Source organism: Microvirga sp. P4_A5, assembly GCF_056402495.1.
In genome coordinates this window covers 1-56,095 of sequence record NZ_JBFUHH010000022.1, presented here as the reverse complement: position 1 = coordinate 56,095, position 56,095 = coordinate 1, and the positions used below count along the sequence as shown (strand labels likewise).

Annotated in this window: 54 protein-coding genes, 1 tRNA gene and 2 pseudogenes (1 of these 57 cut by a window edge); 32 read left to right on the top strand and 25 right to left on the bottom strand. The window is 63.6% G+C overall.

Going from position 1 to position 56,095, the window contains the following annotated elements; all coding sequences use genetic code 11:
- The 9 genes and pseudogenes from AC1DVM_RS08825 to AC1DVM_RS08785 form a co-directional block, all read left to right on the top strand.
- Positions 1–52, top strand: the end of a protein-coding gene (locus AC1DVM_RS08825; protein ID WP_477253774.1) for an aldo/keto reductase. Its footprint begins 938 nt before the window's first position; only the last 52 of its 990 coding nucleotides appear in the window; its start codon lies beyond the left edge, outside the window; the stop codon is at positions 50–52.
- A gap of 22 nt (positions 53–74) precedes the next feature.
- Positions 75–1,064: pseudogene (locus AC1DVM_RS08820) on the top strand (aldo/keto reductase).
- Between the two features lie 38 nt (positions 1,065–1,102).
- Positions 1,103–1,957: an FAD:protein FMN transferase gene (locus AC1DVM_RS08815; protein WP_477253772.1), complete on the top strand. Its 855-nt coding sequence runs from the start codon at positions 1,103–1,105 to the stop codon at positions 1,955–1,957.
- Positions 1,958–1,993: 36 nt separating this feature from the next.
- Complete coding sequence (locus tag AC1DVM_RS08810) at positions 1,994–2,377, top strand: hypothetical protein (RefSeq protein WP_477253770.1); 384 nt, start codon at positions 1,994–1,996, stop codon at positions 2,375–2,377.
- A gap of 157 nt (positions 2,378–2,534) precedes the next feature.
- Positions 2,535–3,707 (top strand): aldo/keto reductase, encoded by a 1,173-nt coding sequence (locus AC1DVM_RS08805; protein ID WP_477253769.1) that lies wholly within the window; start codon positions 2,535–2,537, stop codon positions 3,705–3,707.
- Positions 3,708–3,856: 149 nt separating this feature from the next.
- Positions 3,857–4,284: pseudogene (locus AC1DVM_RS08800) on the top strand (cytochrome P460 family protein).
- Positions 4,285–4,310: 26 nt separating this feature from the next.
- Positions 4,311–5,075 (top strand): DUF4405 domain-containing protein, encoded by a 765-nt coding sequence (locus tag AC1DVM_RS08795; protein ID WP_477253784.1) that lies wholly within the window; start codon positions 4,311–4,313, stop codon positions 5,073–5,075.
- A 6-nt stretch (positions 5,076–5,081) separates the two neighbouring features.
- Positions 5,082–6,110 (top strand): alpha/beta hydrolase, encoded by a 1,029-nt coding sequence (locus AC1DVM_RS08790; protein ID WP_477253767.1) that lies wholly within the window; start codon positions 5,082–5,084, stop codon positions 6,108–6,110.
- 423 nt (positions 6,111–6,533) lie between these two features.
- Positions 6,534–8,240: a recombinase family protein gene (locus AC1DVM_RS08785; RefSeq protein WP_477253766.1), complete on the top strand. Its 1,707-nt coding sequence runs from the start codon at positions 6,534–6,536 to the stop codon at positions 8,238–8,240.
- A 372-nt stretch (positions 8,241–8,612) separates the two neighbouring features.
- Here AC1DVM_RS08785 and AC1DVM_RS08780 read toward each other — a convergent pair.
- Positions 8,613–8,687 (bottom strand) — tRNA-Lys (locus tag AC1DVM_RS08780).
- A gap of 252 nt (positions 8,688–8,939) precedes the next feature.
- On the opposite strand from AC1DVM_RS08780, the gene AC1DVM_RS08775 reads away from it, so the two are divergent.
- Together AC1DVM_RS08775 and AC1DVM_RS08770 are read left to right on the top strand one after the other, a co-directional pair.
- Entirely contained in the window at positions 8,940–11,333 is a 2,394-nt protein-coding gene (locus tag AC1DVM_RS08775; RefSeq protein ID WP_477253764.1) for a transketolase, read from the top strand.
- Positions 11,334–11,364: 31 nt separating this feature from the next.
- A complete protein-coding gene (locus AC1DVM_RS08770; protein WP_477253762.1) occupies positions 11,365–12,426 on the top strand; it encodes a hypothetical protein in 1,062 nt (353 codons plus the stop codon).
- Here AC1DVM_RS08770 and tgt read toward each other — a convergent pair.
- The 6 genes from tgt to coaD form a co-directional block, all read right to left on the bottom strand.
- Positions 12,407–13,579, bottom strand: a complete 1,173-nt coding sequence (gene tgt / locus AC1DVM_RS08765) for a tRNA guanosine(34) transglycosylase Tgt (protein ID WP_477253760.1) — start codon at positions 13,577–13,579, stop codon at positions 12,407–12,409. The two genes, AC1DVM_RS08770 and tgt, sit on opposite strands and share 20 nt — an antisense overlap.
- A gap of 89 nt (positions 13,580–13,668) precedes the next feature.
- Positions 13,669–14,754 carry a tRNA preQ1(34) S-adenosylmethionine ribosyltransferase-isomerase QueA gene (gene queA / locus AC1DVM_RS08760; RefSeq protein ID WP_477253758.1) on the bottom strand — a complete coding sequence of 362 codons (1,086 nt, stop codon included), beginning with the start codon at positions 14,752–14,754 and terminating at the stop codon, positions 13,669–13,671.
- A gap of 69 nt (positions 14,755–14,823) precedes the next feature.
- Positions 14,824–15,291: a peptidylprolyl isomerase gene (locus AC1DVM_RS08755; protein ID WP_477253756.1), complete on the bottom strand. Its 468-nt coding sequence runs from the start codon at positions 15,289–15,291 to the stop codon at positions 14,824–14,826.
- 57 nt (positions 15,292–15,348) lie between these two features.
- Positions 15,349–15,861: a hypothetical protein gene (locus AC1DVM_RS08750; RefSeq protein ID WP_477253754.1), complete on the bottom strand. Its 513-nt coding sequence runs from the start codon at positions 15,859–15,861 to the stop codon at positions 15,349–15,351.
- Positions 15,862–15,880: 19 nt separating this feature from the next.
- Positions 15,881–16,429, bottom strand: a complete 549-nt coding sequence (locus AC1DVM_RS08745) for a peptidylprolyl isomerase (RefSeq protein WP_477253753.1) — start codon at positions 16,427–16,429, stop codon at positions 15,881–15,883.
- 27 nt (positions 16,430–16,456) lie between these two features.
- On the bottom strand, positions 16,457–16,957 hold the full coding sequence (gene coaD, locus AC1DVM_RS08740; RefSeq protein WP_477253751.1) for a pantetheine-phosphate adenylyltransferase: 501 nt from the start codon (positions 16,955–16,957) through the stop codon (positions 16,457–16,459).
- 234 nt (positions 16,958–17,191) lie between these two features.
- Here coaD and AC1DVM_RS08735 point away from each other — a divergent pair, with 234 nt between their 5' ends.
- Positions 17,192–17,806 carry a hypothetical protein gene (locus AC1DVM_RS08735; protein WP_477253749.1) on the top strand — a complete coding sequence of 205 codons (615 nt, stop codon included), beginning with the start codon at positions 17,192–17,194 and terminating at the stop codon, positions 17,804–17,806.
- A 12-nt stretch (positions 17,807–17,818) separates the two neighbouring features.
- Here AC1DVM_RS08735 and AC1DVM_RS08730 read toward each other — a convergent pair whose 3' ends face one another.
- Both AC1DVM_RS08730 and gyrA read right to left on the bottom strand, forming a co-directional pair.
- Positions 17,819–17,998, bottom strand: a complete 180-nt coding sequence (locus AC1DVM_RS08730; RefSeq protein ID WP_477253747.1) for a hypothetical protein — start codon at positions 17,996–17,998, stop codon at positions 17,819–17,821.
- A 519-nt stretch (positions 17,999–18,517) separates the two neighbouring features.
- Positions 18,518–21,262, bottom strand: coding sequence for a DNA gyrase subunit A (gene gyrA, locus AC1DVM_RS08725; protein ID WP_477253782.1), 2,745 nt, complete (start codon positions 21,260–21,262; stop codon positions 18,518–18,520).
- 375 nt (positions 21,263–21,637) lie between these two features.
- Between gyrA and AC1DVM_RS08720 the strand changes: the two genes are divergently transcribed.
- On the top strand, positions 21,638–22,195 hold the full coding sequence (locus AC1DVM_RS08720; RefSeq protein WP_477253745.1) for a LemA family protein: 558 nt from the start codon (positions 21,638–21,640) through the stop codon (positions 22,193–22,195).
- A gap of 9 nt (positions 22,196–22,204) precedes the next feature.
- Positions 22,205–23,206, top strand: coding sequence for a M48 family metallopeptidase (locus AC1DVM_RS08715; RefSeq protein ID WP_477253744.1), 1,002 nt, complete (start codon positions 22,205–22,207; stop codon positions 23,204–23,206).
- A gap of 3 nt (positions 23,207–23,209) precedes the next feature.
- On the opposite strand, the gene AC1DVM_RS08710 is transcribed toward AC1DVM_RS08715, so the two are convergent.
- Entirely contained in the window at positions 23,210–24,058 is an 849-nt protein-coding gene (locus tag AC1DVM_RS08710) for a hypothetical protein (protein ID WP_477253743.1), read from the bottom strand.
- Positions 24,059–24,126: 68 nt separating this feature from the next.
- Between AC1DVM_RS08710 and AC1DVM_RS08705 the strand changes: the two genes are divergently transcribed.
- Entirely contained in the window at positions 24,127–24,762 is a 636-nt protein-coding gene (locus tag AC1DVM_RS08705; RefSeq protein ID WP_477253741.1) for a MarC family protein, read from the top strand.
- Between the two features lie 9 nt (positions 24,763–24,771).
- Here AC1DVM_RS08705 and AC1DVM_RS08700 read toward each other — a convergent pair whose 3' ends face one another.
- From AC1DVM_RS08700 to AC1DVM_RS08690, 3 genes are all read right to left on the bottom strand, one after another.
- Positions 24,772–25,893, bottom strand: coding sequence for a M20 family metallopeptidase (locus AC1DVM_RS08700; protein WP_477253739.1), 1,122 nt, complete (start codon positions 25,891–25,893; stop codon positions 24,772–24,774).
- Between the two features lie 226 nt (positions 25,894–26,119).
- Complete coding sequence (locus tag AC1DVM_RS08695; protein WP_477253737.1) at positions 26,120–26,632, bottom strand: single-stranded DNA-binding protein; 513 nt, start codon at positions 26,630–26,632, stop codon at positions 26,120–26,122.
- 114 nt (positions 26,633–26,746) lie between these two features.
- Positions 26,747–27,094 carry a hypothetical protein gene (locus AC1DVM_RS08690; RefSeq protein WP_477253736.1) on the bottom strand — a complete coding sequence of 116 codons (348 nt, stop codon included), beginning with the start codon at positions 27,092–27,094 and terminating at the stop codon, positions 26,747–26,749.
- Between the two features lie 240 nt (positions 27,095–27,334).
- On the opposite strand from AC1DVM_RS08690, the gene uvrA reads away from it, so the two are divergent.
- Entirely contained in the window at positions 27,335–30,283 is a 2,949-nt protein-coding gene (gene uvrA, locus AC1DVM_RS08685; protein WP_477253734.1) for an excinuclease ABC subunit UvrA, read from the top strand.
- A 3-nt stretch (positions 30,284–30,286) separates the two neighbouring features.
- Here uvrA and AC1DVM_RS08680 read toward each other — a convergent pair whose 3' ends face one another.
- Positions 30,287–30,838, bottom strand: a complete 552-nt coding sequence (locus tag AC1DVM_RS08680; RefSeq protein WP_477253732.1) for a cytochrome b — start codon at positions 30,836–30,838, stop codon at positions 30,287–30,289.
- A gap of 287 nt (positions 30,839–31,125) precedes the next feature.
- Here AC1DVM_RS08680 and AC1DVM_RS08675 point away from each other — a divergent pair, with 287 nt between their 5' ends.
- Positions 31,126–31,692, top strand: coding sequence for a hypothetical protein (locus AC1DVM_RS08675; RefSeq protein ID WP_477253730.1), 567 nt, complete (start codon positions 31,126–31,128; stop codon positions 31,690–31,692).
- On the opposite strand, the gene AC1DVM_RS08670 is transcribed toward AC1DVM_RS08675, so the two are convergent.
- Together AC1DVM_RS08670 and AC1DVM_RS08665 are read right to left on the bottom strand one after the other, a co-directional pair.
- Entirely contained in the window at positions 31,689–32,102 is a 414-nt protein-coding gene (locus AC1DVM_RS08670) for a putative quinol monooxygenase (RefSeq protein WP_477253729.1), read from the bottom strand. The genes AC1DVM_RS08675 and AC1DVM_RS08670 overlap by 4 nt on opposite strands.
- Positions 32,103–32,247: 145 nt before the next feature.
- Complete coding sequence (locus AC1DVM_RS08665; RefSeq protein ID WP_477253727.1) at positions 32,248–32,919, bottom strand: carbonic anhydrase; 672 nt, start codon at positions 32,917–32,919, stop codon at positions 32,248–32,250.
- 200 nt (positions 32,920–33,119) lie between these two features.
- Between AC1DVM_RS08665 and AC1DVM_RS08660 the strand changes: the two genes are divergently transcribed.
- Entirely contained in the window at positions 33,120–33,302 is a 183-nt protein-coding gene (locus AC1DVM_RS08660; protein ID WP_477253725.1) for a hypothetical protein, read from the top strand.
- Between the two features lie 11 nt (positions 33,303–33,313).
- Here the strand turns inward: AC1DVM_RS08660 and AC1DVM_RS08655 are convergent, their stop codons facing one another.
- On the bottom strand, positions 33,314–33,835 hold the full coding sequence (locus AC1DVM_RS08655; RefSeq protein WP_477253724.1) for a DUF6790 family protein: 522 nt from the start codon (positions 33,833–33,835) through the stop codon (positions 33,314–33,316).
- 281 nt (positions 33,836–34,116) lie between these two features.
- Between AC1DVM_RS08655 and AC1DVM_RS08650 the strand changes: the two genes are divergently transcribed.
- The gene (locus AC1DVM_RS08650) at positions 34,117–34,272 is read left to right on the top strand and encodes a DUF1127 domain-containing protein (RefSeq protein ID WP_477253722.1); all 156 of its coding nucleotides are present in this window, start codon (positions 34,117–34,119) and stop codon (positions 34,270–34,272) included.
- A 65-nt stretch (positions 34,273–34,337) separates the two neighbouring features.
- Here the strand turns inward: AC1DVM_RS08650 and AC1DVM_RS08645 are convergent, their stop codons facing one another.
- Entirely contained in the window at positions 34,338–35,096 is a 759-nt protein-coding gene (locus AC1DVM_RS08645; RefSeq protein WP_477253720.1) for an SDR family oxidoreductase, read from the bottom strand.
- A 98-nt stretch (positions 35,097–35,194) separates the two neighbouring features.
- On the opposite strand from AC1DVM_RS08645, the gene trmFO reads away from it, so the two are divergent.
- Together trmFO and AC1DVM_RS08635 are read left to right on the top strand one after the other, a co-directional pair.
- The gene (gene trmFO / locus AC1DVM_RS08640) at positions 35,195–36,613 is read left to right on the top strand and encodes a methylenetetrahydrofolate--tRNA-(uracil(54)-C(5))-methyltransferase (FADH(2)-oxidizing) TrmFO (RefSeq protein WP_477253718.1); all 1,419 of its coding nucleotides are present in this window, start codon (positions 35,195–35,197) and stop codon (positions 36,611–36,613) included.
- Positions 36,614–36,688: 75 nt separating this feature from the next.
- On the top strand, positions 36,689–37,318 hold the full coding sequence (locus AC1DVM_RS08635) for a hypothetical protein (protein WP_477253716.1): 630 nt from the start codon (positions 36,689–36,691) through the stop codon (positions 37,316–37,318).
- 4 nt (positions 37,319–37,322) lie between these two features.
- On the opposite strand, the gene AC1DVM_RS08630 is transcribed toward AC1DVM_RS08635, so the two are convergent.
- Complete coding sequence (locus AC1DVM_RS08630) at positions 37,323–37,733, bottom strand: NADH:ubiquinone oxidoreductase subunit NDUFA12 (protein WP_477253714.1); 411 nt, start codon at positions 37,731–37,733, stop codon at positions 37,323–37,325.
- A 694-nt stretch (positions 37,734–38,427) separates the two neighbouring features.
- On the opposite strand from AC1DVM_RS08630, the gene AC1DVM_RS08625 reads away from it, so the two are divergent.
- Positions 38,428–42,102 carry a vitamin B12-dependent ribonucleotide reductase gene (locus AC1DVM_RS08625; protein WP_477253713.1) on the top strand — a complete coding sequence of 1,225 codons (3,675 nt, stop codon included), beginning with the start codon at positions 38,428–38,430 and terminating at the stop codon, positions 42,100–42,102.
- 120 nt (positions 42,103–42,222) lie between these two features.
- Positions 42,223–42,684: a hypothetical protein gene (locus AC1DVM_RS08620; protein ID WP_477253712.1), complete on the top strand. Its 462-nt coding sequence runs from the start codon at positions 42,223–42,225 to the stop codon at positions 42,682–42,684.
- Positions 42,685–42,845: 161 nt separating this feature from the next.
- Here the strand turns inward: AC1DVM_RS08620 and AC1DVM_RS08615 are convergent, their stop codons facing one another.
- The 3 genes from AC1DVM_RS08615 to AC1DVM_RS08605 all read right to left on the bottom strand — a co-directional run bounded on the left by AC1DVM_RS08615 (position 42,846) and on the right by AC1DVM_RS08605 (position 44,726).
- Entirely contained in the window at positions 42,846–43,139 is a 294-nt protein-coding gene (locus AC1DVM_RS08615; RefSeq protein WP_477253780.1) for a GIY-YIG nuclease family protein, read from the bottom strand.
- A gap of 428 nt (positions 43,140–43,567) precedes the next feature.
- Positions 43,568–43,975 carry a hypothetical protein gene (locus AC1DVM_RS08610; protein ID WP_477253711.1) on the bottom strand — a complete coding sequence of 136 codons (408 nt, stop codon included), beginning with the start codon at positions 43,973–43,975 and terminating at the stop codon, positions 43,568–43,570.
- A 184-nt stretch (positions 43,976–44,159) separates the two neighbouring features.
- Positions 44,160–44,726 carry an NADPH-dependent FMN reductase gene (locus AC1DVM_RS08605; RefSeq protein ID WP_477253710.1) on the bottom strand — a complete coding sequence of 189 codons (567 nt, stop codon included), beginning with the start codon at positions 44,724–44,726 and terminating at the stop codon, positions 44,160–44,162.
- A gap of 284 nt (positions 44,727–45,010) precedes the next feature.
- Here AC1DVM_RS08605 and AC1DVM_RS08600 point away from each other — a divergent pair, with 284 nt between their 5' ends.
- Positions 45,011–45,658, top strand: coding sequence for a nucleoside deaminase (locus AC1DVM_RS08600; protein ID WP_477253709.1), 648 nt, complete (start codon positions 45,011–45,013; stop codon positions 45,656–45,658).
- A gap of 129 nt (positions 45,659–45,787) precedes the next feature.
- On the opposite strand, the gene AC1DVM_RS08595 is transcribed toward AC1DVM_RS08600, so the two are convergent.
- Complete coding sequence (locus tag AC1DVM_RS08595) at positions 45,788–47,104, bottom strand: adenylate/guanylate cyclase domain-containing protein (RefSeq protein ID WP_477253708.1); 1,317 nt, start codon at positions 47,102–47,104, stop codon at positions 45,788–45,790.
- Positions 47,105–47,241: 137 nt separating this feature from the next.
- Complete coding sequence (locus AC1DVM_RS08590) at positions 47,242–48,177, bottom strand: trypsin-like serine peptidase (protein WP_477253706.1); 936 nt, start codon at positions 48,175–48,177, stop codon at positions 47,242–47,244.
- Between the two features lie 285 nt (positions 48,178–48,462).
- Between AC1DVM_RS08590 and ccoN the strand changes: the two genes are divergently transcribed.
- The 8 genes from ccoN to ccoS are packed head-to-tail and all read left to right on the top strand — an operon-like array spanning position 48,463 to position 55,368.
- Complete coding sequence (gene ccoN, locus AC1DVM_RS08585) at positions 48,463–50,115, top strand: cytochrome-c oxidase, cbb3-type subunit I (protein WP_477253705.1); 1,653 nt, start codon at positions 48,463–48,465, stop codon at positions 50,113–50,115.
- A 4-nt stretch (positions 50,116–50,119) separates the two neighbouring features.
- Complete coding sequence (gene ccoO, locus AC1DVM_RS08580) at positions 50,120–50,851, top strand: cytochrome-c oxidase, cbb3-type subunit II (protein ID WP_477253704.1); 732 nt, start codon at positions 50,120–50,122, stop codon at positions 50,849–50,851.
- Positions 50,852–50,856: 5 nt separating this feature from the next.
- Positions 50,857–51,027 (top strand): cbb3-type cytochrome c oxidase subunit 3, encoded by a 171-nt coding sequence (locus AC1DVM_RS08575; protein WP_477253703.1) that lies wholly within the window; start codon positions 50,857–50,859, stop codon positions 51,025–51,027.
- Positions 51,018–51,899 carry a cytochrome-c oxidase, cbb3-type subunit III gene (gene ccoP / locus AC1DVM_RS08570; protein WP_477253701.1) on the top strand — a complete coding sequence of 294 codons (882 nt, stop codon included), beginning with the start codon at positions 51,018–51,020 and terminating at the stop codon, positions 51,897–51,899. The genes AC1DVM_RS08575 and ccoP overlap by 10 nt, the downstream gene beginning before the upstream one ends.
- Positions 51,896–52,105, top strand: a complete 210-nt coding sequence (locus AC1DVM_RS08565) for a hypothetical protein (RefSeq protein ID WP_477253700.1) — start codon at positions 51,896–51,898, stop codon at positions 52,103–52,105. Before ccoP ends, AC1DVM_RS08565 begins: the two co-directional genes overlap by 4 nt.
- A gap of 31 nt (positions 52,106–52,136) precedes the next feature.
- Positions 52,137–52,922, top strand: a complete 786-nt coding sequence (locus AC1DVM_RS08560; RefSeq protein ID WP_477253699.1) for a DUF2189 domain-containing protein — start codon at positions 52,137–52,139, stop codon at positions 52,920–52,922.
- Positions 52,923–52,939: 17 nt separating this feature from the next.
- Positions 52,940–55,204, top strand: a complete 2,265-nt coding sequence (locus tag AC1DVM_RS08555) for a cation-translocating P-type ATPase (protein WP_477253698.1) — start codon at positions 52,940–52,942, stop codon at positions 55,202–55,204.
- Positions 55,201–55,368, top strand: coding sequence for a cbb3-type cytochrome oxidase assembly protein CcoS (gene ccoS / locus AC1DVM_RS08550; protein ID WP_477253696.1), 168 nt, complete (start codon positions 55,201–55,203; stop codon positions 55,366–55,368). The genes AC1DVM_RS08555 and ccoS overlap by 4 nt, the downstream gene beginning before the upstream one ends.
- Positions 55,369–55,404: 36 nt before the next feature.
- Here the strand turns inward: ccoS and AC1DVM_RS08545 are convergent.
- On the bottom strand, positions 55,405–56,095 hold a 691-nt coding region (locus AC1DVM_RS08545), incomplete at its 5' end, for an NnrS family protein (protein WP_477253694.1).

Sequence of the window (56,095 nt, the reverse complement as noted above, 5' to 3'; positions counted from 1 at the left end):
CGTGCACGGGGACCGCTACCCGGCGCATCTGCAAGCGCGCGTCGGTCGCTGAACCGACATATGTGAGACAAGATATGCAAAAACGTAAGATCGGGAACCTTGAGGTCTCCGCGCTCGGCCTCGGCTGCATGGGCATGAGCGCCAATTACGGCCCGCCCGCGGATAGGCAGGCGATGATCGCACTCATCCGGACGGCGGTGGAGCGTGGCGTCACCTTCTTCGATACCGCTGAAGTGTATGGCCCCTTCACGAACGAGGAACTGGTCGGCGAGGCGCTCGCGCCGCTGAGGAGCCAAGTGGTGATCGCGACGAAGTTCGGCTTTGATCTCGACCCGGCCACCATGGAGCGCCGCGGTGGCGTCAACAGTCGGCCCGAACACATCAAGGCCGTCGCGGATGCCTCGCTTAAGCGTCTAAACACCGACGTGATCGACCTGTTCTACCAGCACCGGGTCGATCCCAGCGTGCCGATCGAGGACGTCGCCGGCGCGGTCAAGGACCTGATCCAGGCCGGCAAGGTCCGGGCTTTCGGGCTCTCGGAGGCCGGGGCGCAGACGATCCGCCACGCCCACGCCGTTCAGCCCGTGGCGGCGGTCCAGAGCGAGTATTCCCTCTGGTACCGGGGGCCGGAGGCGGAGATCTTGCCGACCCTTGAGGAGCTCGTTATCAGCTTCGTGCCCTTCAGCCCATTGGGCGCCGGCTTCCTCACAGGCAAGATCGACACGTCCACGACGTTCGACAGCACGGACTTCCGCAATAGCGTCCCTCGCTTCTCGCTTGAGGCCAGGGAGGGGAACCTCGCACTCGTCGACCTGCTCAAAGACGTGGCGGCGAGGAAAGGTGCTACGCCCGCGCAGATCGCATTGGCCTGGCTGCTCGCGCAGAAGCCCTGGATCGTGCCGATCCCGGGTACCACCAAGCTGCATCGCCTGGACGAAAACCTCGGCTCGACGTAGGTCCAGCTCACGGCCGACGATCTCCGTGAGATCGACGCAGCTGCGTCAAGGATCGAACTCAAGGGCGAAAGGCTGCCCGAAGGTGCGCTGAAGATGACCGGGCTCTGACCCTACGCGAGCAAGTGCGATGTTCCGCTTCACGTTCGATGCCATCGGAACGGCCTGGGAGATCGAAACGCCGACGCCGCTGGAGATTCCGGTGCGACGGCGGATCCTCGAACKGATCGAGCGATTCGAAGCGGCCTATTCACGCTTCCGGCCGGACTCGCTGGTCTCGCGGATCGCGTCATCGCGTGACGGTGGGTGCTTCACCTTCCCGGCGGACGCGGTCGCACGATCGCTACGATCGACTGCATGCCCGCACGGAGGGCGCGGTCGATCCGCTGGTCGGGCGTGACCCCGAACTGCTTGGGTACGACCGGGCCAACTCTCTAACACCGGACTCTGCCGGGATCCGCAGCCATTCCGCTGCAAGACCACAATTGTCGAAGGACGTTAGACGCGAAGTCCTGTCACTCCTCACCCGACGCCCGCTCGTGATCGACATCGGCGCGGCCGGCAAGGGATACCTCGTCGACATCGTCGCTGGCATCCTGCCGGAGGAAGGCTTCATGAGCTTCGTCATCGACGGTGGCGGGGACCTGCTCCATGCGGGCGACGATCCCCTACGGATCGGGCTCGAACACCCCTTCGATGTCGGGCTCGCCATCGGCGTGGCGCACTTGAAGGATCGCGCCCTGTGCGCCTCGGCCGTGAACCGGCGTGCCTGGGGTGACGGCCTGCATCACCTGATCGACGGACGCACCGGAACGCCAACCCGCGACGTGATCGCGACCTGGGTTGTGGCCGACGATGCGGCGACCGCCGACGGGCTGGCCACGGCGCTCTTCTTCGTTTCAGCAGATCATCTAGAGCGTGCGTTCCCGTTTTCCTCGGTCCGGATGTTCGCCGACTGCCGTGCCGAAGTCTCGGCGGACTTCTGCGGCGAACTCTTCACCTGAACGGAAAGGACAGCAACAATGCCTGTGGAAAACAGGATGAGACGGATTTCCACGATCTCGGCCACCTTGATGCTGGCGGGAGTTTGGAATTCCGACCTGCAAGCGGAGGCGGCCAGACCCTTTATTCTATCTCAACGCAACCGCTACGCGGACGGCACCTACACCGCGACCGGACAATACGGTGGCCAACCGTCATTCATCACGGTCAAAGCGACTTTGGCGAAGGGCACGATCACTGCGGTGGAAGTGACCCCGCACGCCACAGTCCCACGCTCGCTCGAATTGCAGCGCCTCGTCGCGGCGGCCGTGCCCAAGGTGGTTGTCGGCAAGCCGATCGATCAAATCAATGTCGGCAAACTCGCAGGATCCAGTAGTACGCCCAAGGGATTCAATGCCGCGATCCGGCAGATCAAGGACTAAGCCTCGCGATGATCCGGAATGGATGCCCGCCAAGCAGCTCATGAATGATGTTCATAGGCTCATGCTGCATTCCCCGTCTAATCGATCGCAGTCTCACCCGTTAGGTTCGAACCAAGCCACCCTCCCATGGACAGGGTGATATTCAACGGAGCAAAGCATGTCAGAGACGGAAACCCGGACCGATCCCAACCGACGCAAGTTTCTGGCAGCAGTAGCCGGGATGACCGCAGCGCCCATGGTCGTTGCCACGTCCGCGAACGCCCAGCAGGGCGCGCAAGGTGCCGGCAACGGCAGTCAGGGCTCCGGCGCTGCAACCGTGAGCGGCCGCCGCAAGCTCGGCTCGCTGGAGGTCTCCAGCGTAGGCCTCGGCGTCCAGAACATGCACCGGACGTATCAGACGACGATCCCCAGCCGGCCCGAGATGCTCAACATCATCCGGACGGCCTTTGACCGGGGCGTCACGTTCTTCGACACGGCCGAGGCTTACGGCCCGCACGAGTGCGAACGGATCCTCGGCGAAGCCATCGCGTCATTCCGCGACAAGGTCGTCATCACATCCAAGTTCGGCTGGGACGTCGATCTGGAGACCGGCGAGCGGCGCCCGGGCCTCGTCAGCCGTCCGGAGCGCATCAAGGCGGCTGTAGAGGGCGTGCTCAAGCGCGTTCGCACCGATCGCATCGATCTCCTGTACCAGCACCGCGTCGACCCGCAGGTGCCGATCGAGGATGTCGCCGGGGCGGTCAAGGACCTGATGGCGCATGGCAAGGTCCTGCACTGGGGCCTGTCCGAGATGGGGCTGAACACGCTGCGCCGGGCTCATGCCGCGCTGCCCGTCACCGCCGTTCAGAACGAGTATTCGATGCTCTGGCGCGGGCCGGAGGATGCGGTCATCCCGCTCTGTGAGGAACTCGGAATCGGATTCGTCCCATGGAGCCCGCTCGGGGTGGGTTTCCTGACCGGCGCCATTGATGCAAGGACACGGTTTGCGCAGGGTGACATTCGCGGAATCGAATCCCGCTTCTCACCGGAGAACCTGCCCCACAACCTGGCGCTCGTCGCGCTGCTGAGGAGCTGGGCCGAACGCAAAGAGGCCACACCCGCGCAGATCGCCCTGGCCTGGCTGATGGCCCAGAAGCCCTGGATCGTTCCCATTCCAGGAACGACGCAAATGGCGCACATGCGCGAGAATATCGGCGCGGCTACGGTGCAGTTCACGGCGTCCGAAGTGGCCGAACTGAACCGCGCCGTTGCGGCGATCCAAATCCGGGGCGCGCGTCTCCCAGACGCGGTTCTGGTCTTCTCGGGAGTGGAGGCGCCTCCAAAGACCTGATCAACCCGACGATGACGACATCCCGTGACGGGACGCGCGGAGGACGCCGCGCCCCTTCCAACCTGCCCTGATGCCCAACCGATGCGAGGTCCCTTGTGAAGTCCCCGAGAAGACGCCTTCCGTTGATTGCCCTGGCCTCTGCCGCTGTCATGCTCGTCGGCTGGCAGGCAATTGCCGAGAGCAATCGCGTGACGTTTCCGACCCTTGAGAAGCTGGTGCACTACACGACCGTCAAGCGCGGCAACGTGACTGAGCACATCATGACCACGCCCGAGGCCATCGAGGCCGTCAAGAAAGGGCAGCCGGTCCCGTCGGGGACGCATTCGTGCTGGTCGATTATCGCGAGGGCGAGGTTTTCCGGTACTTCGTCATGCAGAAGGCTGACGGATGGGGTGCGGACTACGACGAACGGCGTCGCACCGGCGATTGGCAGTTCCAGTGGTTCAAGCCCGACAAGACCATCAACATGAGCGAGAACACCGCCCGCTGCCAGTCATGCCACCAGAGCCAGGCCGGAAGCGAATACCTTTACACCGGGTACCGCATTCCCCGGTTCAACGGCACGCCGATCGAATGAACCCCGGGACGCAGATCGTGAGCTCCATGTTCCTGATGCGGCTGACGTTCGACCTGATCGCCGCCGGCCTGCTGCTGCTCGGCCTCGCCTACTGGTGGCTGGGAAACACGGTTCATGAGGTGGTCGGGACTGGCATGTTCCTGCTCGTCATCGTGCACAACGTTTTCAATCGGCGCTGGTACCGCAGAGTCCCCAATGAGAAGCGTCACGGGCGCGGGCTGCGCAATATCGGGATCAACTTTGTCCTGCTGGTCGCGATGCTGGCGCTGCTCGTGACCAGCGTCCTAATCTCCAACACGCTGTCGGGATTCATGTCGGCCTACGGCGGCTTCGCCGTGCGGCAGATCCATACCCTTGCCGCCTATTGGGTCCTTGTCATCGTCTCCATCCATCTGGGTATGCGCTGGCCGATGATCATGGGCGTGGCACGAACCCTGTTCGGCATCTCGAAGGCGAACGTCGTGCGGACCCTCGCACTCCCAGCCATCGCCATTGCCATTGCAGCCCATGGCGTCTGGAGTTCCTTCGATCTGGGCATCGGCACCAAGCTCGCCATGCAGGTCACCCTAGATTGGTGGAACTTCGAGGAGTCCGTCCGGGGATTCTTCGTCCACTGCATCGCGATCGCAGGGCTCTACATGTCCCTGACCTACTACGGGATGAAATGGCTCCAGCACCGGAAGACAATGACCTCATCGATCGGGCGCAGGACGGAGATCGTGCGAGGGCTGAAGACGGCCACGCATTCCGACCGTTCGACGGCGGCCAACGATCAAAAGACTATGGGGTAATCGCACATGGGCATCCTTGCACTGCCATCCGCCACCATGGCGCTCTCCCTGTTCCTGTTATCGGCCTGCTCGGCGGCGAACGCGACCGAGGCTGGCTTGGCGCATGACAGGCCCGGTGAGAGTGGAGAGCAGGCGGCAGGCGGAACCAAGCCGGTTCCCCTGACCGCAAACAGCAGCATCCGGGACATCCTGAACCATCCGGCCTTCTCGGGATTTGGGCGCCAGATATTGCCCTGGGACGACCGTCGCTATGACGAGAACATGCCGTTGGCGAACATAGGTTCGCTCCTGCCGTACCACACGCAGGTTCGCCCTCAGACCGTGGTGGGATCGTTAAACCGCATCATCGACGATGTCGGCAGGGGCAGGACCGTCTTCTACGACTTTTACACCGAGGCGCAGAAGCGGGCTGATCCGACGAAGGAGCAGACCGGATTGTTCTTCTTCCGCGGCAGTCCGGGAGCACCCTTCGCGGTGATTTCGCCCGGGGGTGGGTTCTCCTATGTCGGCTCCGTCCACGAGGGCTTTCCCTACGCCGCCGAGATCAGCGGCAAGGGCTACAATGCCTTCGTCTTGAAGTACCGGGCCGGACAAGGCGGCGCGATTGCCACCCAGGATCTGGCTGCGGCCATCACGTACATCTTCGAGAATGCCGAAGCCCTCGGGGTCGGTACTCACGGCTATTCCCTGTGGGGCAGCTCCGCGGGAGCGAGAATGGCAGCATCGATCGGGTCGCACGGCGTCGCCCGTTTCGGCGGTAAGTACCTGCCGAAGCCATCGGCTGTCGTAATGGCCTACACGGCCCATTCGGACCATTCGGCCGACGAGCCCCCAACTTTCGTGGCCGTCGGCGAGCAGGATGGGATCGCACCTCCCTCTGCTATGGAACAGCGAGTTGCGGCACTGCGCAAGTCCGGCTCGGAGGTGGAATACCGGAAGTACAAGAACCTTGGTCACGGCTTCGGGCTCGGTACCGGCACGAGTGCCGAAGGATGGGTCGCCGACGCCATCCGGTTCTGGGAAAACAATAAGTGATCGACGTCTCACCGACTTCTCCAGGATGGCAAAGGCCATCCAAAGTCAGCTCTGGGTCAAACTCAGCCTTAGATCCCGGCGGTAACAAGGTCTGTTTCCGCGCCCACTCCGGACACTCGCGGCAGTTTCGCCGGCTGGGCTTTGACCCTGGCCTAGCAACCCGCGTTGGTGAGATCTGGGTTGGCAACCGAGTTGCAAAAACTCAGGTTGGGCTGGGCTCAGAACCCGATGAACAGACGCCTTGCCGATCCTCAAACGACGGGCGATTTCGGATAGGCCTGACCCCTTGTCCTAACACACCCCCTTCTTAGAAAATCAAGGATGGCCACGCTGTAAGCACCTGAGCGCGGCTCGATTTGGCGCAAGCAGCTCTCTAAAGTAGCTTGGCCTGCCGATACGCGAGTCGCCTGACAGGATACACCAATGCGCGCTGCCATCTACGCCCGCTATTCGTCCGATCTCCAGTCGGCGTCGTCGGCCGAGGACCAGATCGCCATCTGCGAGGAGCGGATCGCCCGCGAGGGATGGACGGTCGCCGGGATCTTCGCTGACGAGGGCATCTCGGGCGCCAGCATGCTGCGCCCCGGCTACCAGAACCTGCTGCAAATGGCCCGCTCCGGCGGCTGCGACGTGGTGGTGGCCGAGGCGCTCGATCGGATCAGCCGCGACCAAGAGCATGTGGCGGCTTTGTTCAAGCAGATGATGTTTGCCGGCGTGCGGATCGTGACGCTGGCCGAGGGCGAGATTGGCGAGTTGCATGTCGGGCTCAAGGGGACGATGAATGCCCTCTTCCTCAAGGACCTCGCCGACAAGACCCGTCGTGGGCTTAAAGGCAGGGTCGAGAAGGGTCAGTCCGGCGGCGGTCTGTGCTTTGGCTATACGGTCAAGCGGGAGATCGCGACGGACGGCAGTCCGATCCGTGGCGGCCGCGCCATCGACGTAACGGAGGCCGCCATCGTCCGTCAGATCTTTGTCGATTTCGCCGCCGGCAAGAGCCCGCGCAGGATTGCCTTCGATCTCAATGACCGCGGCATCCCGGGACCCCGGGGTGCTGCCTGGGGCGCCTCGACCATCAACGGCAACCGTGCCCGCGGCACCGGCATCCTCAACAATGAACTTTATCGCGGACGGCTGGTCTGGAACCGCCTGCGCTACATGAAGGATCCGGATACCGGCAAGCGCCGCTCGCGGCCGAACGCTGACGAGGCTTTTGTCGTCCATGAGTTGCCGGAGCTCAGGATCAACGACGAGGCGCTGTGGCAGGCGGTGAAGGATCGCCAGGCGACGATGGCGCAGGACACCCGACCCGATGCTCGCTCGGCCCAAAAGCCGTTCCATCAGCAGACCCGGCCCAAGTTTCTGCTCTCGGGGCTGATGCAATGCGGCGCTTGCGGTGCCGGTTACGTCAAGGTCGGCCAGCACCGCTTTGGCTGTGCGGCTGCCCGCAACAAGGGCGCGGCCATCTGTACCAACATGCTGACCATCCGGCACGAGACGTTTGAGGCGATCGTCCTCGACGGCATCAGGAACGGGCTGATGGACCCGGCGCTGTTCAAGGTTTTTGCGGAGGAGTTTCATGCCGAGGTCAACCGCGGCCGGATCGGTGAGCGGGCGGCCAGAGCCTCGGCCGAGCAGGAGCTCGTCCGGACCAACAAACGCATCCGCCGCATCCTCGACCTCCTGACGGGGAGCGATGACGCACCGCGTTCTCTGCTGGACGACCTCAAGGCCCTGGAGGCGCGCAAGGTCGAGCTCGAGGCTGAGTTGAAGGTGCCCGCCGATAACCAGCCGCTGTTTCATCCGAACCTGGCGGAGATTTATCGGCAGAAGGTTTCGGACCTCGGCCACCTTCTCGAGGACCCAATCACCAAGGACCAGGCGTTCGACCTGATCCGCAGCTTGATCGAGGTGATCCGGCTGGTGCCGGAGGATGGCGCGCTCAAGGTCGAGCTGCGCGGCGCGCTCGCCGGCATTCTGGCGATGTGTAGTTCAAACGCAAGAAGCCGGACCCTTTCGGATCCGGCTTCTGCTGTTCGACAATTAAAGATGGTTGCGGGGACAGGATTTGAGCCTGTGACCTTCAATCGCAAACGCTGGCCGAGGACCGGGCTGGCGAATGTTGCGGTGTAAGCCGCACTTCCCGTCCGTGTGTAGCACAAATCTGCTGGCTAAATACGTGTCTATACGAAATCTAGTATCGTCCGATTAACCTTCGGCCGCTCCGACTCTATCAAGACCTGCAACACGTCCGCGCCTCTCGAAAGACCCCTCTCGCCCAAAAACGTTGGCAATTTTGGGACGCCTGGAATTTCAACCTACTGATCAGGAAAAGGGATTCCGCGCTGCTGCTTTGGGCCGCAGGAGGCTCTCGTCCTCATCGATCCGGCTCAGCAATTCGTCACACGACGACCCTGCGTTAGCCCTCCTGTAACCCACACCGTAATCGTACAATCCAGTGGAAGACAATTCACGAAAAAGTCTTTACTTTTCAGAGATCTGAGATGGTGAGCGCGGATGGGATCGAACCATCGACCCGCTGATTAAAAGTCAGCTGCTCTACCACTGAGCTACGCGCCCATCTCAGACCCCATGACGGCGAGCGATGTCGCCACATGCCGGCTAACCCATTGAAACACAGCCATCTTCAGCGAAGACAGGGTGCCATGCGGCCAAGCCTCTCCGAGGAAGGCGGCCCCTCCCGGAAGTGAGCCCGAAATAGGGGCTATCGGCTGGCGGGTCAMTCAAAAAGGCCTAGTATGAGCGCCGAAATTCAATCCCGCGGAAGGCCGTCGTCGACGGCCCTTCTCCGCTCTACCCTGGGCATAGACGATGACCGACCCGCGCCTGCCGTATCTTGCCGCGTTCGAACAGAAGATTCGCTGGCTCGCCAGCTGGACGATCCACAACGCCAATCATGTGCGTCCCAACCCCGACGGCATGAAGGTGGGTGGCCATCAGGCGTCCTCGGCCTCGCTTTCGACCATCATGACGGCTTTGTACCTGGCCGTCCTGAGACCGGAGGATCGGGTGGCGGTCAAGCCCCATGCGAGCCCGATCTTTCACGCCATCCAGTATCTGCTGGGCCATCAGACCCGCGAGAAACTCGAAAATTTTCGCGGCTACAAGGGCGCGCAATCCTATCCGTCCCGCACCAAGGACATCGACGACGTGGATTTTTCCACCGGTTCGGTCGGCCTGGGCGTGGCGCAGACCCTCTTCGCGAGCCTCGTTCAGGATTATGTGAAAGCCCATGATTGGGCGGCCGACCTTCCCGAGGGACGCATGATCGCGCTTCTCGGCGATGCGGAGATGGACGAGGGCAACATCTTCGAGGCCCTGCTGGAGGGCTGGAAACAGGGCCTTCGCAACACCTGGTGGATCATCGACTACAACCGCCAGAGCCTCGACGCTGTGGTGCGCGAAGGGTTGTTCGACCGCTTCGAATCGATCTTCCGCTCCTTCGGCTGGGACGTGGTCGTGCTGAAGCACGGCTCGCTGATGCGGGAAGCCTTCGCGGAGCCGGGCGGTGAGCGGCTGCGGCAATGGATCGACACCTGCCCCAACCAGCTTTACTCCGCCCTCACCTTCCAGGGCGGCGCGGCCTGGCGCAAGCGCCTGCTCGACGATCTCGGCGATCAGGGGGCCGTGACGCGGCTGATCGACAAGCGCAGCGACGACGAACTCGCGCGTCTGATGTCCAATCTCGGCGGGCATGACCTGCCGAGCCTGATCGAAGCGTTCGAGGCGATCGACCATGACCGTCCGACCGTCTTCATCGCCTATACCATCAAGGGCTTCGGCCTGCCGCTCGCCGGCCACAAGGACAATCACGCGGGGCTGCTCACGCCCACCCAGATGGACGGCTATCGCTCCTCCGCGAAGGTTCGCCCCGGCCACGAATGGGACCCGCTGGAGGGTCTCGACCTTTCCGAGGCCGAGCTGGAGGCCTTCCTGAAATCGGTGCCCTTCAATGCACGGGGAACCCGTCGTTACGAAGCCGCGAAGGTCGCCGTGCCGTCGAAACTCGCAACGCCCGATCAGCCAATCATGTCGACCCAGCAGGGTTTCGGGCTGATCCTCAACGAGCTCGCCCGATCGAACGAAGCGCTTGCCGACAGGATCGTCACCACGGCGCCCGACGTGACGGTGTCGACCAATCTCGGCGCGTGGGTGAACCGCCGCGGCCTGTTTGCCCGCGAAGAGATGAAGGACCTGTTCAAGTCGGAGCGCATCCCCTCGACCTTCACGTGGGATTTCGGGCCGCGCGGTCAGCACATGGAGCTCGGCATCGCCGAGATGAACCTGTTCATCCTGCTCTCGGCGCTGGGCCTCTCGCATTCGCTCTTCGGCGAACGCCTGCTGCCCATCGGGACCCTCTACGATCCGTTTATCTCGCGCGGTCTCGATGCACTCAACTATGCCTGCTACCAGGATGCGCGGTTCATGGTGGTGGCGACGCCCTCAGGTGTCACGCTCGCCCCGGAAGGCGGAGCTCACCAATCCATCGGCACGCCGCTGATAGGCCTCGCGCAGGACGGGCTCGCCTCCTTCGAGCCGGCCTTCGTCGACGAATTGTCGGTCATCATGCGATGGGCGTTCGACTACATGCAGCGGGATGGCGAGGGAGAGCCGAACGAGCGCACCTGGCTCCGGGACGAGACCGGCGGCTCGGTCTATCTCCGCCTCTCGACCCGCAACCTCGATCAGCCGCGGCGGGAAATGACTCCCGCGCTCGCATCGGACATCGTCGACGGGGCCTATTGGATGCGCGAGCCGGGCCCGAACGCCCAGGTGGTGGTGGCCTTCACCGGCGCCGTGGCGCCGGAAGCGATAGAGGCTATCGGCCTCATGGGCGAGGACCGTCGCGATATCGGGCTTCTCGCGATCACCTCCGCGGATCGCCTCAATGCCGGTTGGACGGCGGCGCAGCGCGCACGGGAACGGGGGCTCGTCCATGCGCGCAGCCACGTGGAGCGCCTGCTGGGTCAGGTTCCGTCCCATTGCGGGTTGATTACCGTCATCGACGGCCATCCGGCGACGCTGGCGTGGCTCGGCTCGGTGATCGGCCACCGCACGCGCTCGCTCGGGGTCGAGCATTTCGGACAGACCGGAACGGTCCGTGACCTCTACCGTCATTTCGGCATCGACGCCCAGGGCATCGTCGCCGCGGCCGAAATGATCGCGCCGGGACGACCGATCCGACATCTGAAGGCGCTGGGTTGACATCGCTTGCCGCTGCCGCGATCACGCTGGCATGAATCCGGACGTCACTGCAGCCCCCTGGCGGCGTTTCTCCCTGAGCCTCGCCATCACGGCGTTGGCGCTCACGGCCCTTCTCTACGCGTTCATCCTGGCGCTGGATCCCTTCGGGATGCGTGCCTCCGCCACGCAGGCCCCGACGCCGCTCATGGATTTGAACCAGCGGTTCATGTATCCGCAGGTGGTGCGGAGCGCGCGCTTCGATTCCGCGATTTTCGGCACCTCGACGATCAGGCTCGTCGATCCCGCCCGCCTCGACCGATCGATCGGCGGGAGTTTCGCGAATTTCGCCATGAATGCCGCGACGCCGTGGGAACAGTTGCAGCTCGCGGGCCTGTTCATGCGCCAGAACCCAAGGCCGAGATTTCTGGTTTTCGGCCTTGACGAGACGTGGTGCGAGGCCGATGCCGACCGCAAAAAGCTCACCTTTCGGACATTTCCCCCATGGCTCTACGACGACGACCCGTGGAACGGCTATGCGGAACTTCTCAACCTCACGACTCTCGAAATCGCAGGCCGTGTGGCGCTCCACAGGCTCGGTCTCATGCCGGAGCGCCTTCCGCATAACGGCTACGAGGTTTTCGTGCCCGACGAGTCGCTCTACGACATCAGGAAGGCGCGCGAGAACATTCGCCGGATGGCGCGGTCGGGCAACGGACCGGCGTCCTCAGCGCCGAGAGCCGCCCGGCAGATCGCCCCGTTCCCCGCCCTCGACTGGCTCGACGAGGCGTTGGTGCAGTCGCCACCCAGCGGGGCGGCTTTGCTCGCTTTCATGCCGGTCCACGCTGCGCTGCTTCCTCCGCCCGGCTCGGCGGGCGAGCAGCGCGAGGCGGCGTGCAAGGCGCGCGTCACGGAGATCGGGCGGCGCCACAACGCGTCGGTGGTTGATTTCAGGTTTCGCTCGCCGGTGACGGTCGAGGATTCCAATTACTGGGACGGTCTGCATTACCGCATCGGCATCGCCACCCGCATCGCCGATGCGCTCAGCACGGCGCAGAAGACGGGACGCGACGATCCGGCCGGCTTCTACAAGGTCCTCAATCCTCACCCGCGATAGCGACATTGTCGGCGTGCTCGGCGATCCCGGCGCGCTCGCCCGCGGCCCAGCCTTCCTTCACCTCTGCGATATGATCGTTGAGGCGGCCCTCGGCGATGGCCTTGCGAAGGCCCGCCATCAGCTCCTGGTAATAAGCCAGATTGTTCCAGGTCAGCAGCATCATGCCGAGAATCTCGTTCGAGCGGACGAGATGATGCAGATAGGCGCGCGAATAGCTGTTCGACGCCGCGCATTTCGATTCCGCATCAAGCGGCCGCGTGTCTTCGGCGTGTTTCGCATTGCGCATGTTCAGGCGGCCGTGACGGGTGAACACCTGCCCGTGCCGGCCCGCCCGGGTGGGCATGACGCAATCGAACATGTCGATTCCGCGCCGCACGGCTTCCACGATATCGTCCGGAGTTCCGACGCCCATAAGATAACGCGGCTTCGTCGTCGGCAGATGCGGTTCGACGATCTCGATCATGCGCAGCATGACGTCCTGCGGCTCGCCCACGGCCAGTCCGCCAATGGCGTAGCCCTTGAGGTCGAGCGCTGAAAGTTGCGTCGCGCTCTCGATGCGGAGCGCTTCCACCGCGCCGCCCTGCACGATGCCGAACATCGCCTTGCCGGGCTGGTCGCCGAACGCGATCTTGCAGCGCTCGGCCCAGCGCAGGGAAAGCCTCATGGCTTTCTCCGCGACCTCGTCCGTGCATGGCAGCTTGACGCATTCGTCGAGCTGCATCTGGATATCGGACCCGAGCAGACCCTGGATCTCGATCGAACGTTCGGGCGTCATCACGTGGGTTGAGCCGTCGATATGCGACTGGAAGGTCACGCCGGTTTCGTCGATCTTGCGCAGGGCTGCGAGCGACATCACCTGGAAGCCGCCGGAATCCGTCAGGATCGGGTAAGGCCAGTTCATGAACTTATGCAGGCCACCGAGTTGCGCAACGCGCTCCGCGCCGGGGCGCAACATGAGATGATAGGTGTTTCCCAGCACCACATCAGCGCCCAGGGCCTTCACCTGATCGGGATACATCGCCTTCACGGTGCCCGCCGTACCCACCGGCATGAATGCTGGCGTGCGGATGACCCCGCGCGGCATGCGGATCTCGCCCGTGCGCGCGGTTCCGTCAGTCTTGGAAACGGTGAAGGTAAACTGGTCGGTGCTCATATACGATCCTGGAGGCAATCTGCATCTTGGACAGGTAGCGGAAATCGTCACCGGACGCGCAGAACAGCGTCGTGCGGAAGTGAAGTGTTTTACCGGGTATCGTCCCTGAACAGCAAGCTGCCGTCCCCGTACGAATAGAAACGATAACCGTTCTCGATAGCGTGGCCGTAGGCGGCCCGCATCCGGTCCATCCCGGCGAAGGCCGACACCAGCATGAACAGGGTCGATCGGGGAAGGTGGAAATTGGTCATCAGAATGTCGACCGCCTTGAAGCGGTAACCGGGCGTGATGAAGATCGCCGTATCGCCGGAAAACGACGCGACGGTCCCGTCGTCCTGCGCGGCGCTCTCCAGAAGCCGCAGGGATGTCGTTCCAACCGCCACCACCCGCCCGCCGCGCGCCTTCGCGTCGTTGATCGCGCGCGCCGTCTCCTCGCTCACGGAGCCCCATTCGGCATGCATGCGATGATCGCCGGTATCGTCCGCCTTCACCGGCAGGAAGGTGCCGGCGCCCACATGCAGGGTGACGAAATGACAGTCGATTCCGCGCTCGCGAAGCTTGCGGAAGAGATCGGGGGTGAAATGAAGCCCCGCGGTCGGCGCCGCGACGGCGCCCTCGTCCTGCGCATAGATTGTTTGATAATCGTGGAGGTCTTTCTCGTCGGTCGTGCGTTTGCCAGCGATGTAGGGCGGCAGGGGCAGCTCACCAAGACGCGCGATGGCTTCGTCGAGAAAGGGACCGGAGAACGAAAAGCGGAGCACCACCTCCCCGCCCTCCTGTTTCTCGATCACCTCCGCGTCGAGGCGCACCAATTCGCACGCCGTGCTCTCCGACGCTTCGCCGAAGCGGATGCGATCGCCGACGGCGAGCTTTTTTGCCGGTCGCGCGAAAGCGCGCCAGCGATCGGCGCTCTCACGCTTGTGCAGCATGATCTCGACCTTGGCGGCGGTCTCCTCGCGAACGCGAAGGCCGTAGAGGCGCGAGGGAATGACTTTGGTGTCGTTGAGCACCAGAACGTCGCCCGGCTGCAGCAATTCAGGCAGATCGCGAATGATCCTGTCGTCGAAACCGGCATCCGGACGCACCACCAGCATCCTGGCGGCATCGCGCGGCTCCACAGGGCGGAGTGCGATGCTGCTTTCGGGCAGTTCGAAATCAAACAGGTCGACGCGCATTCAAATTCCTCGATGCCGCCCATCGATCATTCGGGCCGTTGGGCAGGCCCGAATGATCCATGACGGCGTTCAGGCTGCGTCGGCCGCGACCTTCATGGACACGATCCGGTCAGGCTCGCGAACAGGTTCGCCGCGCTTGATCTTGTCGACGTTTTCCATGCCTTCGCTCACCTTGCCCCAGACGGTGTATTGCTTGTCGAGGAAACGCGCATCGTCGAAGACGATGAAGAACTGCGAGTTGGCCGAGTTCGGCGCGGAGGTGCGGGCCATGGAGCAGACACCACGCACATGCGGCTCGGCGTTGAATTCGGCCTTCAGGTCGGGCAGGTCGGAACCGCCGGTGCCGGTGCCATTCGGGCAACCCGTCTGCGCCATGAAGCCGTCGATGACCCGGTGAAACGCGATACCGTCATAAAATCCCTTGCGGGCGAGGGTCTTGATGCGCTCCACATGGCCGGGGGCGAGATCGGGGCGGAGTTCGATGACGACCTTTCCCTTGGTGGTTTCGAGCACGAGTGTGTTTTCGGGGTCTGCCATGGGGATCTCCTGTGTTGGCGTAAGAATATTTGGCATGAGAGCGTGAGGGCGTACCGTTCACATAGGTGCGGTATCGCTGAAACGGAAGATGAAAACGCGCCCGGCCACCGCCGCGCCGAGCTTTTCCGTAAAGGGAAGCGGCCGGCATCGCGCAAACGCCTCGCGGACCGATTGGCTAAAAGCTTCGCGTTTCCCGGCCCCGCCGGAGCCGGGCCGGTAATACGTAATTCTCGGTTGCCCGAGCACTTCGCCTTTGCGCGTAAAGGCAAGCCTGAGCGTGATTTCCTGTCCGGACGACCCCTCGCCGTCCGGCACTTGCCAGCAACCGCCGAGCGCGCGGAAAATCTCCGCCAGCGTGTCGATGCGTGACAGGCGTTCGTTCGATCGCGGGCGAACGGTGCCGCTGAGATTCTCCGACAATTGGGGAACCGGCTCGAGCTGCTGCATCCTCTCGTCCGGATCGCCAAAGTCCTGCGCGACAACCAAATTCGGCATCGCACCGATGAGCAAGGCGGCAGAGGCTGCCATCAGCGGCCGCGTCTGCCCGACCTTGTGAAGCGTGCGGCGCATACGGCCTTGCCCGACACGCTTACTTCGCCTCGGCTGCGACCTGCATTTTCACGATCTTGTCGGGGGCCGTCACCATGCCGTTCGCGGCCGAATTCCCCTTCTTGATCTTGTCCGCCACGTCCATGCCGGACACGACCTCGCCGAAGATGGTGTACTGGCCCGTCAGGGGACCGCAGCCGTCGTAGCAGATGAAGAACTGGCTGTTGGCCGAATCGGGGCTCTGCGACCGGGCCATCCCGACCGAACCGCGCTTGAACTGGGTCTTGGTGAATTCCGCCGGCACGTTCGGCAGGTCGGACTTGCCGGTGCCGGTGCCTGTAGGATCGCCCGTCTGGGCCATGAACCCGTCGATGACCCGGTGGAACACGACGCCGTCGTAAAAGCCCTTTTTGGCCAGGGCCTTGATCTGCTCCACGTGCTTGGGAGCGAGATCCGGGCGCAGCCGGATCGTGATGCGGCCATCCTTGGTATCGAGGAAGATGGTGTTTTGCGGATCCGCGGCATTCTGCGCGGCGACCGGAAGGAGGCTGGCGAGCACGAGCGCTCCGGCTGCGAACAAACGCTTCATTGGTAGTTCTCCCTTGAGGATAACGGCTCAGCGCCGGTTGAATGTGTCCTGGAGGCGCCGCGCGACGAGCTCCGGCACGAAGGCCGAGACGTCGCCACCCATCCCGGCGATCTGACGCACGAGCGTGGCGGTGATGGGGCGAAAAGCCGGTGATGCGGCAAAGAAAACGGTCTGGATCTCCGGCGCCATGGCGGCATTCATCGACGCCATCTGGATCTCATAATCGAAATCCGTACCGTCCCGCAGGCCGCGCACGATCAGCGTCGCGCCATGCCGGCGGGCGGCCTCGATGGCGAGATCCTTGAAGGTCGTAACCTCGACCGTCGCGCCCTCGGCCTCGGCAACCGGGCCGCACACGGTCTTGATCAGCTCGGCACGGTCCTCGACCGTGAGGAACGGCGTCTTCGAGGAATGAACCCCGATCGCCACCACGATACGGTCCGCCACGCGGCATGCCTGCCGCACCACGTCCAGATGGCCGTTGGTGATGGGGTCGAAGCTTCCGGTGAACAAAGCGGTGCGGGTCATAGGCAATGAGGTAGCGTGGGGAGAGCGTCGGGGCAAGCGGGGGCAGAGGATTGCCGAAGGTCCGCCCCCCGGGCGCCTCAGGTCTGGGGTGTGCGATGGGATCGCGCGCTCGTCGATTCCGCAGGCACCCGCCCGTGGAGCATTCCGGGCAGCGCCGCGATGCCGTTACGGCAACTTGAAGTGGTAATTCTCCTTGTTAGAATCGGCTCCATTGCCACCATCGGGTGACCGGACATGATTGCCTCCCTCCTTCCCCGCTTCGGTTTGTGGACCGTCCTTTTTCTCGCATGCCTGCCCTCGCCCTCAGTGCTGGCGCAGGAACGGCCGGCGCGGGACGGTGATAAGATCGTCGTCGTCGAAGGCCATGCGTTTCCCCAGTCCATCGCCGGACTCGTGCGAGGGTCGACCACGACCTACCAAGCGCCCGGCTACGGCTTCAGCGTCCGTTACACGAGCGGCGCGGCAAGCTGGGCTGACATCTATCTCTACGACAAGGAGTTCAACCTCGCCCCTCCACCCAAGGATGCGCTCAAGGGCGAGATGGTGCAGGTCCTGCGGGAAATCCTGATCGCGCAAGAGCGTGGCAGCTACGAGAACGCGAAAATCGAGACCGCCTCGCTCGAGAAGAACCTCGCCTCCGCGCGGCTGAGCGTCACCGCCGACGGACGCGAGCACCTGTCCTTCGCCTTCCTCACCATCGCCCATGGCAAGTTCCTGAAGATCCGGTTCTCCACGCGCGAGGGGAAAGCCGGCCAAAAACGGGCCGACGCCTTCCGAAACGCCGTCTTCGCCCTCATCCGGAAATCAGCCCCGGTCGTCCGACCGCAACGCGACCCGCGCTTCATCTAGGCGAGCGGGCCGTCAGATTTCGTCGGCTCTCAGCACTTTCATCTCGGCCCCGCAATCGGCACAACGACCGAAATCGGGCGCCGCGATCATCCGTATCGTCCCGCAATGGGGACAGCCCATCAGCGCGGGAACCAACGTGCCGGCGAGGACACTCGGCCCCAGGGGGAACACCGGACCGGATTGTTCAGCCATCGCGGCCTCCATGGTTCAGGGAGCAGCGAATTTGGCCATGGCCCTCCCGCGCGGTCAATTGCCCATGGGGATACCGGCGCGACCGGCTCCAGACGCCGCACCCCGGTTCTGCAAGCGCATCGCTCCCAGTCCGGCCTCAGCCCCTGTGCGAAAGCGCACGCCGTTACGTCACCTACTATGCGAGAACAAGCTCGACCTTGCAGAAAAGGAGGGTCTCGTGATCTTTCGTCTTGCTGTCGTGTTTGCCACCGCCGCCATCGTCCTCAGCCCTGCCGCGTGGGCCGGTCTGAGCCTCACGTCTCTGTAACGCGTCGCCACCCGGGCCGCGGCCCAGCAGCCGCGCCCCCTTTACGCAAACGAATGGCCGGGACAAGCCCGGCCATGTGACGGTTTTGGGTACCGATGCCCGGGACTCTTGCTCAGAGTTCCGTGAGACGCACCAGGCAACAGTTTCAGTCCCGCGTTCTGTTGAGCGGCGGTGGGTTCCGGGTCATCCGCAGGCGTGAAGGCGGCGAGGCGTCAAGCCTCTCCGCCATCCGGGTTTTGCTCTTCGCCGCCGTCCACCGGGCCGGTCTCATCAGAGCCGTTCTCATCCTCGGCGGATTCCGCGTCCTCACCCTCGATGTGTTCCACCGAGACGACCTTCTCCTTGCCCTTGGTGGAGAAGACCGTCACGCCCTGCGAATTGCGGCCGACTGTCCGAATTCCGTCGACCGGCACGCGGATGAGCTGGCCATTGTCGGTGACCAGCATGATCTGGTCCGAGTTCTCGACCGGGAAGGACGCGACGAGCTGACCGTTGCGGCTGTTGACCGCCATGGCCGTGATGCCTTTGCCGCCACGTCCCGTGATGCGGTATTCGTACGACGAGGTCCGCTTGCCGTAGCCCTTTTCCGAAATAGTCAGGATGAACTGCTCGTAGGCGCTCATCTCGGTGTAGCGCTCCATCGAGAGCGCTTCGCCGGCGACGTTCTCCTCGTCGCCCGCATCCGAGACCTCACCCGTGGCATCGGCGGCTGCGGCCTCTCCCATGACAGCGCGGCGCATCTTGAGGTAGCCCGCGCGCTCCTCGCCGCTCGCCGCCATATGGCGAAGGATCGCCATGGAGATGATGCCGTCGCCTTCGGCCAGGTTGATACCGCGCACGCCCATGGAATCGCGGCCCTTGAAGACGCGCACCTCCGGCACCGCGAAGCGGATGCACTGGCCCCTGGCGGTGGTGAGCAGCACGTCATCGTCCTCGGTGCAGATCTGCACATCGACGATCGACTCGCCCGCATCGAGCTTCATGGCGATCTTGCCGCCGCGATTGACCTGGATGAAGTCCGACAGCTTGTTGCGGCGCACCGTACCCCGCGACGTGGCGAACATCACRTCCAGCTTGTCCCAGGTCGTCTCGTCCTCCGGCAGCGGCATGATCGTGGTGATGCGCTCGTCCTTATCGAGCGGCAGCATGTTCACCAGCGCCTTGCCCTTGGCGTTCGGGGCGGCGAGCGGCAGACGCCACACCTTTTCCTTATAAGCCTGTCCCTTGGACGAGAAGAAGATCACCGGCGTGTGGGTGTTCACCACGAAGAGCCGGGTGACGAAATCCTCGTCGCGGGTCACCATGCCGGCGCGGCCCTTGCCGCCACGACGTTGTGCCCGATAGGTCGAGAGCGGCACGCGCTTGATGTAGCCGGCATGCGACACGGTCACGACCATGTCTTCGCGCTGGATCAGGTCCTCGTCGTCCACATCCGCTTCCCAATCCATGATCTGGGTGCGGCGCGGCGTCGCGAAGGAGTCGCGGATCTGCGCGAGTTCGTCCTTGATGATCGACATGATGCGGACGCGCGACCGCAGGATGTCGAGGTAGTCGGAAATTTCAGCCGCGAGCTTCGACAATTCGTCGCCGATCTCATCGCGGCCGAGGGCGGTCAGCCGCTGCAGGCGCAGCTCGAGGATGGCGCGGGCCTGCGCCTCCGAGAGCCGGTAGGAGCCGTCATCGTTGATCTTGTGACGCGGGTCGTCGACCAGCAGGATCAACGGCGCGATATCCTGCGCCGGCCAGTCGCGGCCCATCAGCGCTTCGCGCGCCGAATTGGGATCCGGCGCGGTGCGGATCAGGCGAATAACCTCGTCGATATTGGCCACCGCGATCGCCAGGCCGCACAACACGTGGGCGCGCTCGCGGGCCTTGTTCAGCAGGTATTTGGTACGGCGGGATACCACTTCCTCGCGGAAATCCACGAAGGCCTTGATGAGGTCCTTCAACGTCATCAGTTCGGGGCGTCCGCCGTTCAGCGCCACCATGTTGGCGCCGAAGCTCGTCTGCAGCGGGGTGTAGCGGTAGAGCTGGTTGAGCACGACGTCCGCCATCGCGTCGCGCTTGATCTCGATGACGATGCGCATGCCGTCGCGATCGGATTCGTCGCGGAGATCCGAAATGCCCTCGATCTTCTTCTCGCGAACGAGCTCGGCGATCTTCTCGATCAGCGTCGCCTTGTTCACCTGATAGGGGATCTCGTTGATGATGATCGCTTCGCGCTCCTTGCGCACGACCTCGATCTCGGATTTGCATCGCATGATGATCGAACCGCGACCTGTCATGTAGGCAGAGCGCGCGCCGGAACGTCCGAGGATCATCGCGCCGGTCGGGAAATCCGGGCCGGGAATGAGCTCGATGAGACGTTCGGTCGAGACATCGGGGTCTTCGATGAAGGCAAGGCAGCCGTCGATGACTTCGCCGAGGTTGTGCGGCGGCATGTTGGTGGCCATGCCGACCGCGATCCCGCCCGCGCCGTTGACCAGGAGATTCGGGAAGCGGGCCGGCAAAACGACCGGTTCGTATTTCGACTCGTCGTAGTTGGGGCTGAAATCGACCGTGTCCTTGTCGATATCTTCCAAAAGCGGCATCGCCGCACGGGTGAGGCGCGACTCGGTGTAACGCATGGCTGCCGGGGGATCGCCGTCGACGGAGCCGAAATTGCCCTGCCCGTCCACGAGCAGCAATCGCATGGCGAAATCCTGCGCCATGCGCACCAACGCGTCGTAGATCGACTGGTCGCCGTGCGGGTGATACTGACCCATCACATCACCGACGATGCGGGACGATTTCACGTGCTTCTTGTCGGGCGTATAGCCGCTCTCGTTCATGGCGTAGAGAATGCGCCGGTGCACGGGTTTCAGGCCGTCGCGGGCGTCGGGGAGAGCGCGGCTCACGATCACGCTCATGGCGTAATCGAGGTAGGAGCGCTTCATCTCGTCGACGATGGAAATCATCTTGACGTCGCTGGCTGGCTGATCGCCGCCAGGGCGGGTATCGTTCGGATCGGTCAAGGTCGGTCTTTCTCAAAACGCCCGGCGGTGCGAGCCGCGCGAAGCGCAACCCGTCCCGGCAAAATCGCCGCCCGCGAATCGGCGAGCGAATCCGGGCGGTGAAACCAATGAAATCAACCCGTTAGATGGCCGATGAACGCGCGTTTTTCAAGGCATTTCGGGAGCTTATCCAAAGGCCGAAGGTCTCATGTCGGATCGAAACGGCAGGCAAGCCTGATCGCCGCGACCCGATAGGATGTTGATCCTATAGACGCCGTGATCTTGCTGGCTTTCGCGGCGTATGGCATGTGTCGCAAGGGAAAACGCGAAGGATCGGCGATGGACTTGATTCTCTGGGCTGTGGTGGGCCTCGTCGCCATCTATGCGACCACGACCTATAACGGCCTCGTGACGCTGCGGACCCGCGTGAACCAGGCTTTTGCCGATATCGACGCCCAGTTGAAGCAGCGCCATGACCTCGTCCCCAACCTCATCGCCACGGTCAAAGGTTACGTGGCCCATGAGCGCGAGACGTTGGAGGCGGTGGTCGAGACGCGCAACAAGGCCCTCGCCGCTCAAGCACCCGTCGATCAGGCGGCCGCCGAGACAGCGCTGTCGGGGGCGATTGGCCGCTTGCTCGCTCTCGGGGAGGCTTATCCCGACCTGAAGGCCAGCCAGAACTTCCAGCAGTTGCAGACGGACCTGGCCGATATCGAGGATAAACTCGCGGCGGCCCGCCGGTTCTTCAATAACGGCGTCGCGGAATACAACGCGGCGATCCAGCATTTTCCGGCCGTCCTCTTCGCGGGCCTCATGGGTTTCCGGGCCCGGACCTTCTTCGATCTGGGCGAGGCGGCGCGCCAAAGCCTCGACGCGCCGCCGAAGGTCGCGTTCTGAACCGCGGCCGTGTTTCCTGCCTTCGGCCTCTACACGCATATTCAGGCCAATCGCCGTCGCTCGGCGATCCTCATTGCAGGCCTGTTCATCCTCTTCTACCTGATGACCTATGGGCTCGCGCTGCTGGTGGCGGTCTTCGCAGGAGACGAGTCGGGTACGTTCGAGACATTTTTGTCGGACGCCGCCGTCCTGACGCTTTTTCTCGCGCCGGCCGTCACAGCTTGTGTCGCCCTGTGGATCTGGTGCGTGACGCTGTTCAACACGCATATTCTCGATCTCGCCACCGGAGCGAAAGGCGTGTCGAAGGCCGACGAGGCCCAGCTTTTCGTCGTTTTGCAGAATTTGTGCATCTCACGCGGAATGACGATGCCGCAATTGCGGATCATCGAGACTGATGCGCCCAACGCCTTTGCAAGCGGGATGAGCGCCGACCGATACGCCATCACGGTGACGCGCGGGCTTCTCGACCTCTTGGACAAGCACGAGCTCGAGGCGGTGCTCGCGCACGAACTCACGCATATCCGCAACGGCGACGTGCGGACCATGATCGTCGCGGTGCTGGCCGTGGGGGTGATGTCGTTCGTGGGTGAAACCGCGTGGCGCTCGCTTGCCGCCGGAGAGAACCGATCCGATCGGAAAAGCGGCGGCAGGCTCGCGGCCATGACAGTGGCAGGGGGACTTCTGGTCGTCRCCTGGGTCCTGTCGATCGTCATTCGCTTTTCGCTCTCACGACGTCGCGAATATCTCGCCGATGCGGGCTCCGTGGAGCTTACCCACGATGCCGATGCGATGATTTCCGCCTTGCGAAAAATCGATCGGAAGGGGGATATCGACGGCGCGCCGTCGGCGGTCATGGAGCTCTGTCTCGACAACCCGCGCCGCGGGTTTTCAAATCTCTTCGCCACGCACCCCTCCATCGAGGAGCGGATCGAGGCTCTGGTGCGGTACGGGGGCGGACAGCCGCCGGCGAATCGGCCTGTCTCCCTGACCGACGCGTCTGAACCGGCGTGAGCCTTAGACCCTCAGCAAGAGCGCCGTCGCGTCGTCGCTGAGCTTGAAGCGAGGGAAAAGGATGCCATCCGGATCTTCGTGGGTCTCGATCAGCCGCGCCACTCTTGCAAGCGCCGCAAGGCCCTGATCCAAAGCTGCCCGCAACACCTCCTCGGCATCCATTCTGCCGTAGAGATCCACCAGCGCCGAGAACCCGTCGCTCGTGAGAAGGATCTCGCTGCCGCTCGGGCAGGCCACGCGGGCATGGCGCATCCGGTCAGCGGCACCCGGATCGAGCCCGAGCAACGCGAGAGCGCCGCTCTGCTTCTGCCGTTCGCGACGGCTCGCGAGCCAATCTCGAAACAGCGGCGACTGACCGATTGTTTTCGGCGTGCACCCGCTGGCCTTCAGCAATTCGGCGGCCTTCGCCATTTCAAACCGCCGCAGCTCCGGCGCATCGCCGACCGTGATGACCGCGCAGCCGGGCGGACGAACGAACGCGGTGGTGTCGGCGAAGGTCCACACGTCGAGGACGGCATCGCGCCAGCGCACGAGGGTCATGGCGCCCACCGGCCACGTCATGAAATCGTGCCGCTCGGGCGACGCCTTCTGGAAGAAAACGACGCGCGCTTCCTCCATGACGTGGCGGACGAGTGCCGCGCCCTCATCCGCACTTGGGGCGAGGTCCGACAGGCGCTCGCTGGCGAATGTCGCGAGCCACATTGCATCGCTGCGATCGTTCATGATCGGCGGCGTTCCGGGGAAGATCGACGTGTCGATGACCCACGCGAACTCGCCGCTCGCGCCGCACGAATCCTCGTTGGCCTTGTCGGGGAAGCCCGGCAGGCTGACGCGATCCAAAACCGTGAACATCGTTGCGCGACCTCTCGCCAAACTCCATCCGAGAGGGCATACCTATCCCCCGCGACGAGGTCCAGCCCATGCTTCTCGACTTTATATCCGCCGCTCTGGTGACGATCCTCGTGACCCTGGATCCGCCCGCGCTGGCGCCGATCTTCGTATCGTTGACGCGCGGCATGAACGCCTCGGAGCGTAAGCGCGTCGCCATGCGCGCGGCCCTCATCGCCTTTTGCATTCTGGCATTCTTCGGTCTGGGCGGGGAAATCCTGCTGCGGCTCCTCGGCGTCGGAATTCCGGCATTTCGCATCTCGGGCGGCCTGCTGCTGTTCTGGATCGCCTTCGAGATGGTGTTCGAGCGCCGCAACGAGCGCAAGCAGCACACGGCCGATGTGGCGATCACCGAGGATCACATCCGCAACGTCGCCGCCTTCCCGCTGGCGATCCCGCTCATGGCGGGCCCGGGCGCCATCACCGCCATCATTCTGCTGGCCGGTCGCGCGGGCGGACAGATCACCTATCTGTCGGCGCTCATCGCGCTCATCGCCCTCGGCGTGCTGAGTTGCTTCGTCGTGTTCATGGCCGCCGACCGGGTTTCCCGCTGGCTCGGGGTGACCGGCAACATCGTGCTGAGCCGGCTGCTGGGCGTCATCCTGGCCGGGCTCGCCGTGCAATTCATCATCAACGGCGTCGAGGCGCTGGTAAGACCGGCGCTCTGATCGACAGTCTCAGCGAAGCGTTTCCAGCAGGCGCGTCATCAATTGGCGGCGCGGCGCGATCGACGAGATCAAGCCATATTCCTGCAAGGTGTGCGCGCCGTCGCCATCGATGCCGAGGCCATCGAGAGTCGGCGTGCCGATGGCTGCGGTGAAATTGCCGTCCGAGCCGCCGCCTGCGCGGGGCGATGAAACGAGGTCGAATCCGATCTCTGAAGCGAGCGACTTCGCGTGGTCGAAGAGACGCGCCGTTCCTTCGCTGCATTCATAGGGAGGACGGTTCATTTCGCCCGTGACGGTGACCTTGAAATCCGGGTTCGCGGCTTGCAACGCCATGATGGCAGCAGCGAGAACCTCGCCGTCCGCCACCGTTTCGACGCGCAGGTCGATGGGGAAATGACAATGCTGCGGGATCGTGTTCACCGCCGTGCCGCCGGAGATCATCCCGACCGTCGTGGTGACGCCGCGCGAATAATCCGTCATGGCCTCGACGGCGAGGATCTGGCGGGCCGCCTCGTAGATGGCGTTGCGCCCGTCGGGATGGCGTGACCCCGCATGGGCCGGACGCCCTTCCACGTGAACGTCGAAGCGGCCGACGCCCTTGCGCGAGGTGACGATCTTGCCGCCCTCGCGGGCGGGCTCCGTCACCAGTGYGAAGGCCGAGCGGCGCCCGATGCTTTCGATGATCGGACGGGTCATCGGCGAGCCGATTTCCTCATCGGGCGTGACGATGAACGCCATGGGGCGCGCCGCATTGCCCGCGCGCGCCACGTCCTTGAAGGCCTCGAGGGCGAACCAGGCGCCTGCCTTCATGTCGTAGATCCCGGGTCCGTAGAGTCGATCGCCCTCGATCCGCAGCGGCAGGTCGGTCTCGATGGTCCCGACAGGATGAACGGTGTCGAGATGCGACATGACGAGGATCGCAGGCTCGTCCCTCTGCGGCCCCGCGCGCAGGATCAGCGCGTCGCCGAGGCCGTGGGCGYCCGGCAGACGCTCGATCGCGACCGGCGCATCCGCCATCTGGGTCACAACGAGATCCATCATCAGGTTGACGCCGGCCACGTCGTGGGTCGGGCTTTCGGTGCGGATCCAGGTCAGGAGGGTGTCGAGGCCAGAGTGGGAGGACAGGGTCATGGAAAGCCGATTGTGAGCCAGGGAAAGCGGTGCGCCCGCCCCCTATACAAGCCGCCGGAGCCGCTGTCACTTTCAGCGTGAATACGTAAGAGCGCCGAAACCGATCGGTAATGTTGTGTTATTACGTGCACGGCATTYGGGACTGCCCGCTCTGCCTTGATCTTTGAGAACAGCAAAGGCCCGGATTGCTCCGGGCCTCTTGTTTATCCTCGGCGTAAAGTCTGGCCTAGAACGGGATGTCGTCGTCGATATCGCCGTATTTCGAGCCCCCGCCCGAGGCAGGCGCGGGACGCCGGTTTTCCATCGGGGAGGAACTGCCGAAATCGCCGCCGCGGCTGATCTGACCGCCGCCGCCCTGGTCCTCGGCATAATCTCCGCCCCCGCCACCACGGCTGTCGAGGAGGGTCAATTCGCCCCGGAAACGCTGCAGGACGATCTCGGTGGTGTATTTTTCCTGGCCGGACTGATCCTGCCATTTGCGGGTCTGGAGTTGGCCCTCGATGTAAACCTTCGAGCCCTTTTTCAGGTATTGCTCGGCGACGCGGGCGAGGTTCTCGTTGAAGATGACGACCGAGTGCCACTCGGTCTTCTCCTTGCGCTCGCCGCTCTGCTTGTCCTTCCAGGATTCGGACGTGGCGATGCGCAGGTTGACCACGGGATCGCCCGACCCGAGCCGGCGCACTTCCGGGTCCCGGCCCAGATTGCCCACCAGGATCACTTTGTTAACGCTGCCCGCCATCTGAGCCACTCCGTTCCAAATACCAAGGCTGTGTTCTGCGGCGCGAATGCGCCGGGGACAAGACGAAGGATGGTCGCTGCCCTCCCCTGTCCCCAATAAAAGGGCTCCGCGTTCCTAGGGACCGACGATGCGGCGGACCTCGGCCAACGCGCCTTCGCACCCGGCGCGATCCCCGGCCGCGTCGGCTTTGCGGGCCAGCGCCAGAGCGCTCAGCGCGGGTTCGAGGGCCGTCCCCTCACCGAGCTTCTGTTCCGCGCTCGCGATGGAGCCAGGGGTCGGTTGCCGGTGCACCTGCGCCGCCGTGCTCTGCGTCCCGGTCGCACCCGCTCCGGCGATCGCGTCGACCCGTTGATCGAGCTGAGCCTGCGCCCGATCGATCTCGGCGGTGCACGGCCCGGCAAGGCTGGGCTGGGCCCAAAGCAGCGCCGCAAGTCCTGCAAATCCCAATCGCATCGCATTCATCGGCCGACCTCCCCGACAACATCGCCGCAAGCCTACCTCAGCTCAGCTCAGCCGCAAGGGCATGCCCAATGTTCGCGCTCCGCAAGGTCTGCATCCGCTTCGCGGATTGCCGGTCGTACCCTTTTTGTTCTAGGATAGGGTAACCCGAATCGCCGCACCGGTTGTTTCCGCGGCCCGATGAGCACATATCCCGGAGCCGTGCCGAAGAGGCCGGCTTCCCATTTCAGAGCTTGAGCATCGATGGCTAAACTCGACGATCTGTTCAACCGCGCCCGGGCGGGTGATCCCAACGCGCGTGTGATCTCGGTGCGGGGCGCGCGCGAGCACAACCTCAAGAATGTCGACCTGATGGTGCCCCGGGACCAGCTCGTGGTGTTCACGGGTCTTTCCGGATCCGGCAAGTCCTCGCTCGCCTTCGACACGATCTACGCGGAGGGCCAGCGTCGCTACGTGGAATCGCTGTCGGCCTATGCGCGCCAGTTTCTGGAAATGATGCAGAAGCCGGATGTCGACCAGATCGACGGGCTCTCGCCCGCCATCTCCATCGAGCAGAAGACGACCTCGCGCAATCCGCGCTCGACGGTCGGGACCGTGACGGAGATCTACGACTACATGCGCCTGCTCTGGGCGCGGGTCGGCATTCCCTATTCTCCCGCCACCGGCCTGCCGATCGAGAGCCAGACCGTCAGCCAGATGGTCGACCGGGTGCTGGAATTGCCCGCCAAGACCCGCCTCTATCTGTTGGCGCCCGTGGTGCGGGGGCGCAAGGGCGAATACCGCAAGGAAATCGCCGAGTTCCAGAAGAAGGGCTTCCAGCGCCTGAAGATCGACGGCGAATATTATGCCATCGACGAGACGCCGGTTCTCGACAAGAAGTTCAAGCACGACATCGACGTGGTGGTGGACCGCATCGTGGTGCGCGACGACATCGCGGCGCGACTGGCGGAATCCTTCGAGACGGCGCTCGACCTTACGGACGGCATCGCCGTCGTGGAATATGCCGATGAGAAGGACGAGAAGGGCCAGCCGAAACGGATCGTCTTCTCGTCGAAATTCGCCTGCCCGGTCTCCGGCTTCACGATTCCCGAAATCGAGCCGCGCCTTTTCTCGTTCAACAATCCATTCGGCGCCTGCCCGACCTGCGGCGGCATCGGCCACGAAATGACCATCGACGAAGCGCTGATCGTGCCTGACGAGGGCATCTCGCTCAAGCGCGGCGCCATCGCGCCCTGGGCCAAATCATCGTCGCCGTATTACGCGCAGACGCTGGAAGCGATCACGCGGCATTACAAGTCGTCGATGACGAAGCCCTGGGCGGAATTGTCCGACACGGTGCGCGAGGTCATTCTCTTCGGATCGGGCGACACGAGCATTCGCATGGCCTATGACGACGGCCTGCGCGCATACGAGGTCAGGAAGCCCTTCGAGGGAGTCATCACCAACCTCGAACGCCGCTACAAGGAAACCGACAGCGACTGGGCGCGCGACGAGATCGGCCGCTACATGAGCGAGACGCCGTGCGCGGCCTGCAACGGCAAGCGGCTCAAGCCCGAGGCGCTGGCGGTGAAGATCGCCGGCTCGGATATCGGCRATGCCACGGGTCTCTCAGTTCGCGACGCCCATGAGTGGTTCGGCCGCCTCACCGAGCAATTGACACCGAAGCAGAACGAGATCGCGGGCCGCATCCTGAAAGAGATCCGGGAGCGCCTGACCTTCCTGGTGGATGTGGGGCTCGAATACCTGACGCTTGCCCGCGCCTCGGGAACGCTGTCCGGCGGTGAGAGCCAGCGCATCCGGCTCGCGAGCCAGATCGGCTCCGGGTTGACGGGCGTGCTGTACGTGCTCGACGAGCCGTCGATCGGCCTGCACCAGCGCGACAACGAACGCCTTCTCGTGACCCTGAAGCGCCTGCGCGACCTCGGCAACACCGTGATCGTCGTCGAGCATGACGAAGATGCGATCCTGCAGGCCGATTACGTCTTCGATATCGGCCCCGGCGCCGGCATCCATGGCGGCGAGATCGTCGCCGAGGGCACGCCGCCGGAGATCCTCTCGAACGCCAAGTCGCTGACGGGCAAATATCTCACGGGCGAAATGTCCGTGAAGGTGCCGCCGAAACGCCGCAAGCCGTCGAAGAGCCGGACGCTGAAGGTGGTGGGCGCGAAGGGCAACAACCTGAAAAACGTGACGGCGGAAATTCCCCTCGGCACGTTCACGTGCATCACCGGCGTGTCGGGCGGCGGCAAATCGACTCTCGTCATCGACACGCTCTACAAGGCCGTGGCGCGCAAGCTCAACGGCTCCATGGAGCACCCCGCCCCGTTCGATCGCATCGAAGGGCTTGAGCACCTCGACAAGGTCATCGACATCGACCAGTCGCCCATCGGCCGCACGCCGCGCTCGAACCCCGCAACTTACGTGGGTGCGTTCACGCCGATCCGCGAATGGTTCGCCGGGTTGCCGGAGGCCAAGGCCCGCGGCTACCAGGCTGGCCGGTTTTCATTCAATGTCAGGGGTGGACGCTGCGAGGCCTGCTCGGGCGATGGCGTCATCAAGATCGAGATGCACTTCCTGCCGGACGTCTACGTTACCTGCGATGTCTGCAAGGGCAAGCGCTACGATCGCGAAACGCTCGAGGTGAAGTATCGCGACCATTCCATCGCCGACGTGCTCGACATGACGGTGGAAGAAGCTCGCGACCTGTTCAAGGCCGTGCCGTCGATCCGCGAAAAGATGCAGACGCTCGCCCGTGTCGGCCTCGATTACGTGCATGTGGGCCAACAGGCGACGACCTTGTCGGGCGGCGAGGCGCAGCGCGTCAAGCTGTCGAAGGAACTGTCGAAACGCGCGACGGGGCGTACGCTCTATATTCTCGACGAACCCACTACCGGCCTGCATTTCCACGACGTGGCGAAGTTGCTCGAAGTGCTGCACGAGCTGGTCGACCAGGGGAATTCCGTGGTCGTGATCGAGCACAACCTCGAGGTCATCAAGACCGCCGATTGGGTGATCGACATGGGGCCGGAAGGCGGCGACGGCGGGGGCCAGATCGTCGCGCAGGGCACGCCGGAGGATATCTGCAAGGTGAAAGAGAGCTACACCGGGCGTTTCCTCAAGGATGTCCTCGCCCGCCGGCCTTTAAAGAAAGCCGAGCCCAAGGGCAAAGTCGCGAAGGTCGCGGCGGAATAAGGTTCAGCCAGCCGGTCGCCCGTCGCGCGGCGGCATCATTCTTTGCAGCACGCCGTCGTGCCAGAGATAATGATGCGCGAGCGCGGCGCCGGCGTGCACGAGCGCCAGGATCATCGTGAGGTTGGCCGCGAGTTCATGCCATTCCGTAAGGTCCCGCCGGAGGGCCGGGTCGCCAATCTGCGGCAGCGACCACACGCCGAACAAGCTCATGCCCCGAACGAAGGCGTTCGCAATTCCGAGCGTTACCGCGGCGACGAGCAGCGCGTAGAGCAGAACATGGGTCGCCGTCGCCGCGAGCCCGACAATCCCCACATCGGCAGGCGGAATTCGCTGGCCTCGCCCAAGCCGCCAGATGAGCCGCGCGATCAGGACGAAACCCAGAAGAAAACCGAACACCACGTGGAGCGACCATTCCGCGTTGCGGACGGGCCCGCGCGGAAAAAAGTCGGCGGTCTGACCGGTCACCCATAGGAACACGACCAGGATCGCCGTTGCCCAATGTAGGCGGATGGTCATGGGGTCATAGCGGGTCGGAATTTGCGCGCTCAGGGTCATGTCGGGTGCGTCCTGCGATCCGCCAAGGTTACACCCGAAAGCGCCAGAATAACGGCAAAGCTTGATGTGGAAGCGCATCCGGCGGGCCCCTCCGAACGGGCTGCGTCGATATCGCGCAAGTGTCTGGAAACAAAAGAAAACCCCTCATTTCCAACCGAAACAGTATCAAGCCGCACCAACGTCCTGATAAATATTAATATAATATCATTGCATTTCCCTATCGAATGCGAAGACTTGGTTGGCGTTGTTTTCTCGACGCGTCTTGTTTTAGTCATTGGAGAACAGAAATGTCTGTCAAAAAGTTAGCCGGTAAAGTCGTATTTGCCGAATATTCTGTGTCCTACGAAGAAGGTTTCATCTTCAAGGGCGACGCCACGGGCAATCGCATAGTCGGCTCTTCGCGGAGCGATCTCATGAAGGGCGGCGCGGGCGATGACCAGCTCTCCGGAGGATCCGGCAACGATATTCTCGTCGGCGGCTACGGCAACAACGTCCTCAGCGGCGGATCGGGTAAGGACATGTTCGTGCTCGGCGGCGGCGTCGATCGCATCACCGATTTCAGCCACCGCGCCGGTGATAAGATCTTGCTGAACGCCTATCTTTTCGAGGCGGCCGATATCGTTCCCGCGCATGGATTTGTGCCGGATGGGTTGGCCCGGGGCCGCGGCGGCCTCGACGCGTCGAACTTCGTCCTCGGCAGCGAGGCGACCGCGGCCAACCATCACTTCCTTTACGACCAGTCGACCGGCTCCCTGTCGTACGATGCGGACGGCAACGGCGCGGCAGCGGCTGTGCAGATCGCGCAATTCAAGGTCGGCACGGCGATCGGCGCAAGCGACTTCCTGATCTTCTAGGATCCGGTCGAACAGATCTCACCGGCCGCCATCGCGGGCCGGTGAGATCGTCCCGCGGGCAAGGGGAGCGACCCGTCGATCCGCATCGGATACCAAGTCTGGATCGCCTGCGTTTCCACCAGAAGCTCCGGGAGCCGGTCCCAGTAGGCCTGACGATAATCCCGACGGATCTGCTCGTTGACCACATCATCCAGGTCAGACCAGGTTTCGTAGAGCATGAACCGCGAAGCATCCTGCGCATCGCGATGAAGGACGGCGTTGATGAAGGTCGCCTCATGGCGCATCGCATCGAGGACGTCGCTGAGAAGCGCGTGGAATTCATCCGCATGCTGGGGTTTCACCCGAAAGGTGATGACGAAGGTCACAGGCGCGCTGCCGGCGCCGTTCAAGTCGTTGTTCGCGATATCCATCTGTTGTCTCCCGTGCGGAACCGGGAGTGACCATGGAGACAAGTCGGCACGCGCGCCATTACCTCGCACGTCAAGATCTCGAAGCCCCGCAATCGATTGAAGGACGAGGAGTGATCAGCACCGTGACTCGGCCACCAGGCCGGCCTTAGGTGCAGCGGATCATCGCCAGCGGATCGGGTTCTCCACCGGCCACTGGTTCGAAACGGCCGGTCACGGGATCGCGGACCAGCAGCCGTCCACTGGCGACGCCGAAATAGGCGCCGTGAAGTTGCAGCTTTCCGCGTTCCACCAGAATCCGTACGCAAGGGAACGTCATGAGGTTCTTCAGGCTGAGCTCCACGGAGGCGAATTCGAGGCGGCGCAGATAGGCCTCGCCGTCATCCTTCGCGCGTGCTCCCAGGCTTTCGGCCGCCGGAGCAATCTGCGACATCCATTTGCCGATGAAATCGCCCGGCGACAGCGGCTTGCGGTCGTCCGCGAACGCCCCGATCCCGCCGCAATAGGCGTGCCCCAGAATCACGATATGCTTGACCCGCAGGGCCTGCACGCCGAACTCCAGCGCGGCGCTGGTGCCGTGTTGGGAATCGCGGTCGGGCTCATAGGGCGGCACGAGATTGGCAACGTTGCGCACCACCAGCAATTCGCCCGGCGCCGCATCGAAAATCACTTCCGGCGAAACCCGCGAGTCGACACAGCCGACGACCATGATTTCGGGCTTTTGCCCCTTATCGGCCAAGGCCTCATAGCGTAGGCGCTCGCTGGCGAAACGACCCTGCAGGAAGGCGCGGTAGCCTCCGGTCAGCCTCTCGGGAAACATGGGTTCTCACCCTCTTCGATTTGGTCTGCGATCGCCGCCCGATTGCCGCGATGGTTACGCCGCCATAGCAGACTTTTCAAACCTGCACCAACAGGCACCGGCCCGTGCGCTCGAACACGCGGCTGCGGCCATCACGACCCTATTTGAGCGATCAAGGTCCGGCGGATGGGCCGAAAGCTGCCATTTTCGAAGGGGTGTCGATGGATCTCGCAATTTACGCTTCTGACGCGCGGGCGTTCACGCTCGATCGCAGCACCATGGAGGATCTTCGGAATGCCGTGCGCCACGTGCGCGCGCAGACGCCGCGTAGCTATCTGGCCGATCTGGCGGAACGCAAACTCTCGGCCCTCGCGAGCGAGCAAGGTCTCTCAACGGCCGATTGAGCCCACGCCCCTTATCGCGCGTAAGCGGTCTCCCTCGAAGTCTGGCGGCAGAGCCAAAAGAGCGCCAGGCCGAAGATCGGCAGCAGGATGTCGGTATAGAAGATCACCCCGGCATTGCCGGGGGCGTAATTATGGGCCTCGACCATCTGCATCCCGTGGCCGATGGCTGCCCCCCACAAGAAGCAGGCCGGCCCGACCAGCGCAGCGAGCCTCACCTCCGGCCCGCCCCTGAACGCCAGGAAGCCGACGACCGAGAAGCCGAGGCTCGCAAAGCCCACCTCCTTCTGGAACGGGCTCGTCTGCCACCCGATGAAGGATGCGGCGATCTCCGAGAAGAAGACGTGCATGATGAAATTGTAGAGGAAGCTCACGCCGATCGAGAAGAAGAGAAACCAGGAAAGCAGCGCTTCGACGATGGCGGCGCGATCCCAGGGGCGCGGGCGGCGTGCGAGGAGCGACAGGGCGACCGCGAGGCCAATGACGAACAGCGTGAGCGTGAAATTGCTGAAAATCAGCGTGATGGCCTGTTGCATGGTTTCCCCAAGGATAGCGCGATCCGGCCGAAAGAATGCCGCGTGTGAGGGCGCCACACAATGCGAAACAGGATCAACGTCCTAGGTCGTCTTGGTTAACGGGCCATGCGCCTGCTGGGACGCTGGTTAACCCCTCCTTAGGCTGCCATGCGACTAAAGCATAACAGCCCTACAATATCACCACTCCCTTTCCGGCTGACCCACCCCTATATGCTGCATTGCACACACGCAAGAACAAACGGCTGCCGGTCTACCGGGCCGGCTAACTGAAGGAGCCTCTCATGTTCGTGACCTACATTCTGTCTAAAGTCCGCAACTATATGCGTTATCGCGACACTGTCCGTGAGCTGTCGCAGCTCACCGACCGCGAGCTCGACGATCTTGGTATTTCCCGCTTCCAGATCGAAAGCGTCGCTCGCGAGCACGCAGTCGCCTAATAATTGTTGCATCGCAACATAAACTCGCGCCCGCCTCTGGCGGGCGTTTCCTTTTCGGGTCCTCTTCAGCGACCTCCGGATACCGGCAGGTTGGCGCCGGTGATGTAGGCGGCCGCGTCCGACATCAGGAACAGGACCGCTTCCGCCACCTCACCCGGCTCGCCGACACGATTGAGCGGGATCTTTGACCGGAGGCGTTCCACCCGCCCCGCGTCGCCGGTGCTCCGCTCGTGGATATCCGTCCGCGTGATGCCGGGCGAAACGGCATTCACCCGCACGCCGTCGGATGCGAGCTCCTGGGCGAGACCCACGGTCAGCGCGTCGACGGCTCCCTTGGAAGCGGCGTACCAGACATACTCGCCCGCGCTGCCGAGGCGCGCGGCAATCGACGAGATGTTGACGATGGAACCGCCAAGGCCGCCATGGCGGCGCGAGAGGCGGCGCGAGGCCTCGCGGGCGACGAAGATCGCTCCCAGCACGTTGATATCGATGGTGGTCTCGATCGTGGCCGCATCCGCCTCGTCGAGGCGGCTCGACTTGCCGGTGATGCCCGCATTGTTGACCACGTGCGAGAGCGGCCCGAGGGCCGCTTGCGCCTCGTCGAAGATACGCACCACATCGCCCTCGATGGACACGTCGCCCGCGCAGATCGCCACCGCTGCTCCGGACGCCCGACAGGTGGCGGCGACGCGCTCGGCCTCCTCGCGCTCGGTCCGGTAGTTGATCGCCAAGTCGTAGCCACGGGTCGCCGCGAGCTGCGCCAAAGCAGCGCCTATGCCCCGGCTGGCTCCTGTAATAAGCACGACCGGTCGTTTGAGAGACATATGAGACGCCTTCGCCAAGGAATGGGCAAGGAATAGGAATGCCTCAACTTGACCCGCGCCGTTCCGAGGGTCAACAAAGCGCGCTCGCGAGGGATACGATGAACACACTTGAACCCATCCATGTCATTGGCGGCGGCCTTGCCGGCTCCGAGGCGGCCTGGCAGATCGCTCAGGCCGGCGTTCCGGTGATCCTCCACGAAATGCGCCCCGTTCGCGGCACCGACGCTCACAAGACCGAAGGGCTAGCCGAGCTCGTCTGCTCCAACTCGTTCCGCTCGGACGACGCGACCGCCAACGCGGTCGGGCTCCTGCACCAGGAAATGCGAACGCTGGGCTCCCTCATCATGGCCAAGGGCGACGCGCATCAGGTTCCCGCCGGCGGCGCGCTCGCGGTCGACCGCGACGGGTTTTCGAGCGCCGTCACCGCCGCTCTCGAAGCGCATCCGCTCGTCACCATCGAACGGGGCGAAATCGCCGGCCTCCCGCCGGAGGAATGGAGTTCGGTCATCATTGCGACTGGCCCCCTCACCTCGCCGGCGCTAGCCCAAGCCATCCTGTCGCTGACAGGCGAGAAGGAGCTGGCCTTCTTCGATGCGATCGCGCCGATCGTGTACCGCGAATCCATCAACATGGACRTGGCGTGGTTCCAATCGCGCTACGATAAGGTCGGGCCGGGCGGTAACGGCAAGGACTACATCAACTGCCCCATGAACAAGGAGCAGTATGAAGCGTTCATCGATGCGCTCATTTCCGGCGACAAGACCGACTTCAAGGAATGGGAAGCCTCGACGCCCTATTTCGACGGCTGCCTTCCCATCGAGGTGATGGCGGAACGCGGCCGGGAGACGCTGCGGCATGGCCCGATGAAGCCGGTCGGCCTGACCAACCCCAACGATCCCATGGTCAAGGCCCACGCCATCGTGCAGCTGCGGCAGGACAATGCGCTCGGCACGCTCTTCAACATGGTGGGTTTTCAGACCAAGCTGAAATACGGCGATCAGGCGCGCGTGCTGCGGATGATTCCGGGGCTCGAGAATGCCGAGTTCGCAAGGCTCGGCGGGCTGCATCGCAACACCTACCTCAACTCGCCCAAGCTGATCGACCAGACCCTTCGCCTGAAGGCCATGCCCCGCCTGCGTTTCGCCGGGCAGATCACCGGCTGCGAAGGCTATGTGGAGAGCGCTGCCATCGGCCTCATGACCGGCCGCATGGCCGCCGCCGAGCGCCTCGGGTGCCCCGTGGAACCGCTGCCCGGGACGACCGCCCTGGGCGCGCTCATCAACCACATCACGGGCGGGCACATCGAGACCATCGACGAGGGTCCGCGCTCCTTCCAGCCGATGAACGTCAATTTCGGGCTGTTTCCCCCGCTGGAGATCGCGCCCAAAGCGGAAGACGGGAAGCGTCTGCGCGGGCCGGCGAAGACCCTAGCCAAGAAGAACGCCCTCACGGATCGCGCCCGCGCGGATCTCGGGAGGTGGCTCTCCGACGCGCAGATGCCGGCCGCCGCCGAGTAAATCTCCCCTGTGCATAGCGGGCGCAATCCCGCCTCACGAGGTGACAGCGGGCTCCCGCTTCGCGATCATCGGCGGATGATCACGGCGTCTCCTCCGACCGACCAGGCCCGCCTGGCGCTAGGCTTTCTCGGCGAAGCCGAGACGGTGGCGCTGGGCGCATCCGGGATTGTCGTCCCCTGCCCGCAGGCGACCCTGGTCTCGCCCGGGGTGATCCTCGGTCCGGGTGTGGTTCTCTGGCCGGGCGTCATTCTCCAGATCGTGGGCGAGGGTCGGATCGCGATCGGCGACGGCGCGATTCTCTATCCCGGCACGCGAATCGTGGCGGAGGGCGGCCAGATCCGCATCGGCGCGCGGAGCGAGATCGGCGAGGAAGGCGGGTTTACCATCAAGGCCGGCCCGGACGGCATCGCCATCGGCGAGAATGTCAGGCTGCTGGGAGGCGGCTCACTGAGCCTCGGCAACAACATCGGCGACGGCGCGCAGATCAACGGCCCCATCCGCTGCCAGAACTGTATTCTCGGCGCGGGAGGCTCCTATCGCCATCCTGTGGCGGACGAGAGGGGGGCGGTGCTGAAAGGCAGCGGCGTCGCGCGGGGCATCACCCTCGCGCAAGGGCTGGTGATCCAGGCCTTCGGCTTGTTCGCCGACGCGGCCGTGCGCCAGCAATCATTCTTCCATCCGAACGAGCGGTCGCCGGCGGGCTGACTGCCTATTCCTTCGGGCTCCACGGAACGTAGTCGCCGGTGGCCGCGGGGCGCTGGCCCGTGCCGAGTTGCGATCCCGGCGGATGATAGGCGTGGGGCGTGCCGGTCATGTTGGGCAGATGGCCCTTTTCCCACTCGCGCGGGCGGTACTCTTCCTCGCTCGGCGGCACGCTCGCATTGTGGGAGAGCCAGGCCCGCCATCCCGGAGGGACCTTGGAGGCGTCCGCCACGCCGTTATAGATGACCCAGCGGCGCTCAGTTCCGACCGAACGATCGATCAGCGGACCCTCCGCCCGGTAATAGCGGTTGCCCAGCTCATCCTGTCCCACCGGGTTGCCGAAGCGCCAAGTGTAGAATCGGGTGCCGAGGGTTTCGCCGTTCCACCAGGTGAAGAACTGAAGCCAGAACTGTTTCATTGCTGCCGCCGAAGGGGGGTTCGAATTCGCGCGGAATATGGCTTCGCGGGCGCTGGAAGTCCAGCCTTCAAGCCGTTCCGCCGAAACGCCCCGATTCTCGCATCGGGGGCCGAGACGACGCTTCTGAGTCGCGCTCGCCCGCCGCTCCCCTAATCGCTTGATTTTCTGTCGATCGCGCGCCCCGCGCCGCACCTGTCGAAAAATGACGCCACGTCAACGGCAGAAAAAAATTTTGACCCATTTCGTCGGCTCAAGACCGGTTGCTAAGCCGGCTCAAGACCGTTTGCGCGACGGGAATGACAAGATTCCCGAAGGAGAATCCGAGGGTTAGCAAATCATCCACAGGCTCTCCACATTTTTAACCCATAGACACTATATCTAGTTTCCAGCGACCACCCCGACCACAAGTTCTTGACGGAGGGCGGATGACGGGACTAGGTTTTGACAGTGCCGATCCAAGACCGGCGGCCGGCTCGAAACAGCCGGAAGTACATCCCGACAGGTATTGCGTCTCAGCCGCGCGGCAGGTTCCCGCCGCGGGTCGAATGTTGCCGCGGGGTGAGGTCGAAACTTGGACGTGGATGCGTGTGGCGGACCTAAAATGGGCCGCGGAGGCGTTTAACAATTTTTGGGCTGGGGAGCCACGTTCGACGTGGCCAGGGGACCTTTGTCTCCGATCAATGGGATTTGACTGATGCGGATCGAGCGGCGCTATACGAAATCGGGGCAATCGCCCTACTCCTCCCTGGCCTTCCGTCTCGCCACGAGCGAGATTCGCAACCCGGACGGCTCGGTCGTCTTCAAGCTTGACGATATCGAGGTTCCGGACAGCTGGAGCCAGGTGGCGTCCGACGTGCTGGCGCAGAAGTACTTCCGCAAGGCCGGCGTGCCCGCGCGCCTGAAACGAGTCGAAGAGAACGACGTCCCCTCCTGGCTCTGGCGCTCGACCGCCGACGAGGCGGCTCTTTCCGAGCTCCCCGAGGACCAGCGCACCGGCTCCGAGATCTCCTCCAAGCAGGTCTTCGATCGCCTGGCCGGCTGCTGGACCTATTGGGGCTGGAAGGGCGGCTATTTCTCGTCCGAGGACGACGCCCAGGCGTTCTACGACGAACTGCGCTTCATGCTGGCGAACCAGATGGTGGCGCCGAACTCGCCGCAATGGTTCAACACCGGCCTGCACTGGGCCTACGGCATCGATGGTCCGAGCCAGGGCCATTATTACGTGGACCACAAGACCGGCAAGCTCACCAAGTCCAAATCCTCCTACGAGCATCCGCAGCCGCATGCCTGTTTCATCCAGGGCGTCGAGGACGACCTGGTGAACGAGGGCGGCATCATGGATCTGTGGGTGCGTGAGGCGCGCCTGTTCAAATACGGCTCCGGCACCGGCTCCAACTTCTCCAAGCTGCGCGGCGAAGGCGAAAAGCTCTCCGGCGGCGGCCGCTCCTCCGGCCTGATGTCGTTCCTCAAGATCGGCGACCGCGCCGCCGGCGCCATCAAGTCGGGCGGCACCACGCGTCGCGCCGCCAAGATGGTGGTGGTCGATGTGGATCACCCGGATATCGAGGCCTATATCGACTGGAAGGTGAAGGAAGAGCAGAAAGTCGCGGCGCTCGTCACCGGCTCCAAGCTCGGCAACAAGCACCTCAAGGCGATCATGCGCGCCTGCGTGAATTGCGAGGCCGATGACGATGCCTGCTTCGACCCGGAAAAGAACCCGGCGTTGAAGAAGGAGATCAAAATGGCGCGCCGCGTCATGATCCCCGACAACTACATCAAGCGCGTCATCCAGTTCGCCAAGCAGGGCTACACGGATATCGACTTCCCGATCTACGACACCGATTGGGATTCGGACGCCTATCTCACCGTGTCGGGCCAGAACTCCAACAACTCGGTCTCGCTCACCGACGACTTTCTCCGCGCAGTGGAAGCTGATGCCGATTGGCACCTGAAGGCCCGCAAGGACGGCAAGACCATCAAGACCTTGAAGGCCCGCGACCTGTGGGAGCAGATCGGTCACGCCGCATGGGCGTCCGCCGATCCGGGCCTGCACTACAACACCACCATGAACGACTGGCACACCTGCCCGGCGGGCGGCCGCATCCGCGCGTCCAATCCGTGCTCGGAATACATGTTCCTGGACGACACCGCGTGCAATCTGGCCTCCGCCAACCTGCTGCAATTCTACGATCGCGCCAGCAAGACGTTCGAAGTCGAGTCGTTCGAGCATGCCTGCCGCCTCTGGACGGTGGTGCTTGAAATCTCCGTGATGATGGCGCAGTTCCCCTCGAAGGAAATCGCCGAACTCTCCTATGAATACCGCACGCTCGGTCTGGGCTACGCCAATATCGGCGGCCTGCTCATGACCATGGGCCTCGGCTACGATTCGGATGCCGGCCGCGCGCTCGGCGGCGCGCTCACCGCCATCATGACCGGCGTGTCCTATGCGACCTCCGCCGAGATGGCGGGCGAACTCGGGCCGTTCCCCAACTATTCGAAGAACGCCAAGCACATGCTGCGCGTCATCCGCAACCATCGCCGCGCGGCGCATGGCGTGTCGGAGGGCTACGAGTCCTTAAGCAACAACCCGGTGCCGCTCGATCACGCATCTTGCCCCGAAGCGAAGCTCGTGCAGCACGCCAGGCAGGCCTGGGATCTTGCCCTCGAACTCGGCGAGAAGCACGGCTACCGCAACGCGCAGGCCACCGTCATCGCGCCCACCGGCACGATCGGCCTCGTGATGGATTGCGATACCACCGGTATCGAGCCCGATTTCGCATTGGTGAAGTTCAAGAAGCTCGCCGGCGGCGGTTATTGGAAGATCATCAACCGCGCCGTGCCTGATGCGCTTCGCACGCTGGGCTACAGCGAGGCGGAGATCGCAGAGATCGAGGTCTATGCCCTCGGCCACGGCACCATGGGCCAGGCGCCTGCGATCAATCCCGGATCGCTCGCCGCCAAGGGCTTCACGCAGGACAAGATCGACGCGATCGAGAAGGGTCTCAAGAGCGCCTTCGACATCAAGTTCGTGTTCAACAAATGGACGCTCGGCGAAGACTTTCTCACCGGTGCGCTGAAAGTGCCGGCGGAAAAGCTCAACGATCCGTCCTTCGAGATCCTGCCCTATCTCGGCTTCTCGAAGGCCGATATCGAGGCCGCCAACATCCACGTTTGCGGCGCGATGACGCTCGAGGGCGCACCGCATCTCAAGCCCGAGCATTACTCGGTGTTCGACTGCGCCAATCCGTGCGGCCGCATCGGCAAGCGTTATCTCTCGGTCGACAGCCACATCCGCATGATGGCGGCGGCTCAGCCCTTCATCTCGGGGGCGATCTCCAAGACCATCAACATGCCGAACGACGCGACGGTGGAGGATTGCAAGAGCGCCTACATGCTCTCGTGGCGTCTTGCGCTGAAAGCCAACGCGCTCTACCGCGACGGCTCGAAGCTGTCGCAGCCGCTGAACTCCGCGCTCATCGCCGATGAGGACGAGGATGCGGACGACGCGGTGGAAGCGCTCGTCGCCATGCCGGCGGCGGCGAAAGCAGCCCACCTCACCGAGAAGGTGGTGGAGCGCATCGTCGAGCGCGTGGTCGCCATCCGCGACCGCGAAAAGATGCCGGATCGCCGCAAGGGCTACACGCAGAAAGCCGTCGTCGGCGGCCACAAGGTCTATGTGCGCACCGGCGAATACGATGACGGCCGCATCGGCGAGATCTTCATCGACATGCACAAGGAAGGCGCCGCCTTCCGCGCGATGATGAACAACTTCGCCATCGCGATCTCGCTCGGCCTGCAATATGGCGTGCCGCTGGAAGAATACGTGGAGGCCTTCACCTTCACGCGTTTCGAACCCGCGGGCTTCGTGCAGGGCAACGAGCGCATCAAGAGCGCCACCTCGATCCTCGATTACGTTTTCCGCGAACTCGCGGTCTCGTATCTCGGCCGCAACGACCTCGCCCATGTGGACCCGTCGGAATCCGGCCCCACCACCATCGGCCAGGGCGAAGCCCAATCGAAGGCGCCGGAGACCTCCTCCGCCTCGTCCTACATCTCCAAGGGCTTCACCCGCGGCACCTCCGACCGCCTGATGCTCATCTCCGGCGGCGCCGGCCGCCCCACCGGCGGCCTGACGATGGGCGCAACGGCGCTGAAGGAAGAGCCGGAGCATGTGGGCGAAGCGGAGATCGCCAAACTCGGCTTCGCCGCGCCGTCCGCCGCGCAGGTGACGACGGCCGATCGCCGCCTGGAAGCGAAGATGAAGGGCTATGTAGGGGAAGCTTGCCCGGAATGCGCGAACTTCACGCTCGTGCGGAACGGGACGTGTTTGAAGTGTGACACGTGTGGAAGCACGACGGGGTGTTCGTAGTTCTGTTCGAGGGAGCGCACGTCTATTGGGCGCTCCCTCGCTCTCACGGCAGTGCCCGATGCGAAAAAACTCTGCGGAAGTTCCTCAAAAGCTAACTAAATTGATATTGCAGAAGCCGAGTTGAAGACTGCGATTCGCCTCTTTTTTGAAGATACCCATCCAGTCCCAATTTACACTCTCGCAGCGGCAGCTCGTGAAATCCTAACAACAATTGGTGGTCGCACAGGAGTAAGAACGGTCCTGCACAATTTTGCAGATCGCAAAGGAATTAGTCTTCAAGACGCTGAAAAAGATATTCGCCGCTTCGTCAATTTTTTTAAACACGCGAACCGTGATCCGGCGGCTGTTTTAGAAAATTTTTCAGACCTAGGTAATGATATCCTTCTATGGATAGCAAGTCATGACTTTGGTCGTGTCGCGGGCGGAATGCCTATCGAAGCTCAAGTATTTGAAGCTTGGTTTTATGCAATAACTGTTAAACGCGTGAGCGACGGTGGGCTAAAATGGCAACGCATTGTAAAGCGTTGCATTCAACTCTTCCCAGGAATTCGCAGCAGTCGAGGACCGAGCAAAAGCGCATAGGTCTAGGTGTTTTAAATTCAGCCGTTACTAACCCAGAGCTGCATATGGATATCAAACGAACAGTTGAGCTGCAGGGTTGAAACACCAAAAGGTGAAGCAAAGGCGTGGGTGCCCGGGTCAAGCCCGGGCATGACGGCGGTGGGGGTGGGGGCCGGGAGCGCTYACTGGTTCAGCGTCTCGTAGAGATCRTCCCAGTCGGGATTCATGCCGTGGATGAGGCGGACTTTCCATGCGCGCGGCCAGTGCTTCATGTTGCGCTCGCGTTGGATCGCGTGGCGGATGTCGTCGAACCATTCGTAATAAACGAGCCGCGTGAGCCCGTAGGTTTTCGTGAAGCCTTCGAGGAGCGCTTCGCGGTGCTGCCACGCACGATGGGACAGGCTGCTGGTGACGCCGAGATACAGCGTGCCGTTGCGCCTGTTTGACATGATGTAAACCCAGCCGCCCTTTCGCATTTACGAATGTTACTGAGTTCCATCGCCACCCACCACCGTCATGGCCGGGCTCGACCCGGCCACCCACGGCTTTCTTGTGGCGAGCGGGTGTAAGGCGTGGGTACGCGGGTCAGGCCCGCGCATGACGCAGGGGTTAGCTCGTTGGAAAAGCTCCCCCCGATCACACCCACAATCGTCATGGCCGGGCTCGACCCGGCCACCCGCGGCTTTCTTGCGCGGCGTGGGTTAAGGCGTGGGTACGCGGGACGAGCCCGCGCATGACGAAGGGGGGAGCTCCCCCGTCATGGCCGGGCTYGACYCGGCCACCCACGKCTTTCTTGCGGCGCGCSGGTTAAGACGTGGGTACGCGRGACAAGCCCGCGCATGACGRCGGTGGTCGCGTGGCATCTAAAGAGCGCAACCCTCCTCCCCGTGGCCGCGAGAGCCCGCTAGCGCGCGCACTCCACCGGCATCCGTGTGTTGGTCCCTGCGATCAGGACGGTGCGGCACGGCACGCCGTTGATGATCTGGACCTCGTTCGGAGCGGCGTGAGGAAAGACCGAACCGGGGGTGCCGGTCAGCGGTGCTCCGGTCATCGGCTGCACGACGATGCTTCCGGTGACGCCCGGATCGAACGTGCCGGTGGCGACCGGTCCGGCGCATTCCACCGGCACCCGGGTGCCCTGGACGAGGACGGTGCGGCACGGCACGCCGTTGAACATCTGCACCTCGTTCGGGGCCGCGAGGGGGAATACCGAGCCGGGCGTGCCCTGAATGGGATTGGGCTGCGCCTGCGCGGCCGCGATGCCGCCGACGGACATCAGCCCGGCGCCGACCAGAATGGCGAAGGTTTTCATCACAAGCCTCCTCTCCGCAGACGGGAGAGCCGACATGCCCGGGCGCTGCGGGGCCGCCCCTGGCAGCACGCACTCCATCGAACGCACCGACGCCGGACGCCAGCACCCGCCGCCTGCCGATCGGCGCTGGGATCATGACCATCCGGCGATCCCCCATCATTGACTTTGCTCAACGCCGGATCGCTCAGGATTTCCCGTTTCGCGATTGCGCGGCGGCTACAAATCCGGCGACGAACTTTCGCAGCTGCTCTTCGGCCTTCGGATCGGCGAGCGTCCCGTCCGGGTTGAACGCGCTTTGCGCGCGCGACACCAGCATCCGTCCCTCCGACCACAGTTCCGCGCCCAGGGTCCGCAGCACCGGCAGCCAGGCGTTCTGGCTGAGGATGGTGCCGAAGCCGCCGGGCGACGCGCCCATCAAAGCCACCGGCTTCCCGCCGAAGACGCGCTTGATGTCGGCGGGCGGGCGCGACAGCCAGTCGATGGCGTTCTTGAACACGCCGGGAATCGAATTGTTGTATTCGGGCGTCACCAGAAGGAGGCCGTCGGAGGCGGCGATCGCGTCCTTGAGAATGGTCACCGCATCGGGGATCCCGTCGGCGGTCTCGCGGTCACCGTCATATAGCGGAATATCGCGGATCGACCCGACGCTCAGCTGTGACCCTTCCGGCATCACCGCGACGGCAGCGCGCAGGAGCGCCGTGTTGAACGAGCCCTGGCGCAGGCTTCCCGACAATCCGATCAGATGTGTCACGTGGTACCTCGCTCCGTCCCTGTCATTGCCGAGGAAACACGAAGAGGGCCGTGCGGGTCAATGGCGTTCGGAGCCGGCGCCGGCGACGCTTTTGCGCATTGGCCCCCTCCTCACAGACAAGATCAGTAAAGACGACGGGGCACCCAACGCACCAACGGCCGTAACGTAATGATAAGAATTTTGACGGATTTCCGGAATTTACTACTAAAGAAATCTGTTTTTTTGCTGGGCCATGCTATTTTTCTCCCACCGCAGGATCATTTGGCTTCGGCCCGGGAGAGATTATGAGTTCGTCTGGTAACATCACATCAGCGCTCGATGCGCTATTTTCATCGACGCGGGTCATCGAGCGACGTGACTTCCTGGCCGGAGGCGCAGCGGTTCTAGGCGCGGCGCTGGTCGGCGGGTGTGCCTCGTCTGCGCACGCGCAAGCGGCAGCAACGGCCCCGGCGCTTACACCCGATCAGAACCGCGAGTTCATGAGCCAGGCGATCAAGCTGATGCGGCAAGCCGGCGTGATCGACAAGACCGGCGGACCCTTCGGCGCTGTTATTGTCCGTGACGGACAAGTGCTTGCCGCGAGCGGCAACAGTGTTCTTCGCGACAACGACCCCTCGGCGCACGCTGAAGTGAACGCCATCAGGATGGCCTGCAAGAAGGTCGGGGCCCCCAACATCAAGGGCGCCACCATGTTCACGAGCTGTGAATGCTGCCCGATGTGCTATGCAACGGCTTATTGGGCCCGCGTCGACCGGATTTATTACGCAGCCGCATGGACCGATTACGCGGATCTGTTCGACGATTCCAACATCAGCGAAGACATGAAGCGGCCTTACGCCGACCGCACGGTCAAGATTAGCCAGATGATGCAGGAAGACGCTCAAAAAGTTTGGCAGGAATATCGCGATCTGCCGACCAAGACACGCTACTGAGCGGATAATCCAGATATCAGTCCTGATGCGGATCAGGGCTGATATCGGCCGCCTTCGGAAACTGCCAATCGGAATAGCGAGCTCCGTCAGCATCGCGTGTATAGGCAGCGCCCCGTGTCGGCCACCCCTTCACTTCACGGGCGCCGCCTCGTAGAGAATCATGCTCTCGCTGAGACCTTTCAGCATGTGCGCGCCCCTGTCCTCGAACCGCAGGTTCGATCCTGCCACGAGATCGCGGACGGTGCGGGATACCAGGACCTTCCCGCTCTCGGCCAGCGCTGCGATCCGGGCCGCGATATTGACCGCGATGCCGCCGATATCCTCGCCCTTGATCTCGACTTCACCGGTGTGAACGCCGCAGCGGATCTCGAGCCCGAGCGCGGGCATGGCCTCGACGATCTCAGCCGCGCATCGCACGGCGCGGGCCGGGCCGTCGAAAGTCGCGAGAAACCCGTCGCCGAGGGTCTTGATCTCGCGCCCGCGGAACCGGTCGATCTCGCGCCTGACGACTTCGTCGTGAGCGGCCAGGAGAGCGCGCCAGCGGTGGTCCCCGATTTCGGCGGCGCGGCGGGTGGAATCGACGAGGTCGGTGAACAATACCGTTGCCAGCACCCGGTCCGGCTCGGTCTCGCCGCGGGTGCCGGTGAGGAATTCTTCGATTTCATCGGCCGGCCGATCGACATCGCCCGCCCACATCACATGATCGATGCCGGGCAATTCGACGTATCGGGCTCCCGGTATGTGCGCCGCCAGATAGCGGCCGCCCTCCACGTTCACCCGCGTGTCCCCCGATCGATGAAGGACGAGCGTCGGAACGCGGATGGCCGGAAGAATGTGGCGGACGTCGATCTGGCTGTTCATGCGCATCAGCATGATCACCGCCGAAGGGCTGGCGCCCAGCCGCTCGAAGCGGGCCCACCATTGCCGGAAGCGCTCGTCCGCGACCTTGCTCGGCGCGAAGGCGCTGAGGCTCGCACCGGTCCCCCAGGAGGCATCGATCTTGGCCAGGAAGTTTTCGAACCGGTCCGGCGACAGCACCYAGGTGTGGAAATGGGCATAGGCGCCATAGAGAATGAGGGCCTGAATCCGCTCGGGGTAGGTCGCGGCGAACAGCATGCTCATCGCGCCCCCTTCGGAGATCCCGAGCAAAGCCGCCCGGGAGCTTCCGACCGCATCCATGACGGCCCGCACATCGTCCATCCGCTCTTCCAGCGTGGGCAAGGTCCCGAGCCGGTCCGACAGACCGGTTCCGCGCTTGTCGAACAGGATGAGGCGGCTGAACGCGCTCAGGCGAGACAGGAAATGGACCAGCGTGGGCTCGTCCCAATAATGGTCGAGGTTCGAGATGAATCCGGGCACGAAAACCAGATCCAGCGGTCCCTTGCCGACGACCTGATAGGCTATGCGGAGATCGCCACTCTTGGCGTAATGCGTCTCGACCACCATGGGAGATCCGCCAATTCGAACTAATGTTCAGTTCCGCGCTGGCCCGCCCGACCTTCCTCCGTCCGGCAGGCAACCGAACGGTCCGCCTCCCCCGCGACCGTGTCAACCGGGATCGGCCAAGGGCCGGGCCTTGATCGTCAGGGAAGCGTCGCACGGGCCTCTATGACGAGGTCGGTCAGATCCTGGCCGCCGGCGATGAAGTTGTAATCGTAGATCCCACTGCCGGCGGCGCTGACCACGCCGACCACGCGCCTGTCTCCCGCGAACCTTGCAAAAACCGGGCTGCCGGACATGCCGGGGACGAAATCCCCGGTGCCGGTGAAAAGCGTCCGTCCGCCCCCCAGGTCGAAATCGTCCTCGTCGAGAGAGAAATCCGTCTGGAAAGTGGGATTGTTGCCGGCGCCCTTGTCGGGCGCATAGGCGATGTTGGACCAGATTGTCACGTCGTCGTCCCAGCTCGAATCGTAGGTTTGAGCCCCCAGGAACCCGAGGGTGTCGCCGAGGCGGGCGTTGAGAACGAGGACGCAGTAATCGCTGTCGGAATTGTCGTAGTCCACATCGCCGATCTCTTCATAGGCGAACCCGTCCGTCACCCCCGCCGATGCAAAGGACACGCCGTTGCGGACAAAGGACACGGAGGCCGACTTAAGCCCCCAATCGATGACATGGCTCGCGGTCAGCACATGACGTGCGCCGATGAGAACGCCGGAGCCTCCGCGCGTCCCCGAAGCGACCTTGCATACACAGCGCCACGGATAGGTGATATCCGTGTAGTTGCGGCGGCCGTCCGGATCGAAGATGCCGGAGAGCGGCTTCAGATCGTGCTTTCCGAGGCGGACCCGCGCTTCAGGCGATTCGGGCATCAGTTCCGGGCGGTCGCTCGTCTCGGCGGCGTGTGGGGGGAGCCAACCGGGCGCATCGCGCCCCGCGCCGCGGGGGCGCCCGCGTTCCACGGTGCGGACGGCAAACCTCTCCGGCTCGCGCGCCGCCTCCATCATCGCCGCGAAAATCCGGCCGGCCTCTCCGGAATCGGCAGGTTTGCCATGGTCAACCCGATCACCCGATTTGCCCATAGACCTCTCCCCTGGCGGCCCGCCGCGGCACGAGACCGGCGGATGGTGCGTGGGCCAGTTTGTCCGGAGGGCGTCGAGGGCGCCATCTACGAGTTCGGGCTAACGCTTTCGGCGGATGAGCGCCCTCCGCCGAGGAGGCAAACCGCCGCACATTCCGCAAGGCCGCCCGGACAATCCCGCGGTTCGCCCGCCCCCCTTTGACAAGACCGCATTGATCCTAATCAATGCGATTATGCCGAGGGCCTGCATAAGGACCCCTATATTCGAGAAAAAGAGAACGCCACGATGGTCTCGCAGCTGACAAGAAATGAGAGACAACTCGCTCTCACCATTCTGGGCGCCCTCGGCCTCTGCGGCCTTGCGATGGCCGCCATGGGCCGCGACGACCTCATCGGCGGGCACGGCGCGTTCATTCTCCTTGCCAGCCTCGGGCTGGGTTTTCTCGTGATCTCTAGCTTCTATGACCCCGAGCCCAGCCCGGAACGCCTCGCGCATTACTACGACGATCCGAGCAAGGTCGGGATCATCCTGTCGATGATCTGGGCGGTGTTCGGCCTCTTCGTCGGAGATTGGGTCGCGTGGCTGCTGGTCTATCCCGATATGACATTCGACGGCGGCTGGGCGAGCTTCGGCCGGCTGCGCCCCATCCACACCACTGCGGTCATCTTCGGCTTCGGCGGGAACGCGCTCATCGCGACGTCCTTCCACGTCCTGCAGCGCACCACGCGCGCCCGGCTTCCAGACCAGCTCAGCCCCTGGTTCGTCCTGCTCGGCTACAACCTGTTCTGCCTTCTGGCGGTGAGCGGTTATTCGATGGGGTTGACCCAGTCGAAGGAATACGCGGAACCGGAATGGTATGCGGATATCTGGCTGGTGATCGTGTGGGTGACGTATTTCGCCATCTACATCCGCACCCTGATGCGCCGCAAGGAGCCGCATATCTACGTCGCCAACTGGTATTACATGGCGTTCATCCTGGTCGTGGCGGTGCTGCACATCGTCAACAACATGGCGGTGCCGGTCTCGCTCGCTCACGCCAAGAGCTATTCGCTCTTCTCCGGCGTGCAGGATGCGATGACCCAGTGGTGGTACGGCCATAACGCGGTGGCGTTCTTCCTGACCGCCGGCTTCCTCGGCATGATGTATTATTATCTGCCCAAGAAGGCGGGGCGGCCGATCTACTCGTACCGGATGTCCATCATCAGCTTCTGGGGCATCACCTTCATGTATATGTGGGCGGGCTCCCACCACCTGCACTACACGGCGCTGCCGCAATGGGTGCAGACCCTGGGCGTCACGTTCTCGGTGATGCTGCTCGTTCCCTCGTGGGCCTCCGCGGGGAACGCGCTGCTGACGCTCAACGGCGCATGGCACAAGGTGCGCGATGACGCATCGCTGCGCTTCATGATGGTGGCGGCGATCTTCTACGGACTGTCCACCTTTGAGGGGTCGTTCATGGCGATCCGGCCGGTGAACGCCCTGTCCCACTACACCGATTGGACGGTCGGCCACGTCCATGCCGGCGCCCTCGGATGGGTCGCGCTCATCACGTTCGGGTCGTTTTATTCGGTCGTGCCCTGGCTTTGGAAACGCGAGACGATGTATTCGGCGAGGCTCGTCGAGGTGCATTTCTGGCTCGCCCTGTCCGGCACCATCGTCTACGTCTTCGCCATGTGGAATTCGGGCATCATCCAGGGGCTGATGTGGCGGACCTACAACGACAGCGGCACGCTCGCCTATTCGTTCGTCGATTCCCTCGTCGCGATGCGCCCCTACTACATCGCACGCGCCATCGGCGGCCTGCTCTTCCTCATCGGCGCGGCCGTCGGTCTGTACAACATCTGGATGACCGCGCGCGGAGCCGTGGAGACGAGCCCCTCGGAATCGGATCGCCCGGTCACCGTGCCCGTCGCGGCTCGCGTCGAGGCAGGAGAGTAAGAGGATGTTCGGCCTCCATTACAAGCTTGAACGCAACACGGTTGGATTTGCGCTTGCGATCATCCTCGTTGCCGGCATCGGCGGCTTCGTGGAAATCGCTCCGCTCTTCACGGTCCACGAGACGGTCGAGGATGCGCCCAACATGCGGGTCTACACCCCGCTGGAACTGTCCGGCCGCAACATCTACATCCGCGAAGGTTGCTATGCGTGCCACTCGCAGATGATCCGCACCCTGCGCGACGAGGTGGAGCGCTACGGCCCCTATTCGTTGGCGGTGGAGTCGAAATACGACCACCCGATGCTGTGGGGCTCGAAGCGAACCGGTCCCGATATCGCGCGCCTCGGCGGCAAGTATTCGGATCAATGGCACGTGGCGCATCTGAACAATCCGCGCGATGTCGTGCCGGAATCGATCATGCCCTCCTATCGCTATCTCGGGCGCGCCGAGTTGAAGGCTGACGACCTCGGCCTGCATCTCAAGGCCCAGCGCGCCGTCGGCGTCCCCTACACGGATGAAATGATCGCCAACGCCACGGCCGATACCTTGGGCCAGGCAATGCCCGACACCCCGTTCTCGACCGGTGTGACCGCGCGCTACGGCGACAAAACCACGATCCGCGACTTCGACGGCGTCCCAGGGCGGGTGACCGAGATGGATGCGCTCGTCGCCTACCTGCAGATCCTTGGAAAGCTTACAGACGCGGCCTACCCGCCTGTCGCGAAAGCGGGGAACTAGCCATCATGGATATCGACCACAACACCACCATCGTGATCGCGAAGTCTTTCGGGCTCTTCTACCTCATCGCGCTGTCGATCGGCGTCTTGATCTATGTGTATTGGCCGTCGAACAGAAAGCGTTTCGACAAGGCCGCCGAGAACGTCATTCATGACGAGGATACGCCATGGCAGTAGGCGAACGCGACCCTCATACCGGTCATATGACGACCGGGCATGAATGGAACGGGATTACCGAGCTGAATACGCCGGTGCCGCGTCCGGTCTATTTCTTTCTCATCGCCACTTTCGCGTTCGCGCTCATTTACTGGGTGCTGATGCCGGCATGGCCCCTCTGGTCCACCTACACCAAGGGTTTGCTCGGCTCGAGCGACCGAACGAACGTTACGCAGAGCCTGCAGCAGGCCTCGGTCGCGCGAGAGGTCTGGACCAAGAAGATCGAGTCCGGCGATTACGCCGCGATCCAGGCCGATCCCGCGCTGATGCAATCCGTTCGCGAATCCGGCCGCACATTGTTCACCGACAATTGCGCGGTCTGCCATGGCGGCAAGGCGACCGGCGGCCCGGGTTATCCGCAACTCACCGGCGCATCGTGGATCTGGGGCGGAACGCCCGAGACGGTGGCCGAAACGCTCCGCGTCGGCATCAATTCGGGACATGCCGAGGCTCGCACGTCCCAGATGCTCGCCTTTGGCCGCGACCAGATGCTGCAGCGCGCGGATGTGGAGAACGTGACGACCTACGTGCAGTCGCTCTCCCAGCCCGCCCTCGCGACGCCGGCCAACGAAAAGGCGCTGGCGGCCGGAAAGGAAGCGTACATCACCAACTGCGTGTCCTGCCACGGCGAGAACGGCAAGGGTAACGCGGAACTCGGCGCGCCCGATCTGACCGACCAGTTCTGGATCTACGGCGGCGACCGGCAATCCATCTTCACGTCCATCTTCAACGGGCGGCAGGGCTTCATGCCGAGTTGGGAAGGCCGACTTTCCCCGCTCGAGCGCAAGATTCTCGCGCTCTATGTCGTCGACCTCGGAGCCTCGCGGAAATGAGCGTCGACGCAACCCAATCCCGATCCAACACCAGACGCATGGTCTGGCTGGGCGTCGTCGCGGGCGTGCTGCTCTTGGTCATGGCCAATGCGCATCTCGTCTACGTTGCCTTCACCTCCGAGCCTGGCTGTGTTCCTCACACGAAACAGATCGGCGTGGAGAATGGCGCTTCCGCATCCTTCAGAGCTGCGAAGTCCGCGTGCTGAACGCGCGATTCGAAGAATAACGAGGCAACGCATGATCAAGATCCCCGAAACCGTCCCGCCGCTGCCCCGGGCCGTGGACCTGAATCGCCATCTGCAACCTGCCGCCGCGTTTGAATGGCTCTCTGCCGGCTGGCGGGATTTCAAGACAGGCTCGGCCATCAGCCTCGCCTATGGCATCGGCGTGTTCCTGATCTCGCTCGCGGTCGTCTACGGTCTGTTCGCGATGGGCTGGGACTACATCCTGTTGCCGGCGCTCGCGGGCTTCATGGTCGTCGGCCCCCTGCTGGCCGTCGGGCTCTACGAGAAGAGCCGCAGGCTTGCCCATGAGGGCTCGGGACGACCGCGCGACACGCTGGCGTCCGAGGCGCGCTCGGGCGGCCAGATCCTCTTCATCGGCGTCATTCTCAGCCTGCTCATGCTGACCTGGATGCGGGCCGCTGTGATCGTCTACGCATTGTTCTTCGGCCTGCGTCCCTTCCCGGGCCTCGACCATATCGCCGCGATGCTCTTCACGACCCCGATCGGTTTGTCGATGCTTGTTGTCGGCAGCGCCATCGGCGGGTTGTTCGCAGCCTTCTCGTTTGCCATCAGCGTGTTCTCGATTCCGATGCTGCTCGACAAGAGGGTCGACGCGTTCACGGCCATGGGCACCAGCATGGCGCTGGTCTGGAACAACCTTCCGGTGATGCTGACCTGGGGCGCCATTGTCCTGGGGCTGTTTCTCCTCTGCCTCGTGACAGGTCTCCTCGGATTGATCGTGGTGTTCCCTGTGCTGGGTCATGCGACCTGGCATGCCTATCGGGCCATCGCACAGTAACAGGAATGGATTGACTCATGAGTTGTTGCACGCTGGGCGCTGGTCAGCCCGCAGAGAGCGACGACCTTGCGCTTGACGAGGAAGTGCGGCTTGCCAGCCGCCTGATCGGCCGCGACACCTATCAAACCGACCTCTCTGTCCCCGATATTCATTGCGGCGCGTGCATCCAGACCATCGAGAAGGCGCTTTCCCGCCTCGAAGGCGTGGAGCAGGCGCGGGTCAACCTGTCGACCAAGCGCGTCTCGATCCGCTGGCGCGACGCGACGCAGCCTCCCGCGCTCATTGAGACCCTGCGAGGTCTCGGCTACAAATGCCATCTCGACGATCCGGATCTCGAGAAGAAAGACGGCACATCGTCCGAATTGCTGCGCGCGCTCGCCGTGTCGGGCTTTGCTTCGAGCAACATCATGCTGCTCTCGGTCTCGATCTGGTCGGGAGCCGATTCCGAGACGCGCGATCTGTTCCATTGGCTCTCGGCATTCATCGCACTTCCCGCCCTCGCCTATTCGGGTCGCGTGTTCTTTCGCTCAGCCTGGGAAAGCCTGAGGCACGGGCGCACCAACATGGACGTGCCGATCTCGATCGGCGTGCTGCTTGCCTTCGGCATGAGCCTCTACGACACCGTGCATCACGGTCATCACGCCTATTTCGACGCGTCGATCTCCCTGTTGTTCTTCCTCCTCATCGGCCGCACGCTCGATCACATGATGCGCGAAAAAGCGCGCGTGGCAGTGAAAGGCCTGGCCCGGCTCTCCGCTCGCGGGGCGCTCGTCGTGCAGGACGACGGCTCGCGACTTTATCTGCCCGTGGCCGAGATCCAACCCGACATGACGATCTGGCTTTCCGCCGGCGAGCGGGTTCCCGTCGATGCGCGCGTGGAAGAGGGCTCTTCTGACATCGATGTGTCGCTCGTGTCGGGTGAAGGCGCCCCTCAGGCGGTATCGACCGGTTCGGTTCTTCAGGCCGGCACCCTCAACCTCACCGGCCCTCTCACCATCACGGCGCTTGCCGCGGCCAAGGATTCGTTTCTCGCCGAAATGGTGAGGCTGATGGAGGCAGCGGAATCCGGTCGCACAGGCTATCGCCGCGTCGCCGACCGGGCCGCTTCACTCTACGCCCCCGTGGTTCATCTTGCGGGATTTCTAAGCTTCGTCGGCTGGATGATCGCGACCGGCGACGTTCATCGCGCCGTCACCATCGCGGTGGCGGTGCTGATCATCACCTGTCCCTGCGCGCTCGGACTCGCGGTTCCGATGGTTCAGGTCGTCGCGGCCCGCCGCCTGTTCGAAAACGGCATCATGGTGAAGGACGGGTCGGCGATGGAGCGTCTCGCGGAAATCGACGCGGTTGTATTCGACAAGACCGGCACCCTGACGTCGGGACACGCCACTCTCGCCAATGGCCATGAAATTGACCCCGGCTACCTCGTCATCGCCGCTGCCATGGCCACCCGCTCGCGCCATCCCTACTCCCGGGCGCTGGCTGCCGCCTGCGACACGCCGGTCTCCATCAGGCGGATCGACGAATTGCCGGGGCTTGGCGTCGAGGCGCTCGTTGGGGACGCGACCTATCGGCTCGGCCGTCGGGAATGGGCCGTGAGCGAGTCCGATCAAGACGCCATTCGTGACAATCTCGGCACGGTGTTGTCGAAAGACGGCGCGCTTCTGGCTGCCTTCAGGTTCGACGACACCCTGAGAGCCGGCGCGCGCGAGGCGGTTGCGTCGCTGAGAGAGCTGGGCCTGCCGATGGAAATCGTATCGGGCGACAGATACGCCGCCGTGGAACGCACCGCGGCGGACCTGCGCATTTCCGATCTGCGCGCAGGCGTGCTGCCCGGCGACAAGACGCGGCGCGTCGCCGAATTGACCCAGGCCGGGCGACGGGTGCTGATGGTCGGCGACGGCCTCAACGATGCGCCGGCGCTTACCGCCGCCCACGCGTCGATGGCGCCGGGGAGTGCCGCCGATATCGGCCGCAATGCCGCCGATTTCGTCTTCCTGCGTGACGGGCTCGAGGCCGTTCCCCTGGCGATCGGCATTTCGCGGCAGGCCCGTCTGCTCGTGCAGCAGAATTTCGGACTGGCGATCGCCTACAACGCGGTGGCGCTGCCGGTGGCCATTCTTGGCTATGTCACGCCGCTGGTCGCGGCCTTCGCCATGTCGCTGTCATCGATCCTTGTCGTGGCGAATGCCCTCCGCCTGAAAGGCGACACGAAGCGGGCGCATGGTTCGCGGCGGAACATCGCCGGGGTCATGACCATCGCGTCGGAGGGAAACGCATGACCGATTATTTCTATCTCATTCCGATCGCCATTGCGCTCGGCGCCATCGCGCTGGCGAGCTTCATGTGGTCGCTCAAGAGCGGTCAATACGACGATCTCGCGGGTGCTGCCGTTCGCATCACCCTCGATGACGACGACGTGCCGCAGAAACCCGACAATCTCTGAACTTTTGCCTTCGCCCTTTGTCGTCGTCCAGCGCTTCTAGCGTCTTGCGCCCGTGGCCCTCGGCCCCGTGAGAATGCTCCAATAGGCCAGCGCGAACCCGACGAACGCCAGAGCCCAGGCAAGACCCGCCACATGGAGCAGCCAACCGCTCCACATCGGCTCGAGCGATGCGCAGATCCGCGCCAGCGCCCCCACGATCACCATCAGGTACAGGACCTGGGTCACGCCGCTCGCAGTCATTGCACGTCCCGTGTGACCGAGGCTGGCGCGGGACATGATGGCGAGCGTCATGAGGCCCATGGCGCCGCCAGTCCAGGCGTGGATGCCGGCACTGGCTGGAATGACCCCCATCGAGGCGAGCCCCACCAGCAGAAAGCCCAGCGGCACGAATGCGTAGGCGGCATGGAGCACCAGGACCAGACGATCGGCGCCCGTTCGGTACCCGGCCCAGCGCGCCAGCCTGCCCGCCTGCAACAAGGCCGCGAGGACCAGCAGGGCGCCGGAAGCAGGCGTCTCGGGAAACGCAATCCACACCAGCAATGCGGCGCCCGCGCCGGCGAGCGCGATCTGGTCGAACATTCCGAACGGCGCTGGCAGGCGTCCGGGATTTTCGCGGACGAGCCAGTTGCGTGTAAAGCTGGGGATCACGCGTCCGCCGATCGTCATGATGAGCATGACGACGGCGGCGACGGCGAGGCGGATGCTGTGATCCGCGCCGCCGAAAGAG

What these genes read in the sequence shown, in the direction of transcription:
- AC1DVM_RS08810 (WP_477253770.1), top strand. Translation starts at nt 1,994, where the DNA reads ATGAGACGGATTTCCACGATCTCGGCCACCTTGATGCTGGCGGGAGTT.
- AC1DVM_RS08805 (WP_477253769.1), top strand. Translation starts at nt 2,535, where the DNA reads ATGTCAGAGACGGAAACCCGGACCGATCCCAACCGACGCAAGTTTCTG.
- AC1DVM_RS08795 (WP_477253784.1), top strand. Translation starts at nt 4,311, where the DNA reads ATGTTCCTGATGCGGCTGACGTTCGACCTGATCGCCGCCGGCCTGCTG.
- AC1DVM_RS08790 (WP_477253767.1), top strand. Translation starts at nt 5,082, where the DNA reads ATGGGCATCCTTGCACTGCCATCCGCCACCATGGCGCTCTCCCTGTTC.
- AC1DVM_RS08785 (WP_477253766.1), top strand. Translation starts at nt 6,534, where the DNA reads ATGCGCGCTGCCATCTACGCCCGCTATTCGTCCGATCTCCAGTCGGCG.
- AC1DVM_RS08775 (WP_477253764.1), top strand. Translation starts at nt 8,940, where the DNA reads ATGACCGACCCGCGCCTGCCGTATCTTGCCGCGTTCGAACAGAAGATT.
- AC1DVM_RS08770 (WP_477253762.1), top strand. Translation starts at nt 11,365, where the DNA reads ATGAATCCGGACGTCACTGCAGCCCCCTGGCGGCGTTTCTCCCTGAGC.
- tgt (WP_477253760.1), bottom strand. Translation starts at nt 13,579, where the DNA reads ATGAGCACCGACCAGTTTACCTTCACCGTTTCCAAGACTGACGGAACC.
- queA (WP_477253758.1), bottom strand. Translation starts at nt 14,754, where the DNA reads ATGCGCGTCGACCTGTTTGATTTCGAACTGCCCGAAAGCAGCATCGCA.
- AC1DVM_RS08755 (WP_477253756.1), bottom strand. Translation starts at nt 15,291, where the DNA reads ATGGCAGACCCCGAAAACACACTCGTGCTCGAAACCACCAAGGGAAAG.
- AC1DVM_RS08750 (WP_477253754.1), bottom strand. Translation starts at nt 15,861, where the DNA reads ATGCGCCGCACGCTTCACAAGGTCGGGCAGACGCGGCCGCTGATGGCA.
- AC1DVM_RS08745 (WP_477253753.1), bottom strand. Translation starts at nt 16,429, where the DNA reads ATGAAGCGTTTGTTCGCAGCCGGAGCGCTCGTGCTCGCCAGCCTCCTT.
- coaD (WP_477253751.1), bottom strand. Translation starts at nt 16,957, where the DNA reads ATGACCCGCACCGCTTTGTTCACCGGAAGCTTCGACCCCATCACCAAC.
- AC1DVM_RS08735 (WP_477253749.1), top strand. Translation starts at nt 17,192, where the DNA reads ATGATTGCCTCCCTCCTTCCCCGCTTCGGTTTGTGGACCGTCCTTTTT.
- AC1DVM_RS08730 (WP_477253747.1), bottom strand. Translation starts at nt 17,998, where the DNA reads ATGGCTGAACAATCCGGTCCGGTGTTCCCCCTGGGGCCGAGTGTCCTC.
- AC1DVM_RS08720 (WP_477253745.1), top strand. Translation starts at nt 21,638, where the DNA reads ATGGACTTGATTCTCTGGGCTGTGGTGGGCCTCGTCGCCATCTATGCG.
- AC1DVM_RS08710 (WP_477253743.1), bottom strand. Translation starts at nt 24,058, where the DNA reads ATGTTCACGGTTTTGGATCGCGTCAGCCTGCCGGGCTTCCCCGACAAG.
- AC1DVM_RS08705 (WP_477253741.1), top strand. Translation starts at nt 24,127, where the DNA reads ATGCTTCTCGACTTTATATCCGCCGCTCTGGTGACGATCCTCGTGACC.
- AC1DVM_RS08695 (WP_477253737.1), bottom strand. Translation starts at nt 26,632, where the DNA reads ATGGCGGGCAGCGTTAACAAAGTGATCCTGGTGGGCAATCTGGGCCGG.
- AC1DVM_RS08690 (WP_477253736.1), bottom strand. Translation starts at nt 27,094, where the DNA reads ATGAATGCGATGCGATTGGGATTTGCAGGACTTGCGGCGCTGCTTTGG.
- AC1DVM_RS08680 (WP_477253732.1), bottom strand. Translation starts at nt 30,838, where the DNA reads ATGACCCTGAGCGCGCAAATTCCGACCCGCTATGACCCCATGACCATC.
- AC1DVM_RS08675 (WP_477253730.1), top strand. Translation starts at nt 31,126, where the DNA reads ATGTCTGTCAAAAAGTTAGCCGGTAAAGTCGTATTTGCCGAATATTCT.
- AC1DVM_RS08670 (WP_477253729.1), bottom strand. Translation starts at nt 32,102, where the DNA reads ATGGATATCGCGAACAACGACTTGAACGGCGCCGGCAGCGCGCCTGTG.
- AC1DVM_RS08665 (WP_477253727.1), bottom strand. Translation starts at nt 32,919, where the DNA reads ATGTTTCCCGAGAGGCTGACCGGAGGCTACCGCGCCTTCCTGCAGGGT.
- AC1DVM_RS08660 (WP_477253725.1), top strand. Translation starts at nt 33,120, where the DNA reads ATGGATCTCGCAATTTACGCTTCTGACGCGCGGGCGTTCACGCTCGAT.
- AC1DVM_RS08655 (WP_477253724.1), bottom strand. Translation starts at nt 33,835, where the DNA reads ATGCAACAGGCCATCACGCTGATTTTCAGCAATTTCACGCTCACGCTG.
- AC1DVM_RS08650 (WP_477253722.1), top strand. Translation starts at nt 34,117, where the DNA reads ATGTTCGTGACCTACATTCTGTCTAAAGTCCGCAACTATATGCGTTAT.
- AC1DVM_RS08645 (WP_477253720.1), bottom strand. Translation starts at nt 35,096, where the DNA reads ATGTCTCTCAAACGACCGGTCGTGCTTATTACAGGAGCCAGCCGGGGC.
- AC1DVM_RS08635 (WP_477253716.1), top strand. Translation starts at nt 36,689, where the DNA reads ATGATCACGGCGTCTCCTCCGACCGACCAGGCCCGCCTGGCGCTAGGC.
- AC1DVM_RS08630 (WP_477253714.1), bottom strand. Translation starts at nt 37,733, where the DNA reads ATGAAACAGTTCTGGCTTCAGTTCTTCACCTGGTGGAACGGCGAAACC.
- AC1DVM_RS08625 (WP_477253713.1), top strand. Translation starts at nt 38,428, where the DNA reads ATGCGGATCGAGCGGCGCTATACGAAATCGGGGCAATCGCCCTACTCC.
- AC1DVM_RS08610 (WP_477253711.1), bottom strand. Translation starts at nt 43,975, where the DNA reads ATGAAAACCTTCGCCATTCTGGTCGGCGCCGGGCTGATGTCCGTCGGC.
- AC1DVM_RS08600 (WP_477253709.1), top strand. Translation starts at nt 45,011, where the DNA reads ATGAGTTCGTCTGGTAACATCACATCAGCGCTCGATGCGCTATTTTCA.
- AC1DVM_RS08590 (WP_477253706.1), bottom strand. Translation starts at nt 48,177, where the DNA reads ATGGGCAAATCGGGTGATCGGGTTGACCATGGCAAACCTGCCGATTCC.
- ccoN (WP_477253705.1), top strand. Translation starts at nt 48,463, where the DNA reads ATGGTCTCGCAGCTGACAAGAAATGAGAGACAACTCGCTCTCACCATT.
- ccoO (WP_477253704.1), top strand. Translation starts at nt 50,120, where the DNA reads ATGTTCGGCCTCCATTACAAGCTTGAACGCAACACGGTTGGATTTGCG.
- AC1DVM_RS08575 (WP_477253703.1), top strand. Translation starts at nt 50,857, where the DNA reads ATGGATATCGACCACAACACCACCATCGTGATCGCGAAGTCTTTCGGG.
- ccoP (WP_477253701.1), top strand. Translation starts at nt 51,018, where the DNA reads ATGGCAGTAGGCGAACGCGACCCTCATACCGGTCATATGACGACCGGG.
- AC1DVM_RS08565 (WP_477253700.1), top strand. Translation starts at nt 51,896, where the DNA reads ATGAGCGTCGACGCAACCCAATCCCGATCCAACACCAGACGCATGGTC.
- AC1DVM_RS08560 (WP_477253699.1), top strand. Translation starts at nt 52,137, where the DNA reads ATGATCAAGATCCCCGAAACCGTCCCGCCGCTGCCCCGGGCCGTGGAC.
- AC1DVM_RS08555 (WP_477253698.1), top strand. Translation starts at nt 52,940, where the DNA reads ATGAGTTGTTGCACGCTGGGCGCTGGTCAGCCCGCAGAGAGCGACGAC.
- ccoS (WP_477253696.1), top strand. Translation starts at nt 55,201, where the DNA reads ATGACCGATTATTTCTATCTCATTCCGATCGCCATTGCGCTCGGCGCC.